Source organism: Streptomyces sp. NPDC030143, from assembly GCF_055573695.1.
The window spans coordinates 207,130-263,171 of record NZ_JBVIAY010000009.1; the positions used below are offsets into that span (position 1 = coordinate 207,130).

Annotated in this window: 50 protein-coding genes and 2 pseudogenes; 28 read left to right on the plus strand and 24 right to left on the minus strand. The window is 73.7% G+C overall.

The annotated features are described in order from the left end of the window. Positions 1-16 precede the first annotated feature (16 nt). The 6 genes from ACZ4YY_RS18270 to ACZ4YY_RS18295 all read left to right on the plus strand — a co-directional run bounded on the left by ACZ4YY_RS18270 (position 17) and on the right by ACZ4YY_RS18295 (position 5,404). A complete protein-coding gene (locus ACZ4YY_RS18270) occupies positions 17-622 on the plus strand; it encodes a sulfite oxidase-like oxidoreductase (RefSeq protein WP_468290689.1) in 606 nt (201 codons plus the stop codon). Beyond that, on the plus strand, positions 615-1,385 hold the full coding sequence (locus ACZ4YY_RS18275; RefSeq protein WP_468290692.1) for a ferredoxin reductase: 771 nt from the start codon (positions 615-617) through the stop codon (positions 1,383-1,385). The genes ACZ4YY_RS18270 and ACZ4YY_RS18275 overlap by 8 nt, the downstream gene beginning before the upstream one ends. Positions 1,386-1,501: 116 nt before the next feature. After that, complete coding sequence (locus tag ACZ4YY_RS18280; protein ID WP_468290695.1) at positions 1,502-2,086, plus strand: Rv1733c family protein; 585 nt, start codon at positions 1,502-1,504, stop codon at positions 2,084-2,086. 156 nt (positions 2,087-2,242) lie between these two features. Beyond that, a complete protein-coding gene (locus tag ACZ4YY_RS18285; protein ID WP_468290698.1) occupies positions 2,243-3,211 on the plus strand; it encodes an acetylxylan esterase in 969 nt (322 codons plus the stop codon). 121 nt (positions 3,212-3,332) lie between these two features. Further along, complete coding sequence (locus ACZ4YY_RS18290) at positions 3,333-4,499, plus strand: serine hydrolase domain-containing protein (RefSeq protein ID WP_468290701.1); 1,167 nt, start codon at positions 3,333-3,335, stop codon at positions 4,497-4,499. 122 nt (positions 4,500-4,621) lie between these two features. Beyond that, the gene (locus tag ACZ4YY_RS18295) at positions 4,622-5,404 is read left to right on the plus strand and encodes a GntR family transcriptional regulator (RefSeq protein ID WP_468290704.1); all 783 of its coding nucleotides are present in this window, start codon (positions 4,622-4,624) and stop codon (positions 5,402-5,404) included. 184 nt (positions 5,405-5,588) lie between these two features. Here ACZ4YY_RS18295 and ACZ4YY_RS18300 read toward each other — a convergent pair. Beyond that, positions 5,589-6,313: pseudogene (locus tag ACZ4YY_RS18300) on the minus strand (class I SAM-dependent methyltransferase). Positions 6,314-6,318: 5 nt separating this feature from the next. Next, positions 6,319-6,897, minus strand: a complete 579-nt coding sequence (locus ACZ4YY_RS18305; RefSeq protein WP_468290706.1) for a PadR family transcriptional regulator — start codon at positions 6,895-6,897, stop codon at positions 6,319-6,321. Positions 6,898-6,967: 70 nt separating this feature from the next. Between ACZ4YY_RS18305 and ACZ4YY_RS18310 the strand changes: the two genes are divergently transcribed. The 4 genes and pseudogenes from ACZ4YY_RS18310 to ACZ4YY_RS18325 all read left to right on the plus strand — a co-directional run. Beyond that, positions 6,968-7,366, plus strand: a complete 399-nt coding sequence (locus ACZ4YY_RS18310) for a nuclear transport factor 2 family protein (protein ID WP_468290709.1) — start codon at positions 6,968-6,970, stop codon at positions 7,364-7,366. Between the two features lie 34 nt (positions 7,367-7,400). After that, entirely contained in the window at positions 7,401-7,946 is a 546-nt protein-coding gene (locus ACZ4YY_RS18315) for an AAA family ATPase (RefSeq protein WP_468290943.1), read from the plus strand. Between the two features lie 575 nt (positions 7,947-8,521). After that, on the plus strand, positions 8,522-9,661 hold the full coding sequence (rho, locus tag ACZ4YY_RS18320) for a transcription termination factor Rho (protein ID WP_468290712.1): 1,140 nt from the start codon (positions 8,522-8,524) through the stop codon (positions 9,659-9,661). A 110-nt stretch (positions 9,662-9,771) separates the two neighbouring features. Beyond that, a pseudogene (locus ACZ4YY_RS18325) lies at positions 9,772-10,611 on the plus strand (D-alanyl-D-alanine carboxypeptidase family protein); the annotation flags it as partial. A gap of 80 nt (positions 10,612-10,691) precedes the next feature. Here the strand turns inward: ACZ4YY_RS18325 and ACZ4YY_RS18330 are convergent. The 14 genes from ACZ4YY_RS18330 to ACZ4YY_RS18395 form a co-directional block, all read right to left on the minus strand. After that, complete coding sequence (locus tag ACZ4YY_RS18330; protein WP_468290714.1) at positions 10,692-12,044, minus strand: glycosyltransferase family 87 protein; 1,353 nt, start codon at positions 12,042-12,044, stop codon at positions 10,692-10,694. After that, complete coding sequence (gene mptB, locus ACZ4YY_RS18335; RefSeq protein WP_468290717.1) at positions 12,041-13,438, minus strand: polyprenol phosphomannose-dependent alpha 1,6 mannosyltransferase MptB; 1,398 nt, start codon at positions 13,436-13,438, stop codon at positions 12,041-12,043. The genes ACZ4YY_RS18330 and mptB overlap by 4 nt, the downstream gene beginning before the upstream one ends. 269 nt (positions 13,439-13,707) lie before the next feature. Continuing rightward, on the minus strand, positions 13,708-15,027 hold the full coding sequence (locus tag ACZ4YY_RS18340) for a hypothetical protein (RefSeq protein ID WP_468290720.1): 1,320 nt from the start codon (positions 15,025-15,027) through the stop codon (positions 13,708-13,710). A 58-nt stretch (positions 15,028-15,085) separates the two neighbouring features. Next, a complete protein-coding gene (locus ACZ4YY_RS18345; RefSeq protein WP_468290723.1) occupies positions 15,086-16,024 on the minus strand; it encodes a glutaminase in 939 nt (312 codons plus the stop codon). A gap of 46 nt (positions 16,025-16,070) precedes the next feature. Continuing rightward, positions 16,071-17,483 (minus strand): aspartate ammonia-lyase, encoded by a 1,413-nt coding sequence (gene aspA, locus ACZ4YY_RS18350; RefSeq protein ID WP_468290726.1) that lies wholly within the window; start codon positions 17,481-17,483, stop codon positions 16,071-16,073. A 503-nt stretch (positions 17,484-17,986) separates the two neighbouring features. Further along, entirely contained in the window at positions 17,987-19,003 is a 1,017-nt protein-coding gene (locus ACZ4YY_RS18355; protein ID WP_468290946.1) for an asparaginase, read from the minus strand. Between the two features lie 44 nt (positions 19,004-19,047). Further along, the gene (locus tag ACZ4YY_RS18360) at positions 19,048-20,487 is read right to left on the minus strand and encodes an amino acid permease (RefSeq protein ID WP_468290729.1); all 1,440 of its coding nucleotides are present in this window, start codon (positions 20,485-20,487) and stop codon (positions 19,048-19,050) included. Next, positions 20,484-21,161, minus strand: coding sequence for a FadR/GntR family transcriptional regulator (locus ACZ4YY_RS18365; protein ID WP_468290949.1), 678 nt, complete (start codon positions 21,159-21,161; stop codon positions 20,484-20,486). Before ACZ4YY_RS18365 ends, ACZ4YY_RS18360 begins: the two co-directional genes overlap by 4 nt. 158 nt (positions 21,162-21,319) lie before the next feature. Then, positions 21,320-22,156 carry an undecaprenyl-diphosphate phosphatase gene (locus tag ACZ4YY_RS18370; protein WP_468290732.1) on the minus strand — a complete coding sequence of 279 codons (837 nt, stop codon included), beginning with the start codon at positions 22,154-22,156 and terminating at the stop codon, positions 21,320-21,322. 126 nt (positions 22,157-22,282) lie between these two features. Next, entirely contained in the window at positions 22,283-22,648 is a 366-nt protein-coding gene (gene crcB, locus ACZ4YY_RS18375; protein ID WP_468290735.1) for a fluoride efflux transporter CrcB, read from the minus strand. Continuing rightward, on the minus strand, positions 22,645-23,121 hold the full coding sequence (crcB, locus tag ACZ4YY_RS18380) for a fluoride efflux transporter CrcB (protein ID WP_468290738.1): 477 nt from the start codon (positions 23,119-23,121) through the stop codon (positions 22,645-22,647). Before crcB (ACZ4YY_RS18380) ends, crcB (ACZ4YY_RS18375) begins: the two co-directional genes overlap by 4 nt. A gap of 116 nt (positions 23,122-23,237) precedes the next feature. Next, on the minus strand, positions 23,238-23,525 hold the full coding sequence (locus ACZ4YY_RS18385) for an ArsR family transcriptional regulator (protein ID WP_468290741.1): 288 nt from the start codon (positions 23,523-23,525) through the stop codon (positions 23,238-23,240). Between the two features lie 237 nt (positions 23,526-23,762). Continuing rightward, complete coding sequence (locus ACZ4YY_RS18390; RefSeq protein ID WP_468290744.1) at positions 23,763-25,331, minus strand: glycoside hydrolase family 53 protein; 1,569 nt, start codon at positions 25,329-25,331, stop codon at positions 23,763-23,765. Positions 25,332-25,480: 149 nt separating this feature from the next. Further along, positions 25,481-27,502, minus strand: a complete 2,022-nt coding sequence (locus tag ACZ4YY_RS18395; protein ID WP_468290746.1) for a beta-galactosidase — start codon at positions 27,500-27,502, stop codon at positions 25,481-25,483. A 230-nt stretch (positions 27,503-27,732) separates the two neighbouring features. On the opposite strand from ACZ4YY_RS18395, the gene ACZ4YY_RS18400 reads away from it, so the two are divergent. The 5 genes from ACZ4YY_RS18400 (at position 27,733) to ACZ4YY_RS18420 (ending at position 32,618) form a co-directional block, all read left to right on the plus strand. Then, positions 27,733-29,055 carry an ABC transporter substrate-binding protein gene (locus ACZ4YY_RS18400; protein WP_468290749.1) on the plus strand — a complete coding sequence of 441 codons (1,323 nt, stop codon included), beginning with the start codon at positions 27,733-27,735 and terminating at the stop codon, positions 29,053-29,055. After that, positions 29,052-29,978, plus strand: coding sequence for a carbohydrate ABC transporter permease (locus ACZ4YY_RS18405; protein ID WP_468290752.1), 927 nt, complete (start codon positions 29,052-29,054; stop codon positions 29,976-29,978). Before ACZ4YY_RS18400 ends, ACZ4YY_RS18405 begins: the two co-directional genes overlap by 4 nt. Continuing rightward, complete coding sequence (locus ACZ4YY_RS18410) at positions 29,975-30,880, plus strand: carbohydrate ABC transporter permease (RefSeq protein ID WP_468290755.1); 906 nt, start codon at positions 29,975-29,977, stop codon at positions 30,878-30,880. The genes ACZ4YY_RS18405 and ACZ4YY_RS18410 overlap by 4 nt, the downstream gene beginning before the upstream one ends. Beyond that, complete coding sequence (locus ACZ4YY_RS18415; RefSeq protein ID WP_468290758.1) at positions 30,877-31,911, plus strand: LacI family DNA-binding transcriptional regulator; 1,035 nt, start codon at positions 30,877-30,879, stop codon at positions 31,909-31,911. The genes ACZ4YY_RS18410 and ACZ4YY_RS18415 overlap by 4 nt, the downstream gene beginning before the upstream one ends. A gap of 299 nt (positions 31,912-32,210) precedes the next feature. After that, positions 32,211-32,618 carry a MarR family winged helix-turn-helix transcriptional regulator gene (locus ACZ4YY_RS18420; protein WP_468290761.1) on the plus strand — a complete coding sequence of 136 codons (408 nt, stop codon included), beginning with the start codon at positions 32,211-32,213 and terminating at the stop codon, positions 32,616-32,618. A gap of 43 nt (positions 32,619-32,661) precedes the next feature. Here ACZ4YY_RS18420 and ACZ4YY_RS18425 read toward each other — a convergent pair whose 3' ends face one another. The 3 genes from ACZ4YY_RS18425 to ACZ4YY_RS18435 form a co-directional block, all read right to left on the minus strand. Beyond that, positions 32,662-33,060 carry an SseB family protein gene (locus tag ACZ4YY_RS18425; protein ID WP_468290764.1) on the minus strand — a complete coding sequence of 133 codons (399 nt, stop codon included), beginning with the start codon at positions 33,058-33,060 and terminating at the stop codon, positions 32,662-32,664. Positions 33,061-33,173: 113 nt separating this feature from the next. Next, a complete protein-coding gene (locus tag ACZ4YY_RS18430; protein WP_468290767.1) occupies positions 33,174-34,034 on the minus strand; it encodes a toll/interleukin-1 receptor domain-containing protein in 861 nt (286 codons plus the stop codon). A 13-nt stretch (positions 34,035-34,047) separates the two neighbouring features. Next, positions 34,048-34,548, minus strand: a complete 501-nt coding sequence (locus ACZ4YY_RS18435; RefSeq protein WP_468290770.1) for an SLATT domain-containing protein — start codon at positions 34,546-34,548, stop codon at positions 34,048-34,050. A gap of 198 nt (positions 34,549-34,746) precedes the next feature. Here ACZ4YY_RS18435 and ACZ4YY_RS18440 point away from each other — a divergent pair, with 198 nt between their 5' ends. Next, a complete protein-coding gene (locus tag ACZ4YY_RS18440; RefSeq protein WP_468290774.1) occupies positions 34,747-36,192 on the plus strand; it encodes a glyceraldehyde-3-phosphate dehydrogenase in 1,446 nt (481 codons plus the stop codon). 303 nt (positions 36,193-36,495) lie between these two features. On the opposite strand, the gene gndA is transcribed toward ACZ4YY_RS18440, so the two are convergent. Next, entirely contained in the window at positions 36,496-37,938 is a 1,443-nt protein-coding gene (gene gndA, locus ACZ4YY_RS18445) for an NADP-dependent phosphogluconate dehydrogenase (protein WP_468290777.1), read from the minus strand. A 376-nt stretch (positions 37,939-38,314) separates the two neighbouring features. After that, entirely contained in the window at positions 38,315-39,616 is a 1,302-nt protein-coding gene (locus ACZ4YY_RS18450; RefSeq protein WP_468290780.1) for an epoxide hydrolase family protein, read from the minus strand. A gap of 63 nt (positions 39,617-39,679) precedes the next feature. Here ACZ4YY_RS18450 and ACZ4YY_RS18455 point away from each other — a divergent pair, with 63 nt between their 5' ends. Then, positions 39,680-40,660, plus strand: coding sequence for a helix-turn-helix transcriptional regulator (locus tag ACZ4YY_RS18455; RefSeq protein WP_468290783.1), 981 nt, complete (start codon positions 39,680-39,682; stop codon positions 40,658-40,660). Between the two features lie 130 nt (positions 40,661-40,790). Then, positions 40,791-41,312 carry a hypothetical protein gene (locus ACZ4YY_RS18460; protein ID WP_468290786.1) on the plus strand — a complete coding sequence of 174 codons (522 nt, stop codon included), beginning with the start codon at positions 40,791-40,793 and terminating at the stop codon, positions 41,310-41,312. A 304-nt stretch (positions 41,313-41,616) separates the two neighbouring features. Here the strand turns inward: ACZ4YY_RS18460 and ACZ4YY_RS18465 are convergent, their stop codons facing one another. Together ACZ4YY_RS18465 and ACZ4YY_RS18470 are read right to left on the minus strand one after the other, a co-directional pair. After that, positions 41,617-42,909, minus strand: coding sequence for an MFS transporter (locus tag ACZ4YY_RS18465; protein ID WP_468290789.1), 1,293 nt, complete (start codon positions 42,907-42,909; stop codon positions 41,617-41,619). Positions 42,910-43,596: 687 nt separating this feature from the next. Next, positions 43,597-44,160: a hemerythrin domain-containing protein gene (locus tag ACZ4YY_RS18470; protein WP_468290792.1), complete on the minus strand. Its 564-nt coding sequence runs from the start codon at positions 44,158-44,160 to the stop codon at positions 43,597-43,599. Positions 44,161-44,515: 355 nt separating this feature from the next. Here ACZ4YY_RS18470 and ACZ4YY_RS18475 point away from each other — a divergent pair, with 355 nt between their 5' ends. From ACZ4YY_RS18475 to ACZ4YY_RS18520, 10 genes are all read left to right on the plus strand, one after another. Continuing rightward, on the plus strand, positions 44,516-45,511 hold the full coding sequence (locus ACZ4YY_RS18475) for an NAD-dependent epimerase/dehydratase family protein (RefSeq protein ID WP_468290795.1): 996 nt from the start codon (positions 44,516-44,518) through the stop codon (positions 45,509-45,511). A gap of 98 nt (positions 45,512-45,609) precedes the next feature. Further along, positions 45,610-47,244 (plus strand): carbamoyltransferase family protein, encoded by a 1,635-nt coding sequence (locus tag ACZ4YY_RS18480; RefSeq protein ID WP_468290798.1) that lies wholly within the window; start codon positions 45,610-45,612, stop codon positions 47,242-47,244. Beyond that, a complete protein-coding gene (locus tag ACZ4YY_RS18485) occupies positions 47,241-48,365 on the plus strand; it encodes a glycosyltransferase family 2 protein (protein ID WP_468290801.1) in 1,125 nt (374 codons plus the stop codon). Before ACZ4YY_RS18480 ends, ACZ4YY_RS18485 begins: the two co-directional genes overlap by 4 nt. Further along, positions 48,362-49,162, plus strand: a complete 801-nt coding sequence (locus tag ACZ4YY_RS18490; RefSeq protein WP_468290804.1) for a D-glycero-alpha-D-manno-heptose-1,7-bisphosphate 7-phosphatase — start codon at positions 48,362-48,364, stop codon at positions 49,160-49,162. The genes ACZ4YY_RS18485 and ACZ4YY_RS18490 overlap by 4 nt, the downstream gene beginning before the upstream one ends. Further along, complete coding sequence (locus ACZ4YY_RS18495) at positions 49,159-50,166, plus strand: glycosyltransferase family 9 protein (RefSeq protein ID WP_468290807.1); 1,008 nt, start codon at positions 49,159-49,161, stop codon at positions 50,164-50,166. Before ACZ4YY_RS18490 ends, ACZ4YY_RS18495 begins: the two co-directional genes overlap by 4 nt. Next, positions 50,163-51,125, plus strand: coding sequence for a glycosyltransferase (locus tag ACZ4YY_RS18500; protein ID WP_468290810.1), 963 nt, complete (start codon positions 50,163-50,165; stop codon positions 51,123-51,125). Before ACZ4YY_RS18495 ends, ACZ4YY_RS18500 begins: the two co-directional genes overlap by 4 nt. Beyond that, positions 51,122-52,357, plus strand: coding sequence for a glycosyltransferase (locus ACZ4YY_RS18505; RefSeq protein WP_468290813.1), 1,236 nt, complete (start codon positions 51,122-51,124; stop codon positions 52,355-52,357). The genes ACZ4YY_RS18500 and ACZ4YY_RS18505 overlap by 4 nt, the downstream gene beginning before the upstream one ends. After that, positions 52,354-53,001 (plus strand): D-sedoheptulose-7-phosphate isomerase, encoded by a 648-nt coding sequence (locus tag ACZ4YY_RS18510; protein WP_468290816.1) that lies wholly within the window; start codon positions 52,354-52,356, stop codon positions 52,999-53,001. The genes ACZ4YY_RS18505 and ACZ4YY_RS18510 overlap by 4 nt, the downstream gene beginning before the upstream one ends. Continuing rightward, positions 52,998-54,428, plus strand: coding sequence for a D-glycero-beta-D-manno-heptose 1-phosphate adenylyltransferase (rfaE2, locus tag ACZ4YY_RS18515; protein WP_468290819.1), 1,431 nt, complete (start codon positions 52,998-53,000; stop codon positions 54,426-54,428). The genes ACZ4YY_RS18510 and rfaE2 overlap by 4 nt, the downstream gene beginning before the upstream one ends. Further along, complete coding sequence (locus ACZ4YY_RS18520) at positions 54,425-55,471, plus strand: glycosyltransferase family 9 protein (RefSeq protein ID WP_468290822.1); 1,047 nt, start codon at positions 54,425-54,427, stop codon at positions 55,469-55,471. Before rfaE2 ends, ACZ4YY_RS18520 begins: the two co-directional genes overlap by 4 nt. Here the strand turns inward: ACZ4YY_RS18520 and ACZ4YY_RS18525 are convergent. Next, the gene (locus ACZ4YY_RS18525) at positions 55,410-55,937 is read right to left on the minus strand and encodes a DUF1360 domain-containing protein (RefSeq protein WP_468290825.1); all 528 of its coding nucleotides are present in this window, start codon (positions 55,935-55,937) and stop codon (positions 55,410-55,412) included. The two genes, ACZ4YY_RS18520 and ACZ4YY_RS18525, sit on opposite strands and share 62 nt — an antisense overlap. Positions 55,938-56,042: the final 105 nt, after the last annotated feature.

The following is a 56,042-nucleotide window of genomic DNA, read 5'->3' on the forward strand; positions in this document are numbered from 1 at the left end:
CTCCCGCTGGAACCGCATGAACATCACCCGAGGCTTCACCGGACGCCCCCGCGTCCACAACCCGGGGCTGCCCCCGGGGCAGTACGACGCGGGCGACGACTGGCCCGTGCTGTCCGCCGAGGTCACCCCCGACCTGGCGCCCGCCGACTGGACCTTCCGGATCGACGGCCTGGTGGACGCGCCCCGCACCTGGACCTGGGAGCAGGCGCACGAGCTGCCCGCCTGCGCCTACGAGGGCGACATCCACTGCGTGACCGGCTGGTCGAGGTTCGGCGTGCGGTTCGGCGGTGTGTCGCTCGACGCGTTCCTGGACGCGGTGGGGCCGCAGGCCCGCGCAACCCACGCCGTCGCCTACGCGCACACCGGGTACACCACCAACCTGCCGCTCTCCGACCTCACCGGCGGCCGGGCGTGGATCGCCTTCACCTCCGAGGGGCTGCCGCTCGCCCAGGAGCACGGCGGTCCGGCGCGGCTGCTGGTGCCGCACCTGTACTTCTGGAAGAGCGCCAAGTGGATCGCGGGCCTGCGGCTGCTGGACCATGACGAACCGGGCTTCTGGGAGCAGAACGGCTACCACGCGCGGGGCAACCCCTGGGAGGAGCAGAGGTACTCCGGTGACTGAGACGGCCTCGACCGGGAGGTTCACTCCCGCGACACGGTTCGCGGTGCCGGGGCGCATCGCCGTCAGCGACCGGGCCGCTTCGGTGTGGCAGACCGCCACGCTGACCGAGATCCGCCGGGAGACCCCGCGCGCGGCCACCTTCCGGTTCGCGGTGCCCGCGTGGGAGGGGCATCTGCCCGGGCAGCACCTGATGCTGCGGCTGACCGCCGGGGACGGCTACACGGCCCAGCGGCACTACTCGCTGGCGTCCGCGCCGGACGACTCCGGACACATCGAGCTCACCCTGGACCACGTCGGCGGCGGTGAGGTCTCCGGCTGGTTCCACACCGTCGCCGAGCCCGGTGACCGGGTCGAGGTGCGCGGGCCGCTCAGCGGCTTTTTCGCCTGGCCCGGCGACCGGCCCGCGCTGCTGGTCGGCGCCGGCTCCGGGGTCGTCCCGCTGATGTCGATGGTGCGCCACCACCGGGCACGCGGTCTCGACGTGCCGCTGCGGCTGCTGGTGTCGGCACGCGGCCCCGAGGACCTGATCTACGCCCGCGAGTACGGCGCGGAGACGACCGCGGTGTTCACCCGGCGCGCCCCGGCCGGGGTGCCCGTGGGCCGCCTCGCCGCCGGCCACCTCGCCCCGCTGCTCGCCGATCCCCCGGAGGGCGGCTGGGAGGCGTACGTGTGCGGTTCCAACGCCTTCGCCGAACACGCGTCCCGCCTGCTGGTGGCGGCGGGCCAGCCGGTGGACCGGATCCGCGTCGAGCGTTTCGGCTGACCCCTCCCCCCTCGCGGGGAACCCGCCGTTCCGAGCCCGCGCGGAGGAGCGATCTCGCCCGAAGCGGGTATTTCCTCCCCGTGGGCACTCGTCCGCGTGACGGCGAGGAGGTCGACATGCGTACCCGGGTGCGCGGCTGGCGCTGGCGGCGCAATCCGTTGCGGCGCCGGGCGGACGTCGTGGAGGCGTGGGCGGTGCTGGTGGTCGCCGTGCTGCTGCTGGTGGGCGCGCCGCTGGCGGGAGCCCTGGCCGGCCGCTGGGCGCACGCCGACGCACGGGCGGTCGCTGCCGAGCAGCGGGCGGAGCGGCAGCGTGTCCGCGCCGAGGTCGTCGGCCAGCCGCCGAGCGGCCTGCCCGCGACGCACACCGGCCGGGAGCACACCTTCCGGGTGACCGTGCGCTGGACGGAGCCCGGCGAGCGCACCCGGACGGCCACCGCGCGCGTTCCGGCCGGCACCGAGCGCGGCGAGGTGGTCGACGTGTGGTTCGACGCGCGCGGCCGCAGCGTCGCCCCGCCGCCCGACTCGACGGCGATCTGGCAGCACACCCTGACCATGGGGGTGGGCGTGGCCGGCGGCACGGCCGCCGCGGTGCTGCTCGGGCACGCCTGCGGGCGCAAGGTCGCGATGCGTCACCGGCTGACCGAGTGGGACCGCGCGTGGGCGCGCACGGAACCCGAGTGGAGCCGGCGCCGCGCTTAGAGCTCCGAACAAAAAGGGAGCCCGGCTCGCGACGCCCGGCACGCACGCTCGCCGGGCGTCGCGAGCGCGGGCCGGCACGGAGGGTCTGGCGAGCGCTCCCCCCGCCCACGTACGGTGTGATCATTCGTTCGGCCACTTTACAAAAGGCGGTTGTTCATGGCCCGGTTCGACCTGTCCCCCGAGGAGCTCCGCGAGTACCGCAGCGAGTCCGCCGAACCCGAGGACTTCGACGCGTTCTGGTCCAAGACCCTCCAGGAGGCCCGCGGGCACGAGCTGGACGCCCGCTTCGAGCCGGTCGACACGGGGCTGTCGACGGTGCGGGTGTTCGACGTGACGTTCGCGGGGTTCGGCGGTCACCCGGTCAAGGGCTGGCTGACGGTGCCCGCCGACGCCGAGGAGCCGTTGCCTCTGGTCGTGGAGTTCGTCGGGTACGGCGGGGGGCGCGGACTGTCGCACGAGCACCTGCTGTGGGCGTCGACGGGCCGTGCGCACTTCGTCATGGACACCCGCGGTCAGGGAAGCGGATGGGGCGGCGGGGGCGGCACCGCCGACCCGGTGGGCGGGGCGCCCTCGTTCCCCGGGTTCATGACGCGGGGCATCGACGCGCCCGAGCACTACTACTACCGCCGGGTGTTCACCGACGCGGTGCGCGCGGTGGAGGCCGCCCGTTCGCACCCGCTGACCGACGCCTCGCGCACCGTGGCCCTCGGGGGCAGCCAGGGCGGCGGCATCACGCTCGCGGTGGGCGGGCTGGTGCCGGACCTGGCGGCGATCGCCCCGGACGTGCCGTTCCTGTGCGACTTCCCCCGCGCGGCGACACTGACGGACCGTCACCCCTACCGTGAGATCGGCCTGTTCCTCAAGACGCACCGGGGCCGTACGCAGGACGCGCTGCGCACCCTGTCGTACTTCGACGGCGTGCACTTCGCCGCACGCGGCTCGGCGCCCGCCCTGTTCTCGACGGCCCTGGAGGACCAGACCTGCCCGCCGTCGACGGTGTTCGCCGCCTTCAACGCCTGGGCGCACGACGACAAGGAGATCGAGGTGTACGAGTTCAACGACCACGAGGGCGGCGGCCCCTACCAGGAGGCGGCCAAGGTGCGCTGGCTGCGGTCGTACGCCTGACGGCCAGGCGCCGTCGCGGCGCCCCCGCCCGCGACCTTCCTTCCGATCCGACCAGTCGGTATGTTCGAGGAGCCCGGGCGGCATCCCCGCGGCCCGGGGTCCGGCGGATCACGGAGGGCCCATGTCCGAGCACGTGCCAGAGGTTCACGGTCACTGCGACGCCCGTTTCGCCGGGGTGCGCGCCGCGTTCGAGGAGAACTTCCGCGACCGGGGCGAACTGGGCGCCGCGGTGGCCGTCACGGTCGACGGTGTGATCGTGGCCGACCTGTGGGGCGGCTGGGCGGACGCGGCGCGCACCCGCGCGTGGGAGCGGGACACGGTGGTCAACGTGTGGTCGACCTCGAAGGGGCCGACGGCGCTGTGCGCGCACATCCTGGCCGACCGGGGCCTGCTCGACCTCGACGCGCCGGTGGCCCGTTACTGGCCGGAGTTCGCGGCGGCGGGCAAAGAAGGCGTCCTCGTACGGCACCTGCTGTCGCACCGCGCGGGACTGTCGGGACTGCGCGAGCCGCACACCCTGGACCAGCTCTACGACTGGAAGCTGACGACCGCGCGTCTGGCCGCGACGCAACCCTGGTGGGAGCCCGGCACCCGGTCCGGCTATCACGCGCTCACCTACGGTTTCCTGGTCGGGGAGGTCGTACGGCGGGTCTCGGGGCTGCTGCCGGGGGCTTTCCTGGAGCGGGAGGTGACGGGGCCGCTCGGCGCGGACTTCACCATCGGACTCCCGGAGGAGGAGACGGGGCGGGTGGCCGAACTGGTGCATCCGCCGGCCGCCTCGCGCAGTGAACAGGGCGCAGCGTTCGCACAGTTGAGCCCCGCCGCGCTCGCCGCGCTGGCCAACCCGCTCACCGGCGCGGCCGAGGCCAACTCCCCCGGCTGGCGGGCCGCCGAGATCCCGGCGGCCAATGGTCACGGCACCGCGCGCGCCGTCGCCGCCCTCTACGGGATCTTCGCCGGGAGGGGCTCCCACGGTGGCCGTCGCGTGCTGTCGTCCGAGGCGGCGGAGCGGGTGCGCGAGGGGCAGGGCAGTTGCCGGGACCTGGTGCTGGGCGCCGCGCTGGGGCACGAGACGGAGATCGGCCTCGGCCTGTGGCTGAGCGGCCCGAACGGATCGTACGGGCCGAACCCGCGGGCTTTCGGACACGACGGCTTCGGCGGTTCTTGCGGCCTCGCCGACCCGGAGGCCGGGTTGTCCCTGGGGTACGTGATGAACCGCATGGGGCCGCACATCGCGGACGACCCTCGCAAGAAGGCCCTGGTGGAGGCCGTCTACAGCGCGCTGTGAAGGCGGGGCGGGCGGTCCGTTTCGGCCGATCGGGCCGCCCACCCTTCCCTGGTGGTTTAGACCAATGCTAGATCTGGTGGCTCACAACCCCGCTCGGCACGCACCCCCAGGAGGCGCGCGGCATGGCCCGCACCACCCCGCACGACGACCGGCCCCTCTACTGGCGCATCGCGAAGGAGTTGCTCGGCGAACTGCGCGACGGCACCATCCCGCCCGGTGAACGACTGCCCGGTGAGCGGCAGTTGGCGGAGCAGTTCGGCGTCAGCCGGGTGACCGTCCGGCAGGCGCTGGAGGTGCTGCGCCGCGACGGTCTGGTGGAGACCGACCGGCGGGGCACGCACGCGGCCCTGCGGGGGGTGCGGGCCGCCGCCGAGCCGACCCTCGCCTTCCCGGTCGGCGCCCGCGCCGCGGACGACCCGTCGGCGGTGAACCGGGCCGCGGTCGGCTGGGAGCCGCCCCCGCCGCGGCACGCCGAGGCGCTCGGGCTCGCCCCGCACCGCCCGACACTGGTCCACCGGTACGAGTCCACCGGGGCCGACGGACAGGGGCTGCGCACCGCCGTGACGTCCTTCTCCGCGGTCGCCCTCGCCGAGGTGCCGGAGCTCGCCCGCTACCGCGACCGCGCGGACACCGCCTGTTCGCCGCGTCTGCACCGGGCCTACGACTGGATGCGCCGGGCCGGTCTGACCCTCCACCACCGGGACCGCGTCACCCTCCTCGACGGCGCCCGGGCGCTGCGGGTGACCCGCCTCGTGCACGACCGGTACGCGCGGCCGCTGGAGATCACCGACCTGGTGATGGAGCCCCCACAGGAGTCCCTGGTCTACGCGTTCACGCTGCCGGCGGCCCATGAGCCGTGCCCCGTCGAGGACGCCGCGCGGCGGGTGCACAGCCGTGCGCTCTGAGCCGGTTCGCACACCCCGTCCACTGCCGCCGTCGGAGCCGTGTCAGCGCCGCCCGGCCGCTGAGGGCTCCTCGCACTGTGCCCGCCCGGGGCCGCGGCCTGATCAGACGTTCATGGTGCAAGGACCCCCGTCGCCGAGGGGGCACTGTCCTCCGCGCGCCGCCGCTTCCCCCGAACCGGCCCCCTCAGAGGGACTTGCGCGCCTCGACCAGCCGCACGCGGGGGCTTCCGTCGCTCCGGGTCCGAACTCGGGCAGGGCGCGCAGACCCACGTCGAATCCGGCCCGCTCCAGTTCCCGGCGCACCTCGCCGAGCCGGAAGGCCCGGTAGTACATCACGAACGGCGGCCGCCGCACGGCGTTGCGCGCCCGCATGACGGCGTCGAAGCCGAGGAGCATCCAGAAGGCGGGGGTGGAGGGGCGCGGCGGGGCGAGGACGGGGAAGGCGAAGCGGCCGCCCGGCCGCAGCGCCGTGTGCACCTGCGCGAAGAGGCCCGGCAGCTCGCGCGGAAGGAAGTGACCGAACGCGCCGAAGCTGACGGCGAGGTCGAAGGCGGCCGTGAACGGCAGGGCGCGGGCGTCCGCCCGCACCCAGGACACCCGCGGACCCGTCGGGTGCGGACGCGCGCGGGCCACGTCGAGCATGCCCGCGCTGAAGTCGACGCCGGTGACGCTGCGCCGGCACACCGTCGCCAGCGCGTCCACGCCGGCGCCCGTGCCGCAGCACAGATCGAGGCCGTCGTCGTGGGGTGCGCTCCCGCGCAGGGCCGAAGCCACCGCGTCCAGGACGGAGTCGGGCGTACGGAAGGGCGTGTGGTCGAACTTCGGCGCGAGCAGGTCGTAACCGCGCTCGACGGACGACAGGGCCTGAACGGCGAGTTCGCGCAGCGTGGGGCCTTCGGGACCGAACATCGGCGTCAGTCCATCCGCGCGGGGTGAGTGGAGGCGCGCCGCCGCAGCACCGCGAGGGCCCGCTCGCACCAGCGCACGTTCTCCCGCTCGAAGCCGAGACCGGCCATCAGGGTGAGATAGGGGCCGATCCGCCCCGCCTCGGCCAGGTAGGCCTCCTCGGTGCGGCCGTCGAGGAGCCGGTCGCGGACGCGCTCGTAGCGGGCGAGTTTGCCGCGCGCCCAGCTCATGCGCTCCTCGATCTGCGCGCGGGTCGCCTCCACATCCACGCCGTCCATGGCCTGGATCTTGATGAGGAGTTCGTCGCGGATCGCGGTGGGCCGTCGGGGCGGGGCTGCGGCGAAGTTGCGCAGGTCCTCCCGGCCGGCCTCGGTGAGCGTGAACATCCGCTTGTTGGGGCGGCGTTCCTGCTCCACCACGCGCGCCTCGATGAGTCCGTCCCCCGCGAGACGTTCCAGTTCGCGGTAGAGCTGCTGCGGGGTCGCGGGCCAGAAGTTCGCGAGGGAGACGTCGAAGACCTTGGACAGCTCGTAGCCGGAGGCCTCGCCCTCCAGGAGGGCGGCGAGGACGGCGTACTTGAGGGACATGTGGACATAGTAAGGGCTGGTGACTATTGTTATCGACACTTATTAAATTATTTGACTATGAGGTGATCCGATGCGCGCGTTCCGCGAGGCCGTCGAGGCCGGCGATCTCGACGCCGTCGAGGCCCTGTTGGCCGACGACGTCGTCTTCACCAGCCCCGTCGTCTTCAAGCCGTATCCGGGCAAGGCCATCACCGCGGCGATCCTGCGGGCGGTGACACAGGTCTTCGAAAACTTCCGCTACGAGCGGGAACTCTCCGGCGCCGACGGCCGCGACCACGCGCTGGTGTTCACCGCCCGGGTCGGCGACCGCGAGTTGAGCGGATGCGACTTCATCCACCTCGACGAGGCGGGTCTCATCGACGAGTTGACGGTGATGGTGCGGCCTCTGTCGGGCGCACTAGCCCTGGCCGAGGCGATGGGGGCGCGGTTCGAGGAGATCACGCGGGAGGCGCGGGCCGGGAGCGTCTGAAACCGCCACAGGCCCGGCACGGGCACCGGGTAGCCTGGCCGCCGTGCACACCGGTAGCGCCGACACCCGGCTCGTCGTCCTGCGCGGCAACTCCGCCTCCGGCAAGTCCTCCGTCGCGGCAGGGATCCGCGACCGGTTCGGGCGGGGCCTGGCGCTCGTGGGGCAGGACAACCTGCGCCGGATCGTCCTGCGGGAACGCGACCGGCCCGGCGGTGCGAACATCGGGCTGATCGACACCGTCGCCCGCTACGCCCTCGACTCCGGCTACCACGTGGTGGTCGAGGGCATCCTGTACGCCTCGCACTACGGCGAGATGCTCCGGCGGCTGTGCGCCGACCACCGCGGGCCGACCCACTGCTACTACCTGGACGTGCCGTTCGAGGAGACACTGCTGCGGCACGCCACCAAGCCGGACAACCCCGCCGTGGGCGAGCGGGAGTTGCGCGAGTGGTACCGCCCGCGCGATCTGCTGCCCGGCGGCGCGGAGACCGTCGTCGGCCCGCACAGCACACTGCAGGAGACGGTGGACCGCGTCCTGCGGGAAACGGGGCTGGAGGGGCTGCCCGCACGGGAGCACTGAGCGACGCCGCGAAGCGACGCCGGAGCGCGATCCGGAAGACGATCCCGCGGAGCGGCCCGGGGAAGCGACCCTCGCGGCGGCCTCGGGGAGCGGTCCCGGCAGCGGCCCCTCGAAACGGCCCTGAAAGGCCCTCCGGAGAGCAACCCGCCGCAACGGCCTCGGAGAACGACCCCGCGAGGCGACCCTCACAACGGCCCCGGGGAGCGGTCCCTCGCAGCGCGGGAAGCGGCCCCGGGAAGAAAGCCGCCGCCGCCGCCGTGTTCCCCCCGGCGAGTGCCTCCACGCCGTCCCCCTGGGCACGGCGGTAGGCGCGTGCTACGCTGCCGAAAGCATCTGTGTACGCCGCGTTGTCGGCGCCGATGCGGGTTCTCTCCCCCGGTTCGCTGATCCGCCCGCCGTTCCCCAGGCCGGTGTGCCAGCTCTTCCGCACCTCGCCCGAGCAGCGGTTCCCGCTGGATCCGGCGTGTCTCTCCCCGCCGCCACGGGCGCGCCTGCGCCCTCCCCTCGCGGCTGCTCCCCCTCCTTCCGCTCGTCCGCACGTCTCCTGCCCCTCGTCCTCGAAAGGACCGACCACCATGACCACCACGCTCGAACACCCGCCCGTCGGGCAGTCCCCCGCCCAGCTCGTCACCGGCGTCCTCGACCTCGACGGCCACGGGAAGGGGCTGCTGCGGGCCGAGCACTGCCACCCCGCCCCCACCGACCTCCAGGTCCCGCCCGCGCTCGTGCGCCGCCACGGACTGCGCAAGGGCGACTTCGTCGAAGGCGTCCGCGACGGCCGGCACGCACTCACCGACATCGCCCGCGTCAACGGCCGTACCCCCCGGGAGGCACGCGAGCGCCGCCACTTCCGCGACCTCACACCCCTGCACCCGCACGCACGGCTGCGCCTCGAACACCCGGCGGCCGGGCTCGCCGGACGTGTCACCGACCTGATCGCCCCCGTCGGCAAGGGCCAGCGCGGACTGGTCGTCGCCCCGCCCAAGACCGGCAAGACCGTGCTGCTCCAGCAGATCGCCGCGGCCGTCGCCGGCAACCACCCCGAGGCCCGGCTGATGGTGCTGCTGCTCGACGAACGCCCCGAGGAGGTCACCGAAATGCGGCGCTCCGTGCGCGGCGAGGTGTACGCCTCGACCTTCGACCGGTCGCCCAGGGAGCACATCGCCCTCGCCGACCTCGTCGTCGAACGGGCCAAACGGCTCGTCGAGGCGGGCGAGGACGTGGTGATCCTGCTCGACTCGCTGACCCGGCTGTGCCGGGCCCACAACAACGCGGCCGCCGCCGGGGGCCGCACCCTCAGCGGCGGTGTCGACGCCACCGCGCTGATCGGCCCGAAGCGCTTCTTCGGCGCCGCGCGGGCCGCCGAGGAGGGCGGTTCGCTCACGATCCTCGCCACCGCGCTGGTCGAAACCGGCTCCCGCGCCGACGACTTCTTCTTCGAGGAGCTGAAGGGCACCGGCAACATGGAGCTGCGCCTGGACCGCGAACCGGCCTCCCGCCGCGTCTTCCCGGCCCTCGACATCACCGCCTCCGGCACCCGCCGTGAGGAACTCCTCCTGACCCCGGCCGAGTTGACCGCCGTCCGCGGGCTGCGGCGGGCCCTGCGCACCCGGGACGGACAGGGGAACCTGGAGACACTCCTGGAGCGCCTGCGGGCCACACCGGACAACGCGACGTTCCTGCGCCGCGTCCAGCCGACGCTGCCGGCGACCTGACCCGCCGCAGACCCCGGGCACACGGGTCCGCATGCGGCATCCGGGTGCACGCGCGCGCCGCTCGGCACGGGCAGCACGGCGAGAAGACGGTTCGTTCCTACGTTGATCAGATGACCATCGGATTCTCTTACCGGGCCGCGGTGTCGGCCTGCGCGCTCTGTGCGGCCGGCGCCCTGGTTCTCGGGCCGGTCGCCGTCGCCGCCCCGGCCGGAACGGACCCCGCCGCACCCGCCGGGCCGCGGGCGACACCGCCGCGGCCGTCCGTGCTGTACCGCTCGGGCACGCAGGTCAGGCCCCGCCCCGGAGCGCCCGAAGTGCCGACGGTTTCCGCGTCGTCGTGGCTGGTGGCCGACGCCGACACCGGCGCGGTGCTCGCCGCGTCGAACGCGCACCGCAGACTGCCGCCCGCCAGCACACTCAAGACCCTGTTCGCCCTCACGGTGCTGCCGGTCCTGCCGGCAGGGATCCGGCACCGGGTCACCGCGGAGGAACTGGCCGGCATCGGGCCGGGCAGCAGTCTCGTCGGGGTCGCGGAGGAGCGGACCTACCGGGTCGACGACCTGTGGCGCGGGGTGTTCCTCAGCTCCGGCAACGACGCCGTGCGGGTCCTCGCCGCCCTCAGCGGCGGCTGGCGCGCCACGGCCGCCCGGATGCAGGCCAAGGCACGCTCCCTGGGGGCCCTCGACACACGCGTGCTGTCGCCGGACGGCTACGACGCGCCGGGCCAGGTGTCCTCCGCCTACGACCTGGCGGTGTTCGGGCGGGCCGGGCTGCGCAACGCGGACTTCGCGCGGTACTGCGCCACCGTGCGGGCGCGCTTTCCCGGGCGCGACGGCGGCACCTTCCGCATCGTCACCACCAACCGGCTGCTGAGCGGGGACAACGGCGTCGAGCCGTATCCGGGGCTCGTCGGCATCAAGAACGGCTACACCAGCGACGCCGGCCACACCCTGGTCGCCGCCGCCCGACGGGACGGCCGCACACTGGTCGTGACGGTGCTGAACCCGCGGACGGGCGGCGCGTTCGCCGTCTACGAGGAGGCGCGCGAGCTGCTCGACTGGGGGTTCGAGGCCGCCGGACGGGTCGATCCGGTGGGGTCGTTGGACGCGTTGCGGGCGCGGCCCCGGCCGGGCCCCGAGGTCGTGCCGGCGCCCGCCGCGGTCCCCGCCGACGACGGGCCCGGCTGGCCGGAGGCCGGTGTGATCGCGGGTGCCGGCCTGCTGGGCGGGGCGGCCGTGGCGCTGGTGCTGTGGCCCCTGGGCCGCCCCCGCCCGGGCGGCTGACCGGCCGGCAGCCACAGCAACAGGCCGAGCGTGATCCAGGTGTAGAGGTTGGAGCCGAGGATGCCGTCGACGCCGGACGCGTCGTCCGACCACAGCCACACCACGCTCGTGCACAGCACGGCGTACAGGGCGCCCGCGACCCGCGGGTGCCCGGCGCGGACCAGCACGGCGAAGGACGGCAGCAGCCAGACCAGATGGTGCACCCAGGTGACGGGGCTGACCAGACAGGCGGTCAGACCGGTGAGCGCGAACGCCGCCTGCCAGTCACCCGCGGCCGCCGCACGCCGAGACCGCCACAGCCACACGCCCAGCACGCCCACCGCCAGCACCGCCCACGCGGGCCGGCCCTCCACGCCCAGCCGGGCCAGGACACCCTGGAGAGACTGGTTGGAGACGTAGTCGAGACGGCCCACCCGGCTGGTGTCCCACAGGGCCCGCGTCCAGTAGAAGCGGGAGGCGTCCGGAGCGACCAGGGCGGCGAGCACGGTGGCGGCGCCTGCGACCCCGCCCGCGACGCCCGCCGCACGCCACCGGCGGGAGGCGAGCAGCAGGACGACGAAGAGCGCCGGTGTCAGCTTCACCGCCGCCGCGAGACCGATGCCGACGCCGGCCCAGCGGGTCCGGCCCGTCGACAGCAGCCGACAGTCCGTCAGCACCAGGGCCAGCAGCAGCAGGTTCACCTGGCCGAAGCTGACGGTGTCCCGCAGCGGCTCGAACAGCGCGAGGGCACAGGCGGTGAGCGCGAGCCCGTACCAGTCGCGGCGGCGCAGGAGCGGGCCGGCCAGGACGCGCACGACCACCGCCAGGGCCGCCAGGTCGAGCAGCAGCGCCGCCACGATCGCGGTGCGCATCCCGACCAGCGCCATCGGCAGCATGACGACGGCGGCGAACGGCGGGTAGGTGAAGCCGTACGGCGTACCCGGCACCCGGTAGTCGTAGACGCGGCCGCCGTCGTGGATCCAGTGGTCGACGGTGCCGTGATAGACGCGCAGGTCGAACCAGTCGCGCAGCAGCGGCACCGTCGCGGTGAAGACGGTCACCGCGGTGACCAGGGTGAGGACCAGCAGGAGTCGGCCGCGGTCCGTGCGGGGCGGGATCATGCCGTCCTTCCGATCGGTGCGGACGTCCGCGCCGCGAGGTGGGCCTGCCCCAGGACGACCACGGCCAGCACGCCGCCGCAGGCCGCGAGGAGCAGCCGGCCCGTGTCGGCGGGCCCGCCGTCGGGCAGGACCGCCAGGGCGAGGACGCCCGCCACGGCCGCCGTCCGGTGGCGTACCGAGGTGCTCGGGGCCGCGGCGGCGATGAGGAACAGACCCCACAGGGCGTACCAGGGGCGGATCGCCGGGCCGAGCGCGGCGACCGTCGCGAGGCTGAGGCCCAGCGCGTACACCGGCCGCGGTCGCAGCCGCCACCAGATGACGACCAGGGCGACGGCGGTGAGGGCGAGGCCCAGCACGTGCCAGGCGGGGACGGCCAGCGGCGCCAGGTCGCTGCCGGCACCCTCCAGCAGGGTGCGGGTGGCGCGGCCGAGGAGGCTGGTGAGGGCCCAGTTCTGCGAGGACACCGGGGTGTCCAGGGCGGCGATCCAGCCGTATCCCGTGCCGGCGACGGCGGTCGCGGTGACCGTGGTGGCGGCGGAGGCGGCCGTCGTGGTGAGGACGGCACGGGCCGCGTGGTCGCCGGCGCGCAGCCGCAGCACCACGACGGCGGCGAGGCCCAGCGCGGCCGGCGCCTTGACCAGGGCGGCGAGGGTGATCAGGACGGCGCCCAGGACCGGGCGGCGACCGAGTGCGGCGACCAGGCCGACCCCCAGCAGGCCCAGCATGATCGCGTCGTTGTGGGCGCCGGCCACCAGGTGCAGCAGGACCAGCGGGTTGAGCGCGCCCAGCCAGAGCGCGGCGGCCGGGTCGGCGCCGCTGTGCCGGGCCAGACGAGGCAGGGCGGCGGCCATCAGCGCCACCCCGCACAGCGCGACGCACCGCATGCCGACGAGCCCGGCGGGCAGTTCCCCGCGGGTCAGAGCCGACAGGGCGGCGGCGACGGCGAGGAACACCGGGCCGTAGGGGGCGCCGGTGTGCCGCCACGGCGGAGCGACCTCTTCGGCGAGCGGGCCGCCGAGCCGGGCCGGGCCGTGCGCGTAGACGTCCAGGTGGGCGTCGACCATGGCGCCCTGGGCGAGGTAGCTGTAGACGTCCCGGCTGAACAGCGGCGGCGCGATCAGCAGTGGTGCCGCCCACACGGCGAGCACCAGCACCAGGGCGCGCGGGGTGGGCGGGTCGCCGCCGCGCACCAGGCGGCCCAGGAGCAGCCAGGCGGCGGTCAGCAGCACCAGACCGAAGTACACGCCGACCAGGCCGAGCACGGCGTGCGGCGAGGACGGCGCGAGCAGTTCGCGTGCGGGCAGCGCGCCGGCCGTCTCACCGCCCAGCGCGAGGCAGGCCGTGCCGGCCAGGCCCAGTACCTGACAGCTACGGAGATCGACGGGAAGAGCCATGGCCACCACTCGGTCAGCGTGTCAACGCCGGGTGGCCGGAAAGCGACGTTCCGCCTTCGGGGCGGCGGCCTGGGTGTGACCGCGGGGTGAGCGGGCCGAGCACAACTAGGCCCTTCTGATGGATCTCCGCGGCGTCGCGACGCCCGGCACGCACTCTCGCCGCACCGCGCGAAAGCACAAGCAGCGCCACTACGAGGACTTCCGCGCCGCACGCCGAGAGCACGCACCGGACGCCGCTCCTTCTCCCACGGAGATCCATCAGAAGGGCCCTAGTGGAAACGGGAACTCGGCACGGGGCCGGGTGACTTCACCCGCGCGCGGTCGCCGCGCAGCCAGGTGCCGCGGACGGCCGTGACGAAGTCGGTGAGCCGTTCGACGGGGTCGGCGGGGGTCCGCCCGTCGCCGTCGTCCGGCGTCGGGTCGGCGGCGAGGATGTCCGCGGCGATCTCCGTCTCGGGACGCGGGTCGGGCTCGCCGCGTTCCAGACCGCCGTCGACGCCCTGGCCGAGGCTCGCGCCCCAGGGCGCCACCAGCGACTGGTGCAGCAGGGTGACGCTGTCGGGGGTGACCGCCGGTGTGTCGGTCCAGCAGCTCGCGTGCTCGTGCAGCACCTGCCCCGGCGCCCGCTCGAACAGCTGCTGGAGGATCTCGGAGCCCTGTGCGGTCCGAAGCGTCTCGTTCAGGTCGTGGGCGACGACGACGGTGTCCTGCCGCCCCGCCGCGAAGGGCTCCGCCGGGACGTCGAGGATCTGGGCCGCGGCCAGGCCCAGGACGCGGCTGCCCCGGTCGGGCAGCAGGGACACCGTGCGCGGGCGCACCTCGGCGGCGTCGAGCACCGCCCTGAGCCGCAGCAGGCCCTGCAGACAGAGGTCGTGGGAGTCCTGGAGGAAGGCGTAGCGGCCGGACATGCCGGCGTCGTGGCCGTACGGCGAGAGCGTGCCGAGGACGGTGCCGCCCAGGACGTACTGCCAGCCGCGCAGGTCGGCGCGGTCCAGCGAGCCGGCCGCCTCGGCGCTCTCGGCCCGCCGCAGGACGCGGTTCTGGCGGTCGCGGGCGGGCAGCCACATGTCGTCGTCGGGGGCCGGAAGCAGCGCGTGGTGGCGGCGGGCCAGCTCCAGGTCGCCCGCGAGGACGGCGTTGAACACCAGCAGGTAGCGGTCCGGCCAGGCGGCGAACCCCGCCTCGTGGGCGGCGAGCACGTCGGCGGCCTCCCGGTGGCGGCCCTCGTCCTCGTACGCCGAGACCAGCTCGCGCAGCGCGGCCGGGGAGCCCGGCACCCGGCGCAGTGCCTCGCGCAGCGCGGGTATCGCGAGGTGGGACACGCCGCGCTCCACGCAGGCGTAGCCGTAGTCGAAGAGTGCCTGCGGCCTGTCGGGCTGTGCGGCCAGCGCCGTGGCGGCCTTCTCGAGGTCGTCGAAGCCGGAGGCCCCGGCGGCCCGGCCGACGACCAGGGCGACCTCCGCGAGGGGCTGGGGCTCGGGGGCCTGCCGCAGCAGGCGCAGTGCGCCGGGGACGTCGCCTTCGTCGAGACGCTCCCAGGCCGTGCGCAGGTCGGGGGACGCGGGGCGGCGGAGCTTGCGGGAGAACATGCGGAGGATCTTCGCCCGGTGCCCGGGCGCGCCTCAACCGTATTTCGGTGACGGTCCTTCAGAACACCGAAAGGCCCGTCATCGTCGTGAACCGGTCCAGGGCGGCGACGCCCGCCACCGAGTTGCCGTGTTCGTCCAGGCCCGGGCTCCACACGCACAGGGTGCAGCGGCCGGGGACGACGGCGATGACGCCGCCGCCGACGCCGCTCTTGCCGGGCAGGCCGACGCGGTAGGCGAAGTCGCCGGCCGCGTCGTAGGTGCCGCAGGTCAGCATGACGGCGTTGACCTGCTTGGCCTGGCTGCGGTTGAGCAGGCGGGTGCCGTCGGCGCGGACGCCGTGGCGGGCGAGGAAGGTCGTGGCCAGGGCGAGATCGGCGCAGGAGGCCGTGATCGAGCACTGGCGGAAGTACTGGTCGAGCAGGGCGGGCACCGGGTTGTCGATGTTGCCGTAGGACGCCATGAAGTGCGCGAGGGCGGCGTTGCGGTCCCCGTGCGCGGCCTCGGAGGCGGCGACCTCCCGGTCGAAGTCGAGGTCGGTGTTGCCGCTCTCTGCGCGCAGGAAGGCCAGCAGTTCCCCCGCCGCGTCGCCGGTACGGGTCTGGAGGCGGTCGGTGACGACCAGCGCGCCCGCGTTGATGAAGGGGTTGCGGGGGATGCCGTTCTCGTACTCCAGTTGCACCAGGGAGTTGAAGGGGTTGCCGGAGGGCTCGCGGCCCACGTGCTCCCAGAGCGCGTCACCCTCGCGGGCCAGGTCCAGGGCGAGGGTGAACACCTTGGTGATGGACTGGGTGGAGAACGGCTCGCGCCAGTCCCCCACGCCGTACACCGTGCCGTCCAGTTCCGCCACTGCCATGCCGAAGCGGCGCGGGTCGCGGGCGGCGAGCGCCGGGATGTAGTCGGCGGGCCGGCCGCGACCGGGTGTGCGCGCCACCTCCTCGGCGATGCGTTCCAGGACCGGCTGGAAGGTGAGGGACGACGTCGTTGTCATGATCACCATTGTGCCTCCGTGCCGGTCCCGGTGCGTCAGCGCGGGTCGGCGACGCTCAGACGAGGGGGGAGCCGCTGCCCGCGAGAACCTCCGGGCGCAGCAGGTCGGCGAGGCGCTCGGCGGGCAGCAGGCCCTTCTCCAGGACGAGTTCGGCGACGCCCCGGCCGGTGACGAGGGCTTCCTTGGCGATGTCGGTGGCCGCGGTGTACCCGATGTGCGGGTTGAGGGCGGTGACCAGGCCGATGGAGTTCTCGACGGTGGCGCGCAGGGCCTCGGTGTTGGCCGTGATGCCGTCGACGCAGCGCTCGGCGAGGGTGAGGCAGGCGGCGCGCAGGTGGGTGACGGACTCCGAGAGCGAGTGCAGGATGATCGGCTCGAAGGCGTTGAGCTGGAGCTGTCCGGCCTCGGCGGCCATGGTGATGGTGACGTCGTTGCCGATGACCTCGAAGGCGACCTGGTTGACGACCTCGGGGATCACCGGGTTGACCTTGCCGGGCATGATCGACGAACCGGCCTGCACCGGCGGCAGGTTGATCTCGCCGAGTCCCGCGCGCGGCCCGGAGGACAGCAGCCGCAGGTCGTTGCAGCTCTTGGAGAGCTTGACGGCGATGCGCTTCAGCACGCCGGACATCTGGACGAACGCGCCGCAGTCCTGGGTGGCCTCGACGAGGTTGGCGGCGGTGACCAGCGGCAGCCCGGTGATCTCGGCGAGGTGGCGGCGGGCCGCCTCGGCGTATCCCGCGGGGGCGTTCAGCCCCGTCCCGATCGCGGTCGCGCCCAGGTTGATCTCTTGGATGAGTTCGACGGCCTCGGCGAGCCGGCTGCGGTCCTCGTCCAGCATGACGGCGTAGGCGGAGAACTCCTGCCCGAGCGTCATCGGCACCGCGTCCTGCAACTGCGTGCGGCCCAACTTCAGCACGTCACGGAACTCGACGGCCTTGCGGCCGAAGGCGTCCTGGAGCACCGCCATCGCCGTGAGCAGTCCGCGCACCGCGAAGACGGTCGCGATCTTGACGGCGGTCGGGTAGACGTCGTTGGTGGACTGTCCGAGGTTGACGTCCTCGTTGGGGTGCAGGTACCCGTACTCCCCCCTGGCGTGCCCCAGCAGCTCCAGCGCCCGGTTGGCGACGACCTCGTTGGCGTTCATGTTGGTCGAGGTGCCGGCACCGCCCTGGATGACGTCCACGACGAACTGGTCGTGCAGCTTGCCGTCGCGTATCTCGCGGCAGGCGGCGACGATCGCGGTGGCCTTCTCGGGCGCCAGCAGCCCCAGCTCCTCGTTGGCGAGGGCGGCGGCCTCCTTCACGGCGGCGAGGGCGTCGATCAGGTGCGGGTAGGCGGAGATCGGCGTACCGGTGATCGGGAAGTTCTCGGTGGCGCGCAGGGTGTGCACACCCCAGTACGCGTCGGCCGGGACGTCCCGGTCTCCGAGCAGGTCGTGCTCCGTGCGGCTGGCGGCGACGGTCATGAGGGTGCGGCCTCTTTCCGGGTGAGGGTCGGGAGGGAGTGGTACGGGTGGGCGGGAACGGCCCGGGCCGGGACACGGCGGCGGGAACCGCCCGAGCCGGGCACGGCCGAGTGCGGGCCCACCCTGCCCGAGCCGGGTGACGGCGTGTGGGCACGGTGACGCGGGGTGCGGGCCCACTGCCGGGCGACGCGGGGTGCGGGCCCGGAACGGGGTATGGCGGCGGGTGCGTCCCGAGCCGGATGACGGCGGCGGGTGCGACCCCGGGGTCGCGGCGCGGGTCTCGCGGGCGCGACGTGGCGGGGACGAGGTGGCGGGCGACCGCCCCGGCTCCACACGAACCCTCCCGCGTCCCACCGAACCGGCGGCCGACGGAGACAACCGCCGCGGACAGCCGAGGGGACCGTCCGGCCGGCGCCGGCCGACAACCGACGCGCGGAGGACGCGCGGCCGACGCCGCAGACCACGCAGCCACCGCAGGTGACCGCCGCAGACCGCCGCAGGCGTCACGCGCAGGCCGGCAGTGTCACCGGGTCCAGGGAGCGTGCCGGGCGGACGGAGCCGACCGGTTCGCCGCCGCCGAGCACGGGTTCGCCGGCGAACTCGGTGAGCCGGGCCGGTTCGACGCCGGCGCGGGCGAGGGCGGCCGCGGTGACCGGGACGCGGGCGCGGTTGGCCCCGTCGGCGATCTTCACGGCGACCGCGCGGCCGTCGGGCAGCGCGGCGACCTCGACGCCCTCGAAGCCGTCCTTGGCGAGCAGCCCCGGCACGGCCCGCATCAGCGCGGCCACGTCCCGGCCGGAGCCGGAGGCCATCTCGGCGTGCTCGCGCATCGCGTCGGCCACGCGCGCCTCGGGGGTGCCGGGCGCGGCGGTGGTGATGCGGGCGGCGGCACGGGCCAGGCCGTGCAGGGAGACGGAGAACAGGGGGGCGCCGCATCCGTCGACGGTGACCCGGGCGATCCGCTGCCCGGTGAGGTCCTCGACGATCTCGGCGATCGCCTGCTGGAGGGGGTGCTCCGGGTCGAGGTAGCCCTCGAGGGGCCAGTCGTTGAGCGTGCAGGTGTACAGCATGGCCGCGTGCTTGCCGGAGCAGTTCTGCGCGAGGCGGGAGGGCAGGCGGCCCTCCCTCACCCACGCGTCCCTGACGACCGGGTCGAACGGCAGGTCCGGCACGTTGCGCAGGTCGTCCTCGGTGACACCGGCCAGCTCGAGGATCCGCCGGGTTCCGGCGAGGTGGCGTTCCTCGCCGGAGTGGCTGGCGGCGGCGAGCGAGAGCAGCTCGCCGTCGAGCGGGAGCCCGGCGCGCACCATGGCGACGGCCTGGGCGGGCTTGAGTGCCGAGCGCGGGTAGAAGGCGGCCTCGATGTCGCCGAGCTGGACGTCGACGCCGCCGCTTCTGCCGAGCACCACGACGGAGCCGTAGTGGATGCCCTCGATCACCCCGTCGCGGACGAGGTGGGCGACGGGCACGTGGAGGGGTTCGCGGATCGCGGGGGCGTCGGCGAGGGAACTGCTGTACATCACTGCCTGGATCACCGGTGGGTTGTCGTGGGCCGGCGCGGGGTTCACGCGTCGGCCTTGGATGTGGTGCGCGCGAGCCGGCCGCGGATGGCGTACCAGCCCGTCACGAGCGCTCCGACGATCAGCGGCAGGCACAGCACGGTGGTGCGGCCGGCGCCTCCGTCGGCGTACATGAGGACCAGGACGGAGGCGAGGAAGGCCAGCGTCACGAGTTCGGTCCAGGGGGAGCCCGGCAGCCGGTAGCCGGGTCGGGTCAGCTCGCCCTTCTGGGTCTTCTGCCAGAAGAGGAGGTGACAGATCATGATCATGCCCCAGGTGGCCAGGATGCCGATCGCCGCGAAGTTCAGGACGATCTCGAAGGCGTCCGCCGGGACGACGAAGTTGAGTCCCACGCCGAGCACGCAGATGCCGCTGGTCAACAGGATGCCGCCGTAGGGCACCTGGCTGCGGCTCATCACGCCGGTGAACCTGGGGGCGGAGCCGGACATCGCCATGGAGCGCAGGATGCGGCCGGTGGAGTACAGGCCGGAGTTGAGCGAGGACATGGCCGCCGTGAGGACGACGAGGTTCATCACGCCGCCCGCCGCCGGTATGCCGATGTTGGACAGGACCGTCACGAAGGGGCTCTCCCCCGCCGTGTACGCGTTCCACGGCAGCAGCATCGACAGCAGCACCACCGAGCCGACGTAGAACAGACCCACGCGCCACATGATCGAGTTGATCGCCTTCGGCATGATCTTCTCGGGGTTCTCGGTCTCGCCCGCGGCGACGCCGACCAGCTCGACGGAGGCGTAGGCGAAGACGACGCCCTGGACGATCAGCAGCATCGGCAGCAGGCCGTTGGGGAAGACCCCGCCGTTGTCGGCGATCAGGGACGGGCCGGGGGTGGTGCCGTCGACCGGGTGCTGCGTGACCAGCAGGAAGATGCCGATGCACATGAAGACGACGAGGGCGCCGACCTTGACGATGGCGAACCAGAACTCCAGTTCGCCGAAGATCTTCACCGAGATCAGGTTCACGGTGAGGACGACGGCCAGGGCGATCAGCGCGATCACCCACTGGGGGATGTCGGAGAACATGCCCCAGTAGTGCGTGTAGGTGGCCACGGCGGTGATGTCGGCGATGCCGGTGGTGGCCCAGTTGAGGAAGTACATCCAGCCGGCGGTGTACGCGCCCTTCTCACCCATGAACTCGCGGGCGTAGGACACGAAGGCGCCGGAGGAGGGGCGGTACAGGACGAGTTCACCCAGGGCGCGCACGACGAGGAAGGCGAACACGCCGCAGACGGCGTAGGCGATGAAGAGGGAGGGGCCTGCGTCGGCGAGCCGGCCTCCGGCGCCGAGGAAGAGGCCGGTGCCGATGGCGCCGCCGATGGCGATCATGTTCACGTGACGGGACTTGAGGGACTTGCTGTAGCCCTCGTCTCCGGCGTCGACGTGACGGGGCGAGGGGCGCGTCTCGTCTTTGAGGTGCTGTTCGCTCACGCCTCGGGTCCGCCTTCCAGGGGGGTGGTCGTGCGTGGGGACCGCACGATGTCGGTGAGGGTGGTCTCGACGCGGTCGAGGTGGTGGCTCATGGCCTCCACGGCGTCGTTCTCGGAACCGTCGATCAGCGCCTCGACGATGGCCCGGTGCTCGCGGTTGGACTGCTCGCGCCGGCCGCCCAGCTCGTTGAGGAAGGCCGACTGACGCGCCAGTGCGTCGCGGATCTCCTCGATGACCCGGCGGAAGACCGGGTTCTGTGCGGCTTCGGCGACGGCCAGGTGGAAGAGGGTGTCCATCGCGACCCACGCGGTGGTGTCCGTCTCCCGCTCCATCCGGTCCAGCAGGTGGGCCAGGTGGTCCAGGTTCTCCGGGGTGCGGCGCCGTGCCGCGTACCCGGCGACCGGGATCTCGACGTGCCGGCGCACCTCCAGCAGGTCGCTGGCCGCGTAGTCGCCGAAGGTGGGGTCCTCGACGGTGTTCGCGATCACGAAGGTGCCCTTGCCGGTCTTCGCGACGGTCAGCCCCATGGTCTGCAGAGCGCGCAGGGCCTCGCGCAGGACGGGCCGGGAGACCTCGAGCGTGCGGCACAGCTCGGCCTCGGAGGGCAGCTTGTCGCCGATGGCGTACTCGCCGCGCTCGATGGCGCCGCGGAGGTGGGCGAGCACCGCTTCCATCGCGCTGACGCGACGGGGAGCCCGGCCACCTGTCTGGCTGTCTGACAGGTTCACGGGAGAGATGTTCCGCGTGGCGTACGGGTGATGTCAAGGGAGCTGAAAGGAAAGATTCACCGGGCGGGAGGACTGAAACGGGATTTCCCCGCCCGGCTCGGGGGTCAGCCGTTCAGGACGCCGGCGCCCAGCAGCCCGAACAGCAGCAGGCCGACGGCGATCCGGTAGATCACGAACGCGTTGAAGGAGTGCTTGGCGACGAACCGCAGCAGCCAGGCGATGGAGGCGTAGGCGACGACGAAGGACACGATCGTGCCGACCGCCAGCGGGGCCGTGCCGGCGCCGGTGCCGAGGGCGTCCTTCAGCTCGTACAGGCCGGCGCCGGTCAGGGCCGGGATGCCGAGGAAGAAGGACAGGCGGGTGGCGGCGACCCGGTCCAGGTCGAGCATGAGCGCCGTGGACATGGTGGCGCCCGAGCGGGAGAAGCCGGGGAAGAGCAGCGCGAGGATCTGGGAGCTGCCGACCAGCATCGCGTCCTTGAACGAGGTGTCGTCCTCGCCGCGCTTGTGCCGCCCCATCTGGTCGGCCGCCCACATCACCGCGCTGCCGGCGATGAGCGATCCCGCGACCACCCACAGAGAGGCGAGGGTCCCCTGGATGAGCGGCTTGGCGGCCAGGCCGACAGCGACGATGGGGATCGTCGCGCAGATCACCCACCAGGCGAACCGGTAGTCGTGGTGGTAGCGCTCCTCCTTGTCCCGCAGGCCGCGCACCCAGGCGGAGACGATCCGGGCGATGTCCTTGCGGAAGTACACGAGCACGGCGGCGATCGCGCCGACCTGGATGACGGCCGAGAACCCCACGACCGCGTCGTCGTCGACGGGGATGCCCATGAGGCCCTCGGTGATCTTCAGATGGCCGGTGGAGGAGACGGGGAGGAACTCGGTCACTCCCTCGACGGCTCCGAGGACGACGGCTTGACCGACGGAGATGGCGCTCATGGGATCCAGTTCTGCGGGTGGGCGAGGGTGCGGTGCCCACTCCTACCAGGCCATGGTGTGAATTCCGTGCACCCCGGGGCTTTGAAGGGAAGGGGAGCCCAGCTCGCGACGCCTGGCACGCGCCCCCTAGGGCCACACGGCCTGGCCGAGCGCCACTCCCGCGAACGCCGCCCCGAGACCGGCCCCGACGCTCCCGAGCACGTTGGCGACGGCGTGGAGCCCGGCGCCGGTCTCGGCCAGCCGCAGCGTCTCGTAGGAGAAGGTGGAGTACGTGGTGAGGGCCCCGCACAGGCCGGTTCCCAGGAACAGCCGCAGGTCGGGAGGGACGGCGGCGGCACCGGTCAGCACACCGAGCGTGAAGCAGCCGACGACGTTGACGACGAAGGTGCCCCACGGGAAGGCCGAGTCGTGCCGCGACTGCACCAGGCGATCGGTCAGGTAGCGCAGCGGGGCGCCGATCACGCCGCCCCCGACGACCATGAGCCAGTTCACAACGACCTCTTACCCGCGTGTCCGGTCCGCCCGGTCAGCGCACGTCGGGTCGCCGTGGCAGCGAGCCACACCGCGGTGAGCGCGGCGAGCGGCGTCGCGGCGAGGTAGAGCAGGGCGGTGCGGGCATGACCGGTGTCGAACAGGTGCTGGAGGTCGACCGCGTACGTGGAGAAGGTGGTGAACCCGCCGAGGACGCCGGTGGCGACGAAGGGGCGCACGAGGCGGTGGACCGTCAGGACCTCGGTGACCAGCACCAGGAGGAGACCGATGAGCGCGCAGCCGACGACGTTGACGCAGAACGTCGTCCAGGGGAAGGAGCCGGTCCCGGCGGGCCACCACAGGCCGGCCGCGTAGCGGGCGGTGGCGCCCAGGCCGCCGCCGGCCGCGACCGCGGCGACCACCGGCAGCTGTCCCGCGCCGGCCGGCCGCGGCGGGGCCGCGGTGCGAAGGCTCGCGTCCTTCGGGGCTGTCATGTCGTACGTCTCCCGCCTGACACCCGTGACCCCGGTTCACGGGTGGGTCACGGCCGGCCGCCAGGGTAACGCCGGATCCTGCGGTGTGACGTCGGCGAGCACTCCCCCGTCGGCGCCTACCACCCCTTCTCGAACATGCGGGCCACCTCGGCGATGCGCATCTCGTCGCGCCGGTAGTAGGTGCGGCGCCGGATCCGCTTGGCGCGCAGCACGCCGAGATCCGTGAGCAGGGTGAGGTGGGTGTCGGCGACCGGGCGGCGCACGCCGAGCTTCGCCGCGATCGCGTCGGCGGCGACGCCGTCCTCGAGCAGGTCGCCGTGCCGCTGGGGCGGGAAGTGCCGCTCGGGCTCCTTCAGCCACTCCAGGATGTCCAGTCGCCGTTCACCCACGGGAGTCCTCAGCATGTCGTCCCCTCCGTCCCTTGGTCGGGGCTCCCCTCGTACCGCGTCTTCCCACTCTTCCGCAGGCGGTGCCGCCGTGTCCCGGGGTCCGTCAGGCTTGGCCGGGACCGAACATCCTCTCCCCTCACGACGGGAGGGGGGACGCGGTGTCCGCTGAGACGGGCGGGGCCCGGCCGCGCGGTGGCGGCCGGGCCCCTGGGGCGCGGGGTGGAGCGGTGGGTCGACGGTGGGTCAGGTGGTTCAGCGGTGGCCGAACCACGCCATCGCGGGCAGCGCCCGGTCGTCGTAGCCGAACAGGGCCTGGTTCTCCCAACCGTTGCCGGAGGAGGCGTCGGTCGGGTCCCAGCCGTTGCCGGTGACGGCGGTCCAGGTCGCCTCCCAGGAGAAGACGCCGAGCCCGCGGCCGTTCGGCACGGCCTCCACGATGTTCGCCACGGCGTTCATCCAGGCGAGCTGGCCGGCCGTGGTCGCCGGGTATCCGGAGACGAGCTCACCGGTGGTGTCGATGATGTTCTCGAGCGCGTCCTCGCTGTCCAGCCGGAACGGGTAGGCCGTCTCCGCGACGAAGACCGGCTTGCCGTAGCGGGCGGCCGCGTCGTCCAGCGTGGTCTGGAAGTCGGAGAGCGTGCCGTGCCAGTACCCGTAGTACGACAGGCCGATGGCGTCGAACTTCACGCCGCGGGATACGGCGCTGTCGAACCACCAGCGGGTGCCGGCCAGGTCACCGCCCTTGGCGAGGTGCAGGGCGACGGTGGTGGACGAGCTGACCGCCTTGACGGCGTCGTAGCCGGAGTTGAGCAGACCGGCGAGCTGCGACCAGTTCGAGGTCGAGCCCTCGTTCCACAGCATGCCGCCGTTGATCTCGTTGCCCACCTGGACCATGTCGGCGGTGGTGCCCTGGGCCTTCAGCGCGTTCAGCACGTCGTACGTGTGGTTGTACACGTCCGTCCTGAGCTGGCTGTACGAGTGGCCCGCCCAGGCGGCCGGCTTGGACTGGGCACCCGGGTCGGCCCAGGTGTCCGAGTAGTGGAAGTCGACCAGCAGCTTCATGCCGGCGGCCTTGACGCGTTTGGCCAGGGCGAGCACGCGCGTCTTGTTGTTGTAGCCGTCGGCCGGGTTGACCCAGACCTTCAGGCGCGCGTAGTTCATGCCGGCGTTCTTCAGGAGGGTGACCGCGTCGCCGGTGGTGCCGGAGGCGGTCCGGTAGACGCCGCCCCTGGCCTCGCTCTTGGCGAGGGAGGAGATGTCGGAGCCCTTGATCGACAGTCCGGTCGTGCCGGACGTGAAGGTCAGGTCGTCGACGTTGATCCAGTTGCCGGCGTTCGCGTCGCTGTTGATGCTGATGGTGCACTGGTTGTTCGTCACACGGACCGGCGTGACGATGTGGATCCACCCGTCGGCCGAGACCGGCAGGTCGGTGCGCTGTTCCGCGCCGCCGCAGTTCTTCAGGGCTATGTAGGCGGATTTCTGACCGCCGCCGGAGCGCACCCAGGCGGACAGTTTGTAGGAGCCGTTGGTGAGCCCCGACAGGTACTGGTACGTCTCCACCTTGTAGGCGGTGGAGGCCCAGTGGCTCAGGCGGTGGCCGCCGCCGTGGCCGCCGGCCTCGCTGAAGGAGGCGGTGTTCTGGCCGGCCGCCGAGTAGGTCGACCAGCCGGCCGGGGTGGCGGTGCCGGTGCCGTCGGACTCGAAGCCGCCGTTGGTGAGCGTCGAGGCCGCCTGGGCGGTCTGCGCGGGCAGCGCGGTGAGGGCGAGCCCCGCGGTGAGCGGGAGGAGCAGGGCTCGGAGGGTGCGTCTGGGATGGAACATCGTCGTCCGTCGTCCCTTCGACGTCAGGGGGAGGGGGCCGGATGGCCCGGACGGGCCCCCGCGTGGAGGGGGGCCCTGCGGTGTTCCCTCGGGGTGAGGGACCCCCTCCGCCCGCGGCTCGCGGCTCCACGGGCGAAGGGGGAGTCGGATCAGCCGTCGAGTCGTACGACCCGGACGGCTCCCGCCGGGACCGCGAGGCAGCCGGCGGCACGGTCGCCCGTCAGCAGTTCGGTGCCGGGCGCGTCCAGCGGCACCTTCGCGTCGGTGGCGGTGTGGTTGATGGCGAACAGGTAGCTGCCGGTCTCACCGCTGCGGCGCACCACCTCCACGTCACGGGGCAGGTCCGCGCGCGGCGCGAGGCGCGCGTCCTCCGCGGCCCGGCCGAGCAGCGCGTCCAGGCCCTCGTGACCGAGGCGGGTGGAGACGTACCAGGCGGTGCCCTCGCCGAGACGGTGCCGGGTGACGGCCGGCCGGCCCGCGGTGAGGCCGTCGGCGTACGTCCAGACGGTCTCGGCGCCGCGCGGCACCACGAACTCCGTCCACACGTCGCCGCTCAGCCCCGGGCCGTCCGGGCCGGTGATCCGGACGCTCTCGCCCGGCAGCAGCGGTGCGAACTCCTCGACGGTCAGGCCGAGGACGTCGCGCAGCGCCCCCGGGTAGGCGCCCTCGTGGACGGCGTCGCGCTCGTCGACGATGCCGGAGAAGAACGACACGACGAGGGTGCCGCCGTTCGCGACGTACTCCTTCAGGTTGTCGCCGGCCGCCTGCGTCATCAGGTACAGGGCGGGCACCACGACCAGCGGATACGCCGACAGGTCGGCCTCGGGGTGGGCGAAGTCGACCGTGAGGTGGCGGTCGTAGAGGGCCTCGTAGAAGGCGTCGGCGCGCTCGCGGGGGTCGGCGTCCTCGCTGGGACGCCAGGCGAGGTTCTGTGCCCACCAGGACTGCCAGTCCCACAGGACGGCCACGTCGGCCTCGGTGCGGGTGCCCCGCAGGGCGCTCAGGGAGTCCAGGGAGGCACCGAGTTCGACGACCTCGCGCCACACGCGGGTCTCGGTGCCGCCGTGCGGAACCATCGCCGAGTGGAACTTCTCGGCGCCGCGCCGGGACTGCCGCCACTGGAAGAACATGGCGCCCTCGGACCCGCGCGCGACGTGGCCGAGGGAGTTGCGGGCCATCTGGCCGGGAGCCTTGGCGGGGTTGCGGGGCTGCCAGTTGACGCCCGAGGTGGAGTGCTCCAGCAGGATCCAGGGGGCGCCGCCCGCGACGGACCGGGTGAGGTCGGCGGCCATCGCGAGGTTGACGTGGGTGCGGCGGCCGTCGGTGATCAGGTAGTGGTCGTTGCTGACGATGTCGACCTCACGGCCCCACGCCCAGTAGTCGACGGAGTCGCACTGGCTGAGGGCCGTCATGAAGTTGGTGGTGACCGGGACGCCGGGGGCGAGGCGGTGCAGGATGTCCCGCTCGGCGCGGAAGTTCTCGAGCATCGTGGCGTCCGCGAACCTCTTGTAGTCCAGGGCCTGGCCCGGGTTGCCCACGGTGGGTGTGGTGCGCGGCGGGTTGATCTGGTCGAAGGCCGCGTAGCGCTGGCCCCAGAAGGCGGTGCCCCAGGCCTCGTTGACCGCGTCGACCGTGCCGTACGTCGTCTCCAGCCAGCGGCGGAAGTGGGCGGCGCAGGAGTCGCAGTAGCAGGCCGAGACGGGGACGCCGTACTCGTTGTGCACGTGCCACATCGCGAGCGCCGGGTGGGAGCCGTAGCGCTCGGCCAGCGCGGTCGTGATGGTCGCCGCCGCCGCGCGGTAGTCGGCGTTGCTGTGGCAGATCGCTGCGCGGGAGCCGAACTCGTGGCGCACGCCGTCGGGGGTGACGGGCAGCGCCTCGGGGTGTTCGCGGTAGAACCAGACGGGCGGGCAGACGGTGGGCGTGCCGAGGTCGACGCGGATGCCGTTCTCGTGCAGCAGGTCGATGATCCGGTCGAGCCAGCCGAAGTCGTACGCGCCGGGAGCGGGCTCCAGCAGTGCCCAGGAGAAGATCCCGACGCTCACCATGGTGACGCCGGCCTCCCGCATGAGCCGGACGTCCTCCCGCCAGACGGCTTCCGGCCACTGCTCCGGGTTGTAGTCCCCACCGAAGGCGAGCCTGGTGAGGCCCTTGGGGGTGGTCTCCGGCATGGATCTCTCCCGTTGAATCGATCATTTGGGAACGTGCACACACGTGGTCAGCGGTGTGAGCCCAACATAACCGCACAGCAACAACCATTGACAAGGGTCCGGGATGTTTCTCTACTGTGAACGCTCACAGAAGCATGACAGGGGCCTCAGCGACGGGCAGGGCCCCGGGTCGTGCGATCGCGTGGCAGGTCTTCCGCACGAGGCGGGGACCCAGGTCAGGGGAGAGATCCATGCCGAACACGAAGCGCCGACGCCTCGTGGCATCCACCATCGCCGTCGTCCTCGGCGCCACCGCACTCGCCGCCTGCGGCTCGTCCGACGACGACGGCGGGACCGAGGCCTCCGGCCCCGTGTCGCTGACGTACTGGACGTGGACGCCCGGCATGGACAAGGTCGTCGAGCTCTGGAACAACGGGCCGGGCAAGACCGACCAGATCAAGGTCACGGTGCAGAAGCAGGCGTCCGGCGACGACCTGGTCACCAAGATCCTCACCGCGCACAAGGCGAAGAAGGCGCCCGACCTGGTCCAGGCCGAGTACCAGGCGCTGCCGACGCTGGTCAGCAATGACGCGCTGGCCGACATCTCCGATGCCGTCGGCGACGCGAAGGGCAAGTTCGCCGACGGCGTCTGGCAGCAGACCACGCTCGGCACGGACGCCGTCTACGCGATACCGCAGGACATCGGCCCCATGATGTTCTACTACCGCCAGGACCTCTTCCAGAAGTACGGCCTGACGGTGCCGACGACCTGGGAGCAGTTCGCGCAGACCGCCCGCGCGCTCAAGAAGAAGGCCCCGGACGTCGACCTCACCACCTTCTCCGCCAACGACTCCGGACTCTTCGCGGGCCTCGCCCAGCAGGCCGGAGCCAAGTGGTGGACGACCGCCGGCGACCAGTGGAAGGTCGGCATCGACGACGCGGCGACGAAGAAGGTCGCCGACTTCTGGGGCGGCCTCGTCAAGGAGGGCGCCATCGACAACCAGCCGATGTACACCCCGGCGTGGAACAAGGCGCTCGACACCGGCAAGCAGATCGCCTGGGTCTCCGCCGTCTGGGCCCCGGGCACCCTGCAGAGCGCCGCGCCCGCCACCAAGGGCAAGTGGGCCGTGGCCCCGCTCCCCCAGTGGACCGCCGGCAGCGACGTCACCGGCAGTTGGGGCGGCTCCTCCACCGGCGTCACCACCGACTCCCGGCACAAGGCTGCCGCCGCCAAGTTCGCCACCTGGCTGAACACGAACGGCGACGCCCTCAACGCCCTCGCCAAGGAGGGCGGCATCTACCCGGCGTCCACCTCGGCCCAGCTGAGCGGCGCCTTCACCGACCCGCCCGCCTACTTCTCCAACCAGCCCGACTTCTACCAGATCGCCGCCGAGGTCGCGAAGACCACGGCGCCCTCGGCCTGGGGTCCCAACGTGAACGTCGCCTACACGACCTTCAAGGACGCGTTCGGCATCGCCGCCAAGAACAAGACGGACTTCTCGGCCGCCCTGGACAAGATGCAGTCCGACACGGTGGCCGACATGAAGAAGCAGGGCTTCGAGGTCTCCGAGTGACCTCCGCGCGCCGGGAGTCGTACGGGGTCAAGGGGGCCCCGTACGCCTTCCTCCTCCCCGGAATAGTCCTGTTCGCCCTCTTCTTCGCCCTGCCCATCGGCTACACGGTCCACCTGAGCTTCCGCAAGGTGCAGGTCTCCGGACTCGGCCTGGGCTCGGGTGCCCGCAAGGAGATCTGGGCGGGCCTGGAGAACTACTCCGACGCCCTCTCCGACAGCGAACTGCTGCACGGCGCGCTGCGGGTACTGGGCTACGGCTGCATCGTGGTCCCCGTGATGCTGGGTCTCGCGCTGCTGTTCGCGCTGATGCTCGACGCCGACAAGGTGCGCCTCACCCCCGTCACCAGGCTCGCGATCTTCCTGCCGTACGCCATCCCCGGCGTCGTCGCCGCGCTGCTGTGGGGCTTCCTGTACCTGCCGGACGTCAGCCCGTTCTACTGGGTCCTCGACAAGTTCGGCATGCCGCAGCCCGACCTGCTGGACGGCGGTCCGCTGTACCTCGCGCTGTCCAACATCGCCGTGTGGGGCGGCACCGGCTTCAACATGATCGTCATCTACACCGCGCTCCAGGCGATCCCGGCCGAGGTGTACGAGGCGGCCAGGCTGGACGGTGCGACCCCGCTCCAGATCGCGCTGAGGATCAAGATCCCCATGGTGACGCCGTCACTGGTGCTGACCTTCTTCTTCTCGATCATCGCCACGCTCCAGGTGTTCAACGAGCCGATGACCCTGAAACCGCTCACCAACTCCGTGTCCACGACATGGAGTCCGCTGATGAAGGTGTACCAGGACGCCTTCGGCAACGGTGACATCCACCGGGCGGCCGCCCAGGCCGTGATCATCGCCTTCGCCACGCTGATGCTCTCCTTCGGCTTCCTGCGCGCCGCGAACCGCCGTTCCAAGCAGGAGGGGGGAGCCCGATGAGTTCTCTTGCCGTCCGGAAAGCCCCTTCGGCCGCCGGTGCGGCGGGCGCCGCCCGAGGCCGGCCGCCGCTGCGCCGCCGGATCGCGCTGATCCCGACGATCACCCTGCTGCTGGGAGCGGCCTACTGCCTGCTGCCCGTCGCCTGGGTGATCATCGCGTCCACGAAGTCCGGCACCGAACTGTTCACCACCTTCACGTTCTGGCCGGGCTCGGGCTTCCTGGACAACGTCGAGGGCCTGAACTCCTACCGCGACGGCGTCTACTGGCAGTGGATGGGCAACTCCGCCCTCTACGCCGGTCTGGGCGCCCTGCTGTCGACCTGCGTCTCGGCGGTCAGCGGCTACGCGCTGGCGGTCTACCGCTTCCGCGGCCGTGAGTCGATGTTCGACATCCTGCTCGCGGGCGTGCTGATGCCGCCGATCATCCTGGCCGTCCCGCAGTACCTGCTGATGGCCGAGGCGGGCCTGACCGACTCCTACCTGTCCGTGCTGCTGCCGCAGATCCTCTCGCCGTACGGCGTGTACCTGGCCCGGATCTACGCCGCGGCGGCCGTTCCGGCGGACGTCGTGGAAGCCGGGCGGATGGACGGGGCGAGCGAGTGGCGGATCTTCACCCGGATCGCGCTGCCGATGATGGTGCCCGGACTGGTGACGGTGTTCCTGTTCCAGTTCGTCGCGATCTGGAACAACTTCCTGCTGCCGTACATCATGCTCAGCGACGACACCACGTTCCCCCTCACGCTCGGTCTGTTCACGCTCCTCAAGCAGGGCGCGACCGCCCCGGCCCTGTACACGCTCGTGATCACCGGAGCGTTCCTCGCGGTGATCCCGTTGGTGGCGCTGTTCCTGGTCGTTCAGCGGTTCTGGAGCCTGGATCTGCTGTCCGGGGCCGTAAAGTCATGACCATGAACCAAGGTGCGGGGGGCCGACGCAAACCGCCGACGATCCACGACGTGGCCCGGGAGGCCGGTGTCTCCCGGGGCACCGTCTCACGCGTGCTGAACGGCGGCCACTACGTCAGCCCGTCCGCCCAGGAAGCGGTCAACGCCGCCATCCGCAGGACGGGTTACGTCGTGAACCGGCACGCCCGCTCGCTGATCACCGGACGTTCCGACTCGGTGGGCTTCCTGCTGACGGAGCCGCAGGAGCGGTTCTTCGAGGACCCCAACTTCAACGTCCTGCTGCGCGGCTGCACCCAGGCCCTGGCCGCGCACGACATCCCGCTGCTGCTGATGCTCGCCGGCACCGAGGACGAACGGCGCCGCATCACGCGGTACATCACCGCCGGCCACGTCGACGGTGTGCTGCTGGTCTCCAACCACTTCGGCGACCCGATCGCCACCGAGCTGCGCGAGGCCGGCGTCCCGCTGGTCGCGTGCGGCAAGCCCATCGGCATCGGGTCCAAGGTCAGCTATGTGGCCGCCGACGACCGCGACGGCGCCCGGGACATGGTGCGCCACCTGCTGGCCCAGGGCCGTCGCCGGATCGGCGTCGTCACCGGCCCGCTGGACACCCCGGGCGGTGTCGAACGGCTCGCCGGCTACAAGGAGGTGCTCACCGAGGCGGGCATCGAGATCGAGGAACGGCTCGTCGTCCCCGGCGACTACAGCCGCGCCGGCGGCGCGGCCGGCGCCGAGCGCCTGCTGGCCCAGGCCCCCGACCTGGACGCCGTCTTCGTCGCGTCCGACCTGATGGCCCAGGGCGTCCTGACGACCCTGCGCCGCGCCGGCCGCCGGGTCCCCGACGACGTGGCGGTCGGCGGCTTCGACGACTCCCCCGCCGCCACCGCCGCCACCCCGCCCCTGACCACCATCCGCCAGCCCTGGGACCGCATCAGCAACGAGATGGTGCGGGTCCTGCTGGCCCAGATCGGCGGCGAGGACCCCGCTGCGGTGATCCTGCCGACGGAGTTGGTGAAGCGCGAGTCGACGTAGCGGTGCGCCGCACCCACCCGCCGCGCGGTCGGGCGTCCGTTGCGGGGAGGTCGGTCACGCCGGTTCGCGCGATCGCCGGACGCGGTGCGCTCGCCGCCCTCGCCGCCCGTCCGCCGTCGACCCACCTGCTCACGTGGCCGATGCCGGTGGTGGCGACCCAGGTCACGGCCGCCCGCAGCGGCGACCTCGTCGCCCGCGACACCCAGGCGTCCTCACCGTCCGGGGCGCGGGAGCGAGCTCGTTGCGTCCGCACTAGTTGCACGGTAAATGAATGGTGGCGTCGGTGTTACCGTGCAGGTATGGCAGCGAAAACGGCCGGTGCCGGGCTCGAGGAGCGGTGGCGGGGCATTCTGTCCGTGCACGCTCGAACGACGTGTGAGATCGACCGAGCCCTGCATCCGCACGGGCTGGGCGCGAGCGACTTCGAGGTGCTCGACATCCTGGCCTCCGAGACGCCCCGCGACGGGGACCAGTGCCGGGTGCAGAACCTGGTGGGACGGGTGCACCTCAGCCAGAGCGCGTTGTCGCGTCTGATCGGCCGGCTGGAGAAGGACGGGCTGGTGGAGCGCTCCGTCTGTGTGGAGGACCGGCGCGGTGTGTGGGTCGCCCTCACCCGCAAGGGCCGTGACCTGCACACGGAGGTGCTGCCGCTCCAGCGGGCCGTGCTGGAGCGGATGCTGGCCGACTGGCGGACGCCGGCCGGCTGAGAGCCGGCGCCCCGCCCATGCCTCCCCCGGCCCACCACCGGGCTCAGCGGGCCAGCAGCGCGCGTACGCCCTCCGAGGTGAGCGTCAGGGGGTGGGAGCCGGCCGCGTCGATGGACAGCGACAGCTCGCCCGACGGCCACTGCGCGGCGAGCGCGCCGAGGGGCACCAGGCGGTACCGGGCCACCTCCGGCAGCAGGTCGGCCATCTCCGGCTCGGAGGTGAACACGGGCACCACGGGTGCGCTCCCCGGCTGCTCCAGCACGGGCAGGGCCAGGGTGCTCGGGTTGGTGACGTCCTCGTCGGTGGCGTCGTCGGGCACGGGCACCAGGACGTCGGAGTGGGCGAGCGTGTCCAGTGCCTGCGTGTCCCCGGTGTCCCGGGCCAGCGCGTCCAGTGCCTGCGCGGCGGGGGTGGTGTTGCTCTCGTGGGCGGGGGTTTCCATGGCTGCTCCCCAGGTAGCGGCGGTTGGAGGGTCCGGCCTCGCGTACCCGCTGCCGCGAGGAGCATGCGAGGTGCGGGCCGTTCGCGGTCCCGGAGGGCGTGCCGCGGGGTCTCTCAGATCGGCTGGGGTTCGAAGTCCCAGTAGGGGCGGGCCAGGGACCGCATGTAGTGGCTCTGGTGGTGGTCCCCGCCGTGGCTGGCGGCCAGTCCGGCCAGCGCCCGGCGCTCCCGTTCGTCCGCCTCCCGGGTCCGGCCCAGGGTGCGCAGGTCCTGGGCGAGCCCGGCCTCCAGGTTGATAGCGAGCACATGGCCGGCACCCACCGCGGCGACCGCCCGGTCGAGGGCGTCCCGGCCGAGATCGGCGGCGGCCCGCGGGTCGCCCGCGGCGGCCAGCGCGGAGGCGTGGTTCATCGCGCAGCCCAGCGCCCACACGTGGCCGCGGCCGACGGCCGCCTCCAGTTCCCGGGTCGAGCGGTCGGCCAGGGCCAGGGCCGCGTCGGTCTCCCCGTCGTCCAGCAGCACGATCGCGCAGTTGATGCGGGCGCCGATCGCGTACGGGTGCAGCTCCACGACCCGCCGCGCCTCGTGCGACGGGGTGTGGGTGCGGGCGCGTTCCATGTCGTCGTCGGCGAGGTAGCGCAGCGCCGAGTCCTTCAGTTGCCCCGCGGTCACGTCGTCGACGAGGACGGTGAGGAGGACCATGTCGGGGTGGAGGGTCTTGCGCCAGTGCAGGATGTTGGTCTCGCGCCGCACCCACTCCGAGCCGAGGGCGTGGGAGTTGACCAGGACGAGGGCGGCGTCGCACTCCCCGAGGAACTCGGCGAGCTTCAGCCGCCACGGACGGCCGGGCTTCCTGACGTGCTGGTCGAGCAGGACCATGTAGTTGCGTGCGCGCAGGCCACTGGCCGTGGCGTCCCTCAACTCCGCGGTCTGCGGGTCCTCACTGGTGCTGTGGCTGATGAACACCTTGACCACCCTTGCCCCACCTTCAGTCCGCTGTCCACTTGGCCATCCAGCCCTCGTTCTGCACCGAGACGATGTGTTCCGTGCGCTGCGCCAGCCGGTCGGCGTCCGCGTCGGTGGGCTGTTCCAGCCCGCGCCACCAGCGCAGGAGCCGGTCCAGTTCGTCGGCGGTCGTGCTGTACTCGACCTCGAGGGCGACGTAGCGCGCGGACGCCCCGTGGGAGACGACGGCCGCCGAGACCGCCGCCACCACGGGGATCCATGCCGCCGCCCGGTCGGCGGTGAAGGCACCGGCCACCGCGCCGAGGAGCGTGGACGGGGCCGCGAGGGCGACGCCCGCGCGCTCGACCCGCCGGGCGCGGCGGGCGTTGCGCTCGGCCTTCGGCCGGTAGTAGTCGCGGAGCTGGCCGCACAGCCGCACGTCGGCGTAGCCGACCGCGTCGCTGACGTCCGGCAGCCGGCGCCGGGCCGGCCGGATACCGCGCAGCGCGGGGGTGAGGTCGGCCGCCTGGGCCCGGGCTTTCACCGGCCTTCGCCGACCTCGACCGGCCCCTTCCCGGCCCAGCTTCCCCCAACTCACCCCGCCTGTCGCCGACTTGAGCGCGCCCGCAGCGCGCCGCCACGACCGGGCGGCGCCGCCCCGCGGGCAAGGAGGCGGCCACTGGAACGACCGGATGAACAGGGGGTTAGCATATGAGCGCCTCCTAGCTCGAAAGAGACTGCTGTGACTGTCAACGACGACTCGTTCACCAACTGGAAGAACCGCGAGGAGATCGCGGAGTCGATGATCCCGATGATCGGGAAGCTCCACCGGGAGCGGGACGTGACGGTCCTGCTGCACAGCCGCTCCCTGGTGAACAAGTCGGTGGTCAGCATTCTGAAGACCCACCGCTTCGCCCGGCAGATCGCCGGTGCGGAACTCTCGGTCACCGAGACGCTCCCGTTCCTTCAGGCCCTCACCACGCTGGACCTCGGGCCCTCCCAGATCGACCTCGGCATGCTCGCGGCGACCTACCGGGCCGACGAGCGCGGCCTGTCGGTACGGGACTTCACCGCCGAGGCGGTGGCCGGCGCCACGGGCGCCGACAAGATCGAGCGGCGCGAGCCCCGCGACGTCGTGCTCTACGGCTTCGGCCGCATCGGCCGCCTGGTCGCCCGCCTCCTCATCGAGAAGTCCGGCTCGGGCAACGGTCTGCGGCTGCGGGCCATCGTCGTGCGCGGCGGCGGCGACCAGGACATCGTCAAGCGGGCGTCGCTGCTGCGCCGGGACTCCGTGCACGGCCAGTTCCAGGGCACGATCACGGTCGACGAGGCCACCAGCACCATCGTCGCCAACGGCAACGAGATCAAGGTGATCTACGCCGACGACCCGACGCAGGTCGACTACACGGCGTACGGCATCGCCAACGCCATCCTGATCGACAACACCGGCAAGTGGCGCGACCGCGAGGGACTGTCGAAGCACCTGCGCCCCGGCATCGACAAGGTCGTCCTGACCGCGCCCGGCAAGGGTGACGTCCCCAACATCGTGCACGGCGTCAACCACGACACGATCAAGCCGGACGAGCAGATCCTGTCCTGTGCGTCCTGCACGACCAACGCGATCGTCCCGCCGCTGAAGGCGATGGCGGACGAGTACGGGGTGCTGCGCGGGCACGTGGAGACGGTCCACTCGTTCACCAACGACCAGAATCTGCTGGACAACTACCACAAGTCGGACCGACGGGGCCGTTCCGCGCCGCTCAACATGGTCATCACCGAGACGGGGGCCGCCTCCGCGGTCGCCAAGGCGCTGCCCGACCTCAAGGCGCGGATCACCGGCAGCTCGATCCGGGTGCCGGTGCCGGACGTGTCGATCGCGATCCTCAACCTCCAGCTCGCCCGCGAGGCCGGCCGCGAGGAGGTCCTCGACTACCTGCGTCACGTGTCGCTGACGTCGCCGCTCAAGCGCCAGATCGACTTCATCAGCGCCCCCGACGCGGTCTCCAGCGACTTCATCGGCTCCCGCCACGCCTCGATCGTCGACGCGGGCGCACTGAAGGTGGAGGGCGACAACGCCATCCTCTACCTCTGGTACGACAACGAGTTCGGCTACTCCTGCCAGGTGGTCCGCGTCGTCCAGCACGTCTCGGGCGTGGAGTACCCGACGTTCCCCGCGCCGAGCGCGTGACGTCCGCGAGAGGGGCGTGCGGCCGGCCGGCCCCTCCTGGGTCACGGACCCGCTGACCGCCGTCGCGGGGCGCCGACCTCGCTGGTGCCGCACCGGTCCCCGGTCGGCGACGGCCCGGTGCCGCCGGTCGGCGGCTCCGTTCGTGCCGTCCGCGTGCGCGCCCCCTCGCCCGCCCGCCGAGCCCGGGCCCGACATGGTGTTCCCGCGTCGGGCCCGGGCTCCCGGCGTCCGGCGTCCGGGGCGAGTCCGCGTCCCCGGCCGCGGTCCGCGCGGCCGTCCGCCCGGGCACGGTGCCCGGACCCCTCAGTCGGCAGCCCTCTCCGGGCGGCCCTCCTCGGCCCAGCGGGTGTGGAAGGAGCCGGGGCGGTCGGTGCGGCGGTAGGTGTGGGCGCCGAAGTAGTCGCGCTGGCCCTGAAGGAGGGCGGCGGGGAGGCGTTCGGCGCGCAGGGTGTCGTAATGGGCGAGCGCCGCCGAGAAGGCCGGCACCGGGATGCCGCGGCGGGCGGCGGCGGCCACGGTCTCGCGCCACGGCACCTGCGCGTCGGTGATCTCCATGGCGAACTCCATCTCTCCGAGCAGGCTGAGGAGCCCCGGGTCGGCGGCGTACGCGGTGCGGATGCGGTCGAGGAAGGAGGCACGGATGATGCAGCCGCCGCGCCAGATGGCCGCGACCTCGCCCAGGTCGATCTTCCAGCCGAACTCGCCCGCCGCGTCCTGGATCATCTTCCAGCCCTGGTCGTAGGCGATGACCTTGGATGCGTACAGGGCGTGCTCGACCTGGGAGGTGAAGCGGGCCGCCTCGGTGCGGCTGAGCGCGGGAGCGGTGCCGCCCGGCAGTCCGGCGTAGGCGGCGCGCAACTCGCTCTGGCCGGAGGCGGCGCGCGCGAAGGTGGCCTGGGCGATGGCGGTGACCGGCGAGGCCAGGTCCAGGGCCGTCTGCACCGTCCAGCGTCCCGTGCCCTTCTGTCCCGCGGCGTCGGCCACGATGTCGACGAAGGGGCGCCCGGTGGCCGCGTCGGTGTGGGCGAGGACCTCCGCGGTGATCTCGATCAGGTAGGAGCCGAGCCGGCCCTCGTTCCAGGTGCGGAAGACGTCGGCGATCTCGGCGGGGGCGTAGCCGGCGACCTGGCGCAGCAGGTCGTACGCCTCGGCGATGAGCTGCATGTCGGCGTACTCGATGCCGTTGTGCACCATCTTGACGAAGTGCCCGGCGCCGTCGGTGCCGACGTGGGCGGCGCAGGGCTCGCCGCCGACGCGGGCGCTGACGCTCTCGAACATCGGGCCGAGCACGGCGTAGGCCTCGGTGGAGCCGCCCACCATGATCGAGGGTCCGTTCAGGGCGCCCTCCTCGCCGCCGGAGACGCCGGTGCCGACGAAGTGGAGGCCGCGCTCACGCAGCGCGGCCTCCCGCCGGCGGGTGTCGGCGAAGTGCGCGTTGCCACCGTCGATGATCATGTCGCCCGGCTCCAGCAGCGGGACGAACTCGTCGATCACCGCGTCCGTCACCGCACCCGCCTGCACCATGATCATCAGCCGCCGGGGGCGCTCCAGCGCGGCCACGAACTCCTCGGCCGTCTCCGCGGGGACGAACGCGCCCTCGTGTCCGAACTCCTCGAGGAGCGCCCGCGTGCGGCCGGCGCTGCGGTTGTGCACGGCGACGGTGTAGCCGTTGCGGGCGAAGTTCCGCGCGAGGTTGCGGCCCATCACGCCGAGGCCGGTGACGCCGATGGCGGCGGTTGCGTTCATGAGGTACGTCCCTTGGATCGGGTGGCGCGGGCGGGGCCGGGGCGGCTTCCCGTGCCCCCACATACGGCGCGGGAGCCCGATCTTCTCGATGCCCGGGCGAGGAGAAGCCGTCCACGGGCCTGGCCGGTGGCGCGTGCGCGCAACGGTGGCCTGTCCGCTCACGCGCATCTGCCCCCGCGGACCCGTCGGCCGCCCTCCATGCGCCCGGGGCGGGACGCAGGACCCGGGCGCCGAGAGCGCAGCGCTCGACGAGGCGGGAACGGACGCCGGCTTCGCCGCGCCGGACCCCGACCTGCCCGCTCGCGCGGCCCGCCGGCGACGGGAGCCCCGGCACCGGCGGAGAGCCGTCTGGTGAGCTCCGAAGGGCGCTCAGCACTCAGGGCCGGACGGTCCGAGCCGTCGGGCCGGCGGCGCGCTCCCGGACGCAGTCCTTCCCGAAGAAGGCGCGGACGTCGTCGACGAGCAGGTCGGGGGCCTCCAGGGAGAGGAAGTGGCCGCCGCGGTCGAGTTCGGTCCAGCGGACGACGTCGTGGTCGCGTTCGGCCCAGCGGCGGACGGTGACGTCGCGGGTGGAGAGCAGGACGGCGGTGGGGACCCGGGGGCTCTCCGGGCCGGCGTCCCAGCCCTGTGCGTCCCCGTCCTGATCCCACGAGGCGTCGTCCCAGGAGTCCGACGCGTCGCCCCACGAGTTCGCCGAGATCTCCTCGTAGTAGATCTGCGCGGCGGAGGCCGCGGTGCCGGTGAACCAGTACAGCGACACGCCGGTCAGGATCCGGTCCCGGCTGACGCTGTCCTCGGGAAGTCCGTCCTCCGGGTCGGTGAGTTCCTTGAACTTCTCCACGATCCAGGCGAGTTGCCCGACGGGCGAATCGGTGAGGGCGTATCCGACCGTCTGCGGGCGTTTGGAGTTGCACTGGAGGTAGCCGTCGTTGACGTTCTCCATCGCCTGCCTGCGGCGCTGGTCGGCCTCGGAGAGTCCGTCCGTGTCGCCGTCCGCCACGGGAAAGGTGATCATGCCGTTGACGTGGACGCCCAGGACGCGGTCCGGGGCCTGCCGGCCCATCTCGGGGGCCACCCATGAACCGGTGTCGTAGCCCTGCACGCCGTAGCGGTCGTAGCCCAGGCGGGACATGAGCCGGTCGAGCACGCCGGCCGTGCGGGCCGCGTTCATGCCGGGCCCGGCCAGCGGCGTGGAGAAGCAGAACCCCGGCAGGGAGGGGACGACCAGGTGGAAGGCGTCGGCCGGGTCGCCGCCGTGGGCGCGGGGGTCGGACAGCGGGCCGATGACGTCGAGGAAGTCCACGAACGAGCCCGGCCAACCGTGCAGCAGCATCAGCGGGGTCGCGTCCGGCTCGGGTGAGCGTACGTGGAGGAAGTGGACGTTCTGGCCGTCGACGGTGGTCGTGAACTGGGGGTACTCGTTGAGTTCCGCCTCCCGGGCCCGCCAGTCGTAGGCGGTCCGCCAGTGCGTGGCCAGCTCCTTCATATAGGCCACGGGCACGCCGCGGCTCCAGCCGACGCCGGGCAGCTCGTCCGGCCAGCGGGTCGCGGCGATGCGGGCGTGGAGGTCGTCGAGCCGCTCCTCGGGGACGTGGATGCGGAAGGGACGAAGGACGGCCTCGGCATCGGCGTGGGCGTCGGGGGTCACGGCGGTGGTCTCGGATGTCGTTCCGTTCATGGTGGTGACGCTACGGACCGGTTGGGTCAGTTCCGGTCCTAACTCTGCGGCAGTCTGGTCGGCATGGTGGAGACCTCCGCGCGGCTGCTGAAGCTGCTCGCCCTGTTGCAGACCCACGGCGACCGGTCCGGCGCCGAACTCGCCGAGCGCCTCGGCGTCGGCCGGCGGACGCTGCGCCGCGACGTGGAGCGGCTGCGCGCGCTCGGCTATCCGGTGCAGGCCACCCGGGGCGCGGCCGGCTACCGGCTGGGCGCGGGGGCGAGTCTCCCGCCGCTGCTGCTGGACGACGAGGAGGCGGTCGCCGTCGTGGTCGGGCTGCGCACCGCCGCCGACGGCACGGTGGCCGGCATCGAGGAGGCGTCGCTGCGCGCCCTGGGCAAGCTGGAGCAGGTGTTGCCCGCCCGGCTGCGGCACCGGGTCACCACCCTGCACTCCGCCACCGTCCGGGCCGGTTCCGCGCCCGGACCCAGGGTCGCGGCCGACACGCTCATGGCCGTCGCCGAGGCCTGCCGACGGCGCGAGCGGCTGCGCTTCGACTACGACAACTCCCGCGAGGGCGGCGCGCGGGGTTCGGGGCGCACGGTGCGGTCGGTCGAGCCGCACTCGCTCGTCAGTTTCGACCGCCGCTGGTATCTGGTGGCCTGGGACACCGACCGTGCGGACTGGCGGACCTTCCGCGTCGACCGGCTCACCCCGCGGGTGCCCACGGGGCCGCGGTTCACGCCGCGTGAGCTGCCCGACGGGGACGCGGCGACGTACGTGGCCCACCGGCTGTCGTCGCGGACGTGGCCCTTCCGGGCGACCGTCACGCTGCACGAGCCGGCCGTGGCCGTCGCCGACCGGGTGTGGCCCGGCATGGGGGTCCTCGAGCCGGTCGACGACCGCAGCTGCCTGCTGCACCTCGGCTCGGACACGCCGCGTGACCTGGCCTGGATGATCACCTCCGTCGACGCCGATTTCACCCTCGTCCAGGGCCCGCCGGAACTCGCCGAGTCGCTGCGCAGGCTGGCCGCGCGGTGCGCCCGGGCGGTACGGGAGGCGTGAGCGGCGCCTGGGGGCGGGTGTGGCCGAGGCCACGCCGGCAGCCGGTGTCCGGGCATGTCGTCACGTAGGGCGCGCGGGCTACCGTTTCCGGAACTCCCTGTTTCCCCGTACGCAGCTCGGACGGCCTTCAGTGCGCGCAGACCTCTCCCCGATCATCGCGGCGACCGCCCAGTGGCTGACGCGTGCCTATCCGGCGTCCGGCGGGGCGCTGGCCTCGGCGTTGTGCGAGGTCCAGGCCCGTCAGGCGGTGACCGTCGCGGCGTGGCTGCGGTATCCGACGCTGATGGACGCGGCCCTGGTCGGCGTGTCCGGGCCCGGTGGCTCGGCCAGGCTGGACTGGGTCAGTGGCGCGGACGGCACCGAGGGGGCGGAGGACGACGCCTGGCGCAGCTGGGTCGACGAGGTCGTGGCCAGCTGGGCGGCCTGTCTGCTCACCGACCCGGAGCTGGCCGCGCAGGCGGTCGCCGGACTCGACGGCGACGACCACACGACGGGCCTGCCGCTGGAGTTCCGGCGCCTGCTCGCCCCCGACGACCGCGACCGCCGGGCGGCCGCCCTTCTGCGCCACCCCGACCTCCTGGCCCCCGTCGCCCGCCTGCACCACGCCCAGCTGCTGGAACGCCTGGGGCCGGACGAGGCGCTCGTCGCCTGAGGGGTCCGTGCACCATGAGCGCCTGATCAGGCCGCGTGGTCCGGCGCCTTGCGCAGTGCGGTACCAGGCCACGCGGCCCAGGCGGGCGTAGTGCAAGGACTTCTCAGAGCTTCAAGGGCGGTCGAGCGCCTGTCCCCGGACTCGCGCCCGTCCGCCGGCCCGTGCGCCGAGGCTCCGCCCCGGGGGCCGGCCACACTCCGGAGCGTCCGCCTCCCCGGGGCCGCCCCCACGGGGGCCCGCTGCCGTGCAGGCGGCCCCGAGCCGTGGAACCCCGGGCCGGCAGCACCCCGGACTGCACACCCCCTCAGGCAGCCGTCTCCAGTGCCGCCCGTCCCGGGAGTTCCTCGCCCGGCTGGGTGGGCAGGGGCACCGGGCGGGGGGTGCGGCGGGTGCGGAAGGTGAGGCCCGCGCCGATCGTGATCGCGATGAGCAGGCCGCCGGTGACGAGCGCGCCGCGGGCGCCGGCGAGTTCCATGAGCAGGCCCAGGGCCGGCGGGCCGCCCAGGCTCCAGACCGTGCCGATGCTGCTCCAGACGCCGAGGACGCGTCCGCGCAGATGGGCGGGCGGGTCGGTCTGCAGGACGGACGTGCCGGCGGTGTCGGAGACGGACTCCACCACCGCCATGGGCAGGACGAGGACCAGCAGGACCGCGAGGGACGGCGACAGCGCGGCCGCCACCTGCAGCAGCGCTCCGGCCGCCGCGAGCACGCCGACGAGCCGGACCGAGGGACGGCGCAGGCGCGCGCCGAGGACCGCGCCGACGATGCCGCCGACGGCGAGGACCGTGGAGACCGTGCCGAAGGCCCCCGGACCGCCCGCGAGGGGCCCGGTGACGAGCACGGCGAGGGTCAGCCCGTAGTTGCGGCCGAAGACCGCGCTGATCCCGGTGATGCCGGCGAGCGCGACCAGGCGGGGCCGTCGCACGAAGAAGACCAGCCCCTCCCGCACGGTCAGGTCGGCACGGCTGTCGCGCCGCCCCTCCCCCTGTCGCCGGCGCGGGATGCGCGGCCCCGGGACACCGCCGGCGGCGACCGCGGCCGGGACCGCGCCGGGCGCCGGACGCAGGAAGGGGATCACCAGGGTCACGAAGAGGAACGACAGCCCGTTCGCCGCGTACGCGGAGGCCGTGCCGAGGAAGCCCACCGTGACTCCCGCGAGCGCCGCGCCCGCGAGCCGGCCGGCGTTGTGGACCAGCGAACCCACGCCGATGGCGGAGGGCACGTCCTCCGGGGGGACGAGGTCGTTGCCCAGCAGCGCGCAGGCGGGTCCGTCGACGGTGGCGATCACGCCGGTAACGGCGGCCAGCACCATCAGGGACGTCATGTCGAGCCGGTCCAGCGCCACGAGCACGGCCGTGGTGAAGGCGACCGCGCCCAGCAGGGCCTGGCTGACGGCCGCCGTCACCTTGCGCGGCCAGCGGTCGACGACGGCGCCGCCGAGCAGGCTCATGAACAGGGCGGGGGCGGCCTGGACCGACATGGACAGGCCGGTCGCGGCGGCGGAGCCGGTGATCTGCAGGACCAGCAGGTTCTGGACCGTGAGCTGCATCCAGGTGCCGGCGTTGGACAGGAAGTTCGCCACCGACCACCAGCGCATGCTGCGGTACCTCAGGGAGCGCCACGGAGAGCGTGACGCCGGCCCGGAGGCGGCGGATGCGGGGTGCTGCGGGGCAGGGGGAGGCGCGGAGGCCGGGAGGAAAGACACAGTGCGGTACCCGAGGGGCGAGCGGGGGCAGTCGGAGGGGTCGGCGGAACCGGGGAACGCCGGCTGCGCTGCGCGGCCGCTCCACCTTTCGGTCACGGCGCGGACCATCGTGACAGACGGGGTGGGGGGAAGCGGGGGCGGAGCGCCCGGCATCCGGGCGCCGAAACTCCCAAAGGGGCCCGGTCGACGGGTACTTGGCGGGTCCAGTGTGCTTGCTCACAGGCTCGTTCCCGCGCTCACGGAGCCTCGTCGACGTGACGGCGCGCACAGGCGCACCCGGGGACACACCGACATGCGCGGGCCGTCACAGACGCGGGGCGCCGGGTGCGGGACGCGGGCCTTCACCGGACGCGGGACCGGCACGGCCGGGGCTTCCACAGGACGCGGGACCCGCACCACCCGGACCTCCGCAGAACGCACCCTGACCGGACCTCCGCAGAACGCACCCGGACCTCCACAGGACGCCCGCGCCGGACCCGCGCCCGGGGGCACAGACGTGGGCGCGATCCAGGCCGGGGCATGCGAACGGGTCCGTCGCCGGAAGGCGACGGACCCGTGGGGGCGGCGGGGGCCGGCTGCTCAGCTCTCCTTGCCGCGTCCGCTCAGCGCGTCCCGCAGCCGGTCGACCAGGCCGGCGCCCGGTGCCAGCAGCTTGTTGGCCGGCGGCTTGTCCGGGGCGGACGGGTGCGGACGCGTGGGCGCCGTCTTCTTCGCCTGGCGGACCTTGTCGCCGAGCTGGTCGAGGGCGTCCGGCGGACAGGCGGCGCGCAGCCTCGGGAAGAGGTTGTGCTCCTCGTCGGCCACGTGCTCGCGGATCTCGCTCATCAGCATGCCCATGAGCCGGTCGAACTCGGCGTCGCCGGGCTCGCAGCCCTCCAGGTCCTTCATGAGCTGCTCGGCCTTGGCGTGGTCCTCGAGCTCCTTGTCCGCGAGGGCGTCCCCGCCGGCCACGTGCTCGCGCACGGCGGGATACAGGTACGCCTCCTCGGCCACCGAGTGCCGTACGAGTTCCATCGTGACCTGGTCGGCGTACAGCTTGCGGTCCTTGTGACCGGACGGCAGCGCCTCGATCCGGCCGAAGAGCTCCTCGACTTCTCGATGGTCGGTCACCAGTTCGTCGATCACGTTCCCACCATGACCCATGTCCTTCACCTCCGGCCTCGACGGACGGCTCCCGGGCGGACCCGTCACGTGGCCCCGAGTGCCCCGCCGGGACGGCTCGACACCGCCCCTCGGCGAGGGGGCCCGGCCGCCGCCCGTCCGGCATGAGTCGCGCCGGAGTCACTGCTTCCGCACAATGGGGATCAACGTGTGAAAGCTACTGGTCCGGGAACGCAGTGCCAGTGCCGTCGGGAACACGGCGGCCGGCCAGGGCGGTGCCGTCGTACGGCACGGTCCGCGAGTGCCCGTTGCCGCACTGTCTTCGACCCCCCATGCCGCGCCGGACCCCGAGCGCCCGGCTCTTTCAGCGCCTCCGCGTGCGGCTGAAGGAAGTGCCATGACTGAACCGACCCCTCGCCTGCCGTGGCGTCGCGCCCTGGTGACCGGCGGCGCCGGTTTCCTCGGCAGCCATCTGTGCGAGCGCCTGCTGAGTTCAGGTGCCGAAGTCGACTGCGCGGACAACCTGCTGTCGGGTTCACGTGCCAATGTCGCCCATCTGGAGGGCGTCCCGGGTTTTCGGTTCGTGGAGTGCGACGTCTCCGGCCCGGAGTGCGTGCACCGTCTGACGGGGCCGTACGACCTGGTCCTGCACTTCGCCTGTCCCGCCTCCCCCGCCGACTACCTGCGGCATCCCCTGGAGACCCTGGACGCGGGCAGCCTCGGCACCCGCGCGATGCTGGCGGTGGCGGAGCGCGACGGGGCGCGGTTCCTGCTCGCCTCGACGTCTGAGGTGTACGGCGATCCGCTCCAGCACCCGCAGCGCGAGGACTACTGGGGCAACGTCAATCCCGTCGGCCCGCGCAGTGTGTACGACGAGGCCAAACGGTTCGCGGAGGCGCTGGTCACCGCCCATGTGCGGGTCCGGGGCGCCGACGCGGGCATCGTCCGGCTGTTCAACACCTACGGCCCCCGGATGCGGGCCCACGACGGCCGGGTGGTCCCCACCTTCGTCTGCCAGGCGCTGGCCGGCGAGCCGCTGACGGTGGCGGGCGACGGCAGTCAGACCCGGTCGCTGTGCTACGTGGACGACACGATCGACGGGGTGCTGCTGGTCGCCGGCAGCCATTCGGTGCGGCCGGTGAACATCGGCGGCAGCGAGGAGGTGTCCGTCCGCGACATCGCCCGCCGGGTGGTGGAGCTGACCGGGTCCTCCTCGCGCATCGAGTTCGTCGACCGCCCCGTCGACGATCCGCAGCGCCGCCGCCCGGACACCGCGCTCGCCCGCCAGCTGCTCGGCTGGGCACCCAGGGTGACCTGGGGGGAAGGCATCAAACACACGATCGCCTACTTCGCCTCCGCGCAGCCGGCACGGGAGCCCGCGCCACAGATCTGAGGCGCCGCGACCCACCCTCTTCCCCCTCCCTCCTCTCCTCCCCCTCGCCCCTCTCCTCCCCTTCCCTCTTCCCTCGCCACCGACCTCGGAGGCACCGTATGCGCGTCCTGGGAATCAACGCCCTCTTCCACGACCCCGCCGCCGCCCTGGTGGTGGACGGCCAGATCGTGGCGGCGACGGAGGAGGAGCGCTTCAGCCGTCGTAAGCACGGCAAGCGCCCCGTCCCCTTCTCCGCCTGGGAACTGCCCGAACTGTCCGCCCGCTGGTGCCTGGACCGGGCCGGCCTCGCCCCCTCCGAACTGGACGCGGTCGCCTACTCGTACGATCCCGAACTCGCCCGCCCGGCCGAACAGTTGGGGCTGAACGACCCCTGGGACCGGCTGCGGCAGGAGTACGCGCGCCGTGCCCCCGAGTTCCTGGCCGAGGCCCTGCCGGGGCTCGACCCGGCCAAGGTCCGCTTCGTCGCCCACCACGTCGCCCACGCCGCCTCGGCCGGACAGGCCTCGCCCTACCCCGACTGCGCGGTCCTGGTGCTCGACGGGCGCGGGGAGTGCGGTTCGCATCTGGCCGGCCGGTACGCCAACCGGGAACTGACCGTACTGGGCTCGCAGGCGCTGCCCGACTCGATGGGCCTGTTCTACGAGGACCTCACCCAGCATCTGGGCTTCCTGCGCAGCAGCGACGAGTTCAAGGTGATGGCCCTCGCCTCCTACGGCGAGCCGCGTCACCTCGACCGGCTGCGCGAGTTCGTCCGGCCGGACGGTGAGGGAGGGTTCCGTGCCCGTCCCGTCCCCTGGTCCTCGCTGGTACCGCCGCGTCCCCCGGGCACCCCCTGGACGCAGGACCACGCCGACGTGGCGGCGAGTGCGCAGGCCTGTCTGGAGGAGGTGCTGCTCGGGCTGGTGCGGTGGCTGCACGAGCGCACCGGCGAGGACGTGCTGACGCTGGCCGGAGGGGTGGCGCTCAACTGCGTGGCCAACACCCGGCTGTACAGGGAAGGGCCGTTCCGGCACGTCTGGGTGCAGCCGGCGGCCGGCGACGCGGGAACGGCCCTGGGCGCGGCCCTGCACGTCGCCCACCAGAAGGAGGCCGTGGAGGCCATGCCGACCGCGGCGCTGGGCCGCGGCTGGAGCGACGCCGAACTGCGGGCGTGGCTGGAGCGGGCGGCCGTCCCCTACGAGGAGCCCGAGGACATCGCGGAGGCGGTCGCCGAGGAACTCGCCCGGGACGGTGTCGTGGCCTGGTTCCAGGGGCGCAGCGAGTACGGTCCGCGCGCGCTCGGACACCGCTCGCTGCTCGCGCACCCGGGGCGGGCCGAGAACCTGGAGCGGCTCAACGCGGTGAAGGGGCGGGAGGAGTTCCGGCCGGTCGCCCCCATGGTCCTGGCGGAGCGGGCGGCGGAGCTGTTCGACGGGCCGCTGCCCAGCCCGTACATGCTGTTCGTGCACGAGGTCGCCGCCGACTGGCGGGCCCGGATCCCGGCCGTCGTCCATGTGGACGGCACGGCGCGGATCCAGACGGTCGACCGGGCGGACGAGCCGCTGGTGGCCCGCATGATCGACGGTTTCGAGCGGCGCACCGGACTGCCGGTGGTGGTGAACACCAGCCTCAACACGGCCGGCCGGCCGATGGTCGACGACCCGCGCGACGCCCTGGAGTGCTTCGGCTCGGCGCCCGTGGACCTGCTCGCCCTCGGTCCGTTCGCGATCCGGCGGAAGAAGGTGTTCGCATGAGGGACCGGAAGCCCGTCGTGCCCGACGCCTCGACCCTGTCCGCAGGCGCGACCGCACCGGAAGCCCCCGCCTACTCGGTCGTCGTCCCGACGATCGGACGGCCCTGCCTCGCCGACTGTCTGCGCGCGCTCGCCGCGGCCGCCGGTCATCCGCCCGAGGAGGTCGTCGTGGTCGACGACCGGCCCGGCCCCGCCGGTGACCTGCCCCTGGAGGCGGCCGGTGGGCTGCGCGGGCGGGTCCGCACCCTGAGCACCGGGGGGCGGGGCCCGGCGGCCGCCCGCAACGCCGGCTGGCGCACGGTCGCCACGCCGTGGACCGTCTTCCTCGACGACGACGTGCGGGTGCTGCCGGACTGGTCGCGCCGCCTCGCCGACGACCTCGCGGCGGCCGACGCGGCGACCGGCGGCATCCAGGGCCGGCTGACCGTGCCGCTGCCCGGGGACCGCAGACCCACCGACTGGGAGCGGGGCACCGCCGGGCTGGAGGACGCCGCGTGGGCCACGGCCGACATGGCCTACCGGACGGCCGCGCTGGCGCAGGTGCGGGGCTTCGACGAGCGGTTCCGGAGGGCCTTCCGGGAGGACGCCGACCTGGCGCTGCGGGTGCTGGAGGCCGGGTGGTCACTGCGGCGCGGCCGGCGCGTCACCCGGCACCCGGTGCGCCCGGCGGACCGCTGGTCGTCGGTGCGGGCGCAGCGCGGCAACGCGGACGACGTCCTGATGACCCGGCTGCACGGCCGTGACTGGTGGTCCCGTGCCCGTGCGCCGCGCGGGCGGCTCCCCCGGCACCTGGTGGTGACCGCCGCCGCCCTCGTCGCCTGCGGGTGCGCGTCGGCCGGCCGGTGGCGGGCCGGCGCCGTCGCCGGAACCGTGTGGGCGCTGGGCACGGCCGAGTTCGCGCTGGCCCGCATCCGGCCGGGACCGCGCACCCCGGAGGAGATCGTCACCATGGCGGCCACGAGTGTGGTCATCCCGCCGCTCGCGGTCCGCCACTGGCTGGACGGCCTGATCCGCCACCGCGGCGCGACACGGCCGCCCGTCCCGCGACATCCCGCGGCGTCCCGGGCGGGGCCGGGGCGAACAACCGTCCCCCGGACCGCACCCTCAGGGAGCGCCCAGTGAACCGACACACCACCGACCTCACCTCCGGCGTCGGCGATGGTGGTGCCGGGGCGTCCCACGCCACCCGCCCCGCGTGCCACTCCGCCCCGCACGGCCCCGAGCGCGCGGCGAGCCGTGACGGGCGGGCGTCCGCGCCCCCGCACGGCTCGGCCGGGGGCGAGCCCGCCCCGGGCCGCACGACGCGTCCCGCCGGACCGACCCGCCCCGCCACGGGATCCCCTCGATCCGCAGCGGGCCGCGGGCCCTGGGCCGCCCGTCCGAGCCGGTCCGTCGCCGCCGTCCTCTTCGACCGGGACGGCACCCTCCTCGAGGACGTCCCCTACAACGGGGACCCCGAGCGGGTGCGCCCTGTGCCCGGTGCGCGCGAGGCGCTGGAGCTGCTGCGCGCGGAGGGCATCGCGACCGGCGTGGTCAGCAACCAGTCGGGCATCGGGCGCGGGCTGCTGACGGACGCCGACGTGCGGCGGGTCAACGAGCGGGCGGACCTCCTCCTCGGCGGTCTCGGCACCTGGGTCCACTGCCCGCACCTGCCGGGTGACGGCTGCGCCTGCCGCAAACCGCGGCCGGGCCTGGTGGTCGAGGCGGCCCGGCGGCTGGGCGTCGACCCGCGGGACTGCGTGGTGATCGGCGACATCGCCGCCGACGTCCTGGCGGCCCACGCGGCGGGTGCCCGGGGCGTGCTGGTGCCGACGGCGGCGACGCTGCCGGAGGAGGTCGAGGCGGCGCCGTCCGTCGCGCCCGACCTGCTGACGGCGGTGCGCATGGTGCTGGCCCGGACACGAGGAGGTGCCCTGTGAAGGCGCTGGTCGTACGGCTCGACAGCTTCGGCGACGTACTGCTCGCCGGGCCCGCCGTCCGCGCGGTCGCCGCGCACAGCACGCAGGTGGTGATGCTGTGCGGCCCGCGCGGCGAGCCCGCGGCACGGCTGCTGCCCGGGGCCGACGAGGTGATGGTGTGGTCGGCGCCCTGGGAGGGCGTGGACCCGCCCTCGGTCCCCGAGGCGGGCGTGGAGGACCTGGTGCGGCGCCTGCGCGAGCGCGCGTTCGACGTGGCGCTGGTGCTCACCTCGTTCCACCAGAGCCCCCTGCCCATGGCCCTGCTGCTGCGGCTGGCCGGCGTCGCACGGATCGGCGCCGACAGCGCCGACCACCCGGGCAGCCTCCTCGACGTACGGCACCGGCGGCTGCCCGGCCGGCACGAGGCGGAGGCGGCCCTCGACACCGCCGGCGCACTGGGCTTCCTGCCGCCGCCGGGGGACGACGGCCGGCTGCGCGTCCTGACGCCGCCCGACACCGTCGCGCTGACCGGGGACGCTCCGTACGTCGTCGTCCATCCCGGGGCCAGCGCGCCCGCCCGCGCCTGGAGCCCCGGCCGCTGCGCCGAGGCCGTGGAACTGCTCGCGGACGCCGGTCACCGGGTGGTCGTCACCGGCGGACCCGGCGAGACGGACCTGACCCGGCGGGTGAGCGGGGGCACGGCGGTGGACCTCGGCGGACAGACGGATCCGCGCACCCTCGCGGGCGTGCTGCGCGCGGCGGACGTCGTGGTGTGCGGCAACACCGGGCCCGCCCACCTGGCCGCCGCCGTCGCCACCCCGGTCGTGTCGCTGTTCGCGCCGGTCGTCCCGGCGGAGCGGTGGGCGCCGTACGGCGTGCCGTGCGTGGTGCTCGGCGACCCGTTCGCTCCGTGCGCGGACAGCAGGGCCCGGCACTGTCCCGTCCCCGGTCACCCGTGTCTGGAGGAGGTCACGGCCCAGGACGTGGTGCGGGCGGTGCACAAACTGCTCGAGGAGCGCGCATGAACATCCTTGTCTGGCATGTGCACGGCTCATGGCTGACGTCGTTCGTCCAGGGCCCGTACACCTTCCTCGTCCCGGTGACGCCCGGCCGCGGGCCCGACGGGCTGGGCCGGGCCAGGACCTGGGAGTGGCCGCGCTCGGTGCGGGAGGTCAGCCCCGCCCGCCTGCGGGAGGCGGGCATCGACCTCATCGTGCTCCAGCGTCCGCACGAGCTGGAGCTGGCCCGGGAGTGGACGGGCCGGCGGCCCGGTGTCGACGTGCCCGCGGTGTACGTCGAGCACAACAGCCCGCACGCGTCACCCGTCGACACCCGTCATCCGCTCGCCGGCCGGACCGACGTCACCCTTGTGCACGTCACCCACTTCAACCGGCTGATGTGGGACAACGGCCGGGCCCCGACCACGGTGATCGAGCACGGGATCGTCGACCCCGGGCACCTGTGGACCGGGGAGGAGGCCCGCGCCGCCGTCGTCGTCAACGAGCCGGTGCGGCGCGGGCGTACGACGGGCACGGACCTGCTGGCGGAGTTCGCGCGCACGGTGCCGCTCGACGTCTTCGGGATGCGCACGGAGGGGCTCGCGCGGCATCTCGGGGTGCCGGAGGACCGCTGCCGCAGCCGGGACCTGCCCCAGGGCGAGCTGCATCCGGCGATGGCCCGCCGCCGCCTGTACCTGCATCCCGTCCGGTGGACGTCGCTCGGACTGTCCCTGCTGGAGGCCATGTTCCTGGGGATGCCGGTGGTGGCGCTGGACACCACCGAGGTGCGGGAGGCCGTGCCCGAGAAGGCGGGGGTCGTCTCCAACCGGCCCGACGTGCTGCGGGACGCCGTCCGCCGCTTCCTGGCGGACCCCGCGCACGCCCGGCAGACAGGGGAGGCCGCCCGGGCCGCGGCACAGGCCCGCTACGGAGAACGGCGTTTCCGGGACGACTGGGAGCGCCTGATCAAGGAGGTCACCCGATGAGCACCAGCCACGCCCCGACCGCCCGCGTCGCCATGGTGTCCGAGCACGCCAGCCCGCTGGCCGAGCTCGGCGGCCCGGACGCCGGCGGGCAGAACGTGTACGTGGCCCGACTCGCCGGACAGCTGGCCCGCCGGGGGCACGAGGTGATCGTCTACACACGCCGCGACGACCCCCGGCTGCCGGAGCGGGTCACCACCTCCGACGGGGTGAAGGTGGTCCATGTGCCCGCCGGGCCCGCCGCTCCCGTACCGAAGGACGAACTCCTGCCGTACATACCGGAGTTCGGGGACCGGCTGGCGCACGCGTGGGCGGCGCAGACACCCGACGTGGTGCACGCCCACTTCTGGATGTCCGGGATGGCGGCGGTGGCCGGGGCGCGGGCGCTGGGCGTCCCGGTGGTGCAGACGTACCACGCGCTCGGCACGGTGAAGCGGCGCTACCAGGGCGCCGCCGACACCAGTCCCCCGCAGCGCGTCGCGATCGAGACGGCCGTCGGGCGGGAGTGCGCCGGCATCATCGCGACCTGCGAGGACGAGGTGACCGAGCTCGTCGCGATGGGACTGCCCCGCGCGCGCATCTCGGTGGTGCCCTGCGGGGTGGACCCGCAGCTGTTCGCCCCGGTGGCCGGTGCCCGGCGGCCCGCTGCCGCGCCGCGCCGACTGCTGTCGGTCGGCCGGCTGGTCCCCCGCAAGGGCTTCGACCGGGCGATCCGCGCCCTGGCCGACATCCCGGACGCCGAACTCCTCGTCGCCGGCGGCCCCGAACCGGCGCTGCTGGGGGCCGAGCCGGAGGCGGAACGGCTGTGCGCGCTGGCCGAGGAGTGCGGGGTGGCCGACCGGGTGACGCTGCTGGGCGGGGTGAGCCCGACGCGGATGCCCCGACTGATGTCGGGCGCGGACCTCGTGCTGTCCCTCCCCCGCTACGAGCCGTTCGGGATCGTGCCGGTGGAGGCCATGGCCTGCTGCGCGCCCGTCGTGGCCAGTGCCGTCGGCGGGCAGCTCGACACCGTCGTCGACGACGTCACCGGTGTGCTGGTGCCGCCCGACGACGACCACGACCTGAGCGACACCGTCCGCCGACTGCTGGACGACCCGGACCGGCTCGCCCGGTACGGCGCCGCCGGCCGGCGCCGCGTCCTCGCCCGCTACACCTGGGACCGCGTCGCCGACGGCGTGGTCCGGGTCTACGGCGCCGTCTCCTCCGTCCCCTCGCTCTCGGGAGTGGTCCGATGAAGCTCGCCACCGACGTCACGCACTGCGACGACCTGATGAAGGCGCTCACGGGGTTCCGCGAGTACGCCGCCCCCGTGATCCAGCGGTGGGGCGGTGCCCTGGCCGACCGGCTCGGCGCGGGCGCGCGGCTGCTGGTCGCGGGCAACGGCGGCAGCGCCGCGCAGGCCCAGCACCTGACCGCCGAGCTGGTCGGCCGCTACCGCGACGACCGGCCGCCGTTCTCCGCGCTGGCGCTGCACACCGACACGTCCTCCACGACCGCCATCGCCAACGACTACGGCGTGCAGGAGATCTTCGCCCGGCAGGTCGTCGCGCACGGCCGGGCCCGGGACGTGCTGATGCTGCTGTCGACCAGCGGCGCGAGCGCGAACCTGCGGGTTGCGGCGACCGAGGCGCGGCGGCTGGGGATGACCGTCTGGGCCCTGACCGGTCCGGCGCCCAATCCGCTGGAGGGCGCGGCGGACGCGGCCCTGTGCGTGGAGGCGGCGACCAACGCCACCGTGCAGGAGCTGCACCTGGTGGCCGTCCACATGATCTGCGAGGCGTTCGACCTCGCCGTCGAGCGCCGGGCGGCGATCGAACGACGGCGGCGGCCGGCCGGCGCGGACGGCTGGACGGCCCTGAGAGGGAAGGACGGCGTATGAGTGCCCCGGCCCCGCTGCTCGTCGTGGGGGACGCCCTGCTCGATCACGACCTGTGCGGACGCGCCGAGCGGCTGGCTCCCGACGCGCCCGTGCCGGTCGTCAGCGAGGCCCGGCGCATCTCCCGCCCGGGCGGGGCCGCGCTGGCCGCCGCCCTCGCCGCGTCCGACGGCAGACCCGTCACACTGGTCACCGCGCTCGGCGACGACGAGGCCAGCGCGTGTCTGATGCGGCTGCTGGGCGGGCGGGTGCGGCTGGTGCGGCTGCCCCTGACGGGTGCCCTGTCCTGCAAGACCCGGGTCCTCGCGGAGGGCACACCGCTGTTGCGCCTGGACGACGGCGAGGGCCGCGCCGGGGAGGCGACGCGCGAGGCGCGGCGGGCCGTCGCCGAGGCCGGTGCCGTCCTCGTCGCCGACTACGGCCGGGGCACCGCCGGGGCGCTGCGCGAGGAGCTCGCGGCGGCGGCCGCCCGGGTGCCCGTCGTGTGGGACCCCCACCCGCGCGGGGAACCGCCGGTGCCCGGGGCCCGGCTCGTCACACCGTCGGCGGGTGAGGCCCGGGCCTTCGCGGGCGGCGAGGCGCCCGCGAAGGCCAACGACCTGAGGACGGCGACGCAGGACGCCGGGACGCTGGTGCGGTCCTGGCGGGCGGCGTCCGTGGCCGTGACGCTGGGCGGGCGGGGCGCGCTGCTGTCGCACGGCGGGACACCGCTGCTGGTGCCCTCCCCGGTGACCGCCGAGGGTGACGCCTGCGGTGCGGGCGACCGTTTCGCGGCGACCGCCGCCGGGCTGCTCGCGGACGGCGAGCTGACGGAGACCGCCGTCCGGGAGGCCGTGCACGCCGCCACCCGCTACGTCGCCGAGGGCGGCGTCCGCTCCCTCGCACCGGAGGCCCCGGCCGCGTCCACGGCGGGCGACGGCGAGCCGACCGAGGACGCGCTGCGCACCGCCGCCCGGGTGCGGGCCGCGGGCGGGACCGTGGTCGCCGCCGGCGGCTGCTTCGACCTGCTGCACGCCGGGCACGTCGCGCTGCTCCAGGCCGCGCGCCGCACCGGCGACTGCCTGGTGGTGTGCGTCAACTCGGACGCCTCCGTGCGGCGCCGCAAGGGCGGCGGCCGGCCGCTCGTGCCGGTGGCGGACCGGGTGCGGGTGCTGCGCGCCCTGGAGTGCGTCGACGCGGTCGCCGTGTTCGACGAGGACACCCCGGAGCGGCTGCTCGGCGCGCTGCGCCCGCACATCTGGGCGAAGGGCGGCGACTACGCCCTGGAACGGCTGCCGGAGGCGGCGCTGGTGGAGAGCTGGGGCGGGCAGGTCGTGCTGTTCCCCTACCTGGACGGCCGCTCGACGACGGGCCTGGCGGAGAAGGCGGCGCTGTCCCCGCGCCCGGGCCGCACGGCCCACGGCTCGGCACGCGCTCGGGGGCGGGGGTGACGCCCCGGCTGCTGGTGCTGCGTGCGCTCGGCCTGGGCGACCTGCTCGCCGGGGTGCCGGCGCTGCGCGGGGTGCGCCGGGCGTTCCCCCGGCACCGACTGGTGCTGGCGATCCCGCCCGCGCTCACCGAGGCCGCGCTGGCCACCGGCGCGGTGGACGCCGTCCTGCCGGCCGAGGCCCGCAATCGGGGCGTGCCGTCGCTGACCCACTGGAGCGGCCCGCCGCCGGACCTGGCGATCGACCTGCACGGCAGGGGACCGCGCAGCCGCGACGCGCTCGCCGCCCTCTCCCCCCGCCGTCTGCTGGCCTTCGCCCAGCCCGACCCGCCGCCCCCGCCGTGGCTGCGCGACGAGCACGAACGGGACCGGTGGTGCCGCTTCCTGGCGGCCTACGGCATCGCCGCCGACCCCGACGACGTACGGCTGCCCGCCCCCGCCGCCGCCTCACCGGCGCCGGGGGCCGTCGTCGTGCACCCCGGGGCGGAGGCCGCCTCCCGTCGCTGGCCGGCCGAGCGGTACGCCGCGCTGGCTCGGGACGTGCGCGCCGCGGGCCACCGTGTCGTCGTCACCGGCGGACCGAAGGAGGACGCGCTGGTGGAGGAGGTCGCCGCCCGCGCCGGACTGCCCGAGCGGGACGTGCTGAGCGGCGGGCTGGAGTTCGGCGCGCTGTCGGCGCTCGTCGCGCGCGCGGCGCTCGTCGTCAGCGGCGACACCGGCCTCGCGCATCTCGCCGTCGCCCACGCCACCCCGTCGGTGACCCTGTTCGGGCCGGTGTCGCCTCGTCTGTGGGGGCCGCCGCGCTCCGCCCGCCACCTGGCCCTGTGGAAACCCGGGCCGCCGGGCGATCCGCACGGCGACGCCCCCGACGCCCGGTTGCTGCGCATCGGAGCCGAGGAGGCCACGGCGGCGGCGCTGAGCCTGGCCGGCCGGTCCTCTTCGGCGTCGGACCGCGGCGCCCGGCCCCCCACTCGGGGGGCGGCGCTCAGTCCTCCTCCGTCTGCTGGGTCCACGTCCAGGCGTACTGGAGCCAGTCCGACAGCGTGACGGCGCCGAGGCCCGCGCAGACCAGGCGGGTGCCCCGGGGAGTCCAGGCGTAGGAGCCCACCAGCGCGCCCGCCACCCAGACCGAGGTGCAGAACGGGCAGGACACCAGGTCCCCGACGGCCCGCCGGACGCCGGTGCCCCTCGGTTCGTCCAGTACCTCACCGGCCGGCGCGGCCGATGCGCGGCGGGTGAACGGCGCCCGGAGGAAGCTGGTGACCTTGTCCCTGGTCAGCAGCCGGGACGCCTTGTAGGTCGCCGTTCCCAGGAGGGCCACGTCCCACGGCGGCACCTCGTTGGGCAGGCGTACGCCGTGGCGCCGGGCGACGCCGGCGTAGAGCGCGGCGCCCGCGGTGAACGCGGCGACGAGCACGGCGTAGCCGCCGATGGGCGCGTACTGGTCGTCGTGGTCGTCACGGTCGTCGTGGTCGTCGATCCGGTCCTGGTACTGCGGGGCGCTCGCGGCCATCACACCTCCATGGGGCACATCGGGCTCGTCCGTGGGCGCGCCCCGAGTTCCCCCACGTGAGGGCACCACACGTGTCCGACGGGGGCCACCACGTGAGCCGCCGCC

Coding starts and splice junctions, on each gene's coding strand:
- ACZ4YY_RS18270 (WP_468290689.1), top strand. CDS start 17: ATGAACATCACCCGAGGCTTCACCGGACGCCCCCGCGTCCACAACCCG.
- ACZ4YY_RS18280 (WP_468290695.1), top strand. CDS start 1,502: ATGCGTACCCGGGTGCGCGGCTGGCGCTGGCGGCGCAATCCGTTGCGG.
- ACZ4YY_RS18285 (WP_468290698.1), top strand. CDS start 2,243: ATGGCCCGGTTCGACCTGTCCCCCGAGGAGCTCCGCGAGTACCGCAGC.
- ACZ4YY_RS18290 (WP_468290701.1), top strand. CDS start 3,333: ATGTCCGAGCACGTGCCAGAGGTTCACGGTCACTGCGACGCCCGTTTC.
- ACZ4YY_RS18295 (WP_468290704.1), top strand. CDS start 4,622: ATGGCCCGCACCACCCCGCACGACGACCGGCCCCTCTACTGGCGCATC.
- ACZ4YY_RS18305 (WP_468290706.1), bottom strand. CDS start 6,897: ATGTCCCTCAAGTACGCCGTCCTCGCCGCCCTCCTGGAGGGCGAGGCC.
- ACZ4YY_RS18310 (WP_468290709.1), top strand. CDS start 6,968: ATGCGCGCGTTCCGCGAGGCCGTCGAGGCCGGCGATCTCGACGCCGTC.
- rho (WP_468290712.1), top strand. CDS start 8,522: ATGACCACCACGCTCGAACACCCGCCCGTCGGGCAGTCCCCCGCCCAG.
- ACZ4YY_RS18330 (WP_468290714.1), bottom strand. CDS start 12,044: ATGATCCCGCCCCGCACGGACCGCGGCCGACTCCTGCTGGTCCTCACC.
- mptB (WP_468290717.1), bottom strand. CDS start 13,438: ATGGCTCTTCCCGTCGATCTCCGTAGCTGTCAGGTACTGGGCCTGGCC.
- ACZ4YY_RS18340 (WP_468290720.1), bottom strand. CDS start 15,027: ATGTTCTCCCGCAAGCTCCGCCGCCCCGCGTCCCCCGACCTGCGCACG.
- ACZ4YY_RS18345 (WP_468290723.1), bottom strand. CDS start 16,024: ATGGTGATCATGACAACGACGTCGTCCCTCACCTTCCAGCCGGTCCTG.
- aspA (WP_468290726.1), bottom strand. CDS start 17,483: ATGACCGTCGCCGCCAGCCGCACGGAGCACGACCTGCTCGGAGACCGG.
- ACZ4YY_RS18355 (WP_468290946.1), bottom strand. CDS start 19,003: ATGTACAGCAGTTCCCTCGCCGACGCCCCCGCGATCCGCGAACCCCTC.
- ACZ4YY_RS18365 (WP_468290949.1), bottom strand. CDS start 21,161: ATGGAAGCGGTGCTCGCCCACCTCCGCGGCGCCATCGAGCGCGGCGAG.
- ACZ4YY_RS18370 (WP_468290732.1), bottom strand. CDS start 22,156: ATGAGCGCCATCTCCGTCGGTCAAGCCGTCGTCCTCGGAGCCGTCGAG.
- crcB (WP_468290738.1), bottom strand. CDS start 23,121: ATGACAGCCCCGAAGGACGCGAGCCTTCGCACCGCGGCCCCGCCGCGG.
- ACZ4YY_RS18385 (WP_468290741.1), bottom strand. CDS start 23,525: ATGCTGAGGACTCCCGTGGGTGAACGGCGACTGGACATCCTGGAGTGG.
- ACZ4YY_RS18390 (WP_468290744.1), bottom strand. CDS start 25,331: ATGTTCCATCCCAGACGCACCCTCCGAGCCCTGCTCCTCCCGCTCACC.
- ACZ4YY_RS18395 (WP_468290746.1), bottom strand. CDS start 27,502: ATGCCGGAGACCACCCCCAAGGGCCTCACCAGGCTCGCCTTCGGTGGG.
- ACZ4YY_RS18400 (WP_468290749.1), top strand. CDS start 27,733: ATGCCGAACACGAAGCGCCGACGCCTCGTGGCATCCACCATCGCCGTC.
- ACZ4YY_RS18410 (WP_468290755.1), top strand. CDS start 29,975: ATGAGTTCTCTTGCCGTCCGGAAAGCCCCTTCGGCCGCCGGTGCGGCG.
- ACZ4YY_RS18415 (WP_468290758.1), top strand. CDS start 30,877: ATGACCATGAACCAAGGTGCGGGGGGCCGACGCAAACCGCCGACGATC.
- ACZ4YY_RS18420 (WP_468290761.1), top strand. CDS start 32,211: ATGGCAGCGAAAACGGCCGGTGCCGGGCTCGAGGAGCGGTGGCGGGGC.
- ACZ4YY_RS18425 (WP_468290764.1), bottom strand. CDS start 33,060: ATGGAAACCCCCGCCCACGAGAGCAACACCACCCCCGCCGCGCAGGCA.
- gndA (WP_468290777.1), bottom strand. CDS start 37,938: ATGAACGCAACCGCCGCCATCGGCGTCACCGGCCTCGGCGTGATGGGC.
- ACZ4YY_RS18450 (WP_468290780.1), bottom strand. CDS start 39,616: ATGAACGGAACGACATCCGAGACCACCGCCGTGACCCCCGACGCCCAC.
- ACZ4YY_RS18455 (WP_468290783.1), top strand. CDS start 39,680: ATGGTGGAGACCTCCGCGCGGCTGCTGAAGCTGCTCGCCCTGTTGCAG.
- ACZ4YY_RS18465 (WP_468290789.1), bottom strand. CDS start 42,909: ATGCGCTGGTGGTCGGTGGCGAACTTCCTGTCCAACGCCGGCACCTGG.
- ACZ4YY_RS18470 (WP_468290792.1), bottom strand. CDS start 44,160: ATGGGTCATGGTGGGAACGTGATCGACGAACTGGTGACCGACCATCGA.
- ACZ4YY_RS18475 (WP_468290795.1), top strand. CDS start 44,516: ATGACTGAACCGACCCCTCGCCTGCCGTGGCGTCGCGCCCTGGTGACC.
- ACZ4YY_RS18480 (WP_468290798.1), top strand. CDS start 45,610: ATGCGCGTCCTGGGAATCAACGCCCTCTTCCACGACCCCGCCGCCGCC.
- ACZ4YY_RS18485 (WP_468290801.1), top strand. CDS start 47,241: ATGAGGGACCGGAAGCCCGTCGTGCCCGACGCCTCGACCCTGTCCGCA.
- ACZ4YY_RS18500 (WP_468290810.1), top strand. CDS start 50,163: ATGAACATCCTTGTCTGGCATGTGCACGGCTCATGGCTGACGTCGTTC.
- ACZ4YY_RS18505 (WP_468290813.1), top strand. CDS start 51,122: ATGAGCACCAGCCACGCCCCGACCGCCCGCGTCGCCATGGTGTCCGAG.
- ACZ4YY_RS18510 (WP_468290816.1), top strand. CDS start 52,354: ATGAAGCTCGCCACCGACGTCACGCACTGCGACGACCTGATGAAGGCG.
- rfaE2 (WP_468290819.1), top strand. CDS start 52,998: ATGAGTGCCCCGGCCCCGCTGCTCGTCGTGGGGGACGCCCTGCTCGAT.
- ACZ4YY_RS18525 (WP_468290825.1), bottom strand. CDS start 55,937: ATGGCCGCGAGCGCCCCGCAGTACCAGGACCGGATCGACGACCACGAC.